At 49.7% G+C, this 57,671-nt stretch carries 46 protein-coding genes (2 of these 46 only partly in view); 23 read left to right on the forward strand and 23 right to left on the reverse strand.

Annotation, left to right across the window (positions count from 1 at the left end; all coding sequences use genetic code 11):
* On the forward strand, nt 1-832 hold the 3' portion of the coding sequence (locus FTO70_RS00830) for an NAD(P)/FAD-dependent oxidoreductase (protein ID WP_255333791.1). 521 nt of this gene lie to the left of the window's left edge; the window shows 832 of its 1,353 coding nt (coding positions 522-1,353); its start codon lies beyond the left edge, outside the window; the stop codon is at nt 830-832.
* 234 nt (nt 833-1,066) lie between these two features.
* Nucleotides 1,067-1,765, forward strand: coding sequence for an endonuclease III (gene nth, locus FTO70_RS00835; RefSeq protein ID WP_255333792.1), 699 nt, complete (start codon nt 1,067-1,069; stop codon nt 1,763-1,765).
* 84 nt (nt 1,766-1,849) lie between these two features.
* Here nth and FTO70_RS00840 read toward each other — a convergent pair whose 3' ends face one another.
* From FTO70_RS00840 to FTO70_RS00855, 4 genes are all read right to left on the reverse strand, one after another.
* The gene (locus FTO70_RS00840; protein ID WP_255333793.1) at nt 1,850-2,155 is read right to left on the reverse strand and encodes a PDGLE domain-containing protein; all 306 of its coding nucleotides are present in this window, start codon (nt 2,153-2,155) and stop codon (nt 1,850-1,852) included.
* A complete protein-coding gene (cbiM, locus tag FTO70_RS00845; protein ID WP_255333794.1) occupies nt 2,152-2,817 on the reverse strand; it encodes a cobalt transporter CbiM in 666 nt (221 codons plus the stop codon). Before cbiM ends, FTO70_RS00840 begins: the two co-directional genes overlap by 4 nt.
* Nucleotides 2,818-3,414: 597 nt before the next feature.
* Nucleotides 3,415-4,221 carry a cobalt ECF transporter T component CbiQ gene (cbiQ, locus tag FTO70_RS00850; RefSeq protein WP_255333795.1) on the reverse strand — a complete coding sequence of 269 codons (807 nt, stop codon included), beginning with the start codon at nt 4,219-4,221 and terminating at the stop codon, nt 3,415-3,417.
* A gap of 56 nt (nt 4,222-4,277) precedes the next feature.
* Nucleotides 4,278-5,243: an ATP-binding cassette domain-containing protein gene (locus FTO70_RS00855; protein ID WP_255333796.1), complete on the reverse strand. Its 966-nt coding sequence runs from the start codon at nt 5,241-5,243 to the stop codon at nt 4,278-4,280.
* A gap of 203 nt (nt 5,244-5,446) precedes the next feature.
* On the opposite strand from FTO70_RS00855, the gene dinB reads away from it, so the two are divergent.
* Both dinB and FTO70_RS00865 read left to right on the forward strand, forming a co-directional pair.
* On the forward strand, nt 5,447-6,550 hold the full coding sequence (gene dinB / locus FTO70_RS00860; RefSeq protein WP_255333797.1) for a DNA polymerase IV: 1,104 nt from the start codon (nt 5,447-5,449) through the stop codon (nt 6,548-6,550).
* Nucleotides 6,551-7,096: 546 nt separating this feature from the next.
* Nucleotides 7,097-7,345 (forward strand): protease inhibitor I42 family protein, encoded by a 249-nt coding sequence (locus tag FTO70_RS00865; protein ID WP_255333799.1) that lies wholly within the window; start codon nt 7,097-7,099, stop codon nt 7,343-7,345.
* Between the two features lie 345 nt (nt 7,346-7,690).
* Here the strand turns inward: FTO70_RS00865 and FTO70_RS00870 are convergent, their stop codons facing one another.
* Nucleotides 7,691-9,595, reverse strand: coding sequence for a phosphoadenosine phosphosulfate reductase family protein (locus FTO70_RS00870; protein ID WP_255333801.1), 1,905 nt, complete (start codon nt 9,593-9,595; stop codon nt 7,691-7,693).
* Nucleotides 9,596-9,735: 140 nt separating this feature from the next.
* Here FTO70_RS00870 and FTO70_RS00875 point away from each other — a divergent pair, with 140 nt between their 5' ends.
* On the forward strand, nt 9,736-10,023 hold the full coding sequence (locus FTO70_RS00875; protein ID WP_255333802.1) for a hypothetical protein: 288 nt from the start codon (nt 9,736-9,738) through the stop codon (nt 10,021-10,023).
* A 96-nt stretch (nt 10,024-10,119) separates the two neighbouring features.
* Here the strand turns inward: FTO70_RS00875 and FTO70_RS00880 are convergent, their stop codons facing one another.
* Nucleotides 10,120-10,938 (reverse strand): Dna2/Cas4 domain-containing protein, encoded by an 819-nt coding sequence (locus FTO70_RS00880; RefSeq protein WP_255333803.1) that lies wholly within the window; start codon nt 10,936-10,938, stop codon nt 10,120-10,122.
* 143 nt (nt 10,939-11,081) lie between these two features.
* Here FTO70_RS00880 and FTO70_RS00885 point away from each other — a divergent pair, with 143 nt between their 5' ends.
* The 5 genes from FTO70_RS00885 to cyaB all read left to right on the forward strand — a co-directional run bounded on the left by FTO70_RS00885 (nt 11,082) and on the right by cyaB (nt 15,123).
* Entirely contained in the window at nt 11,082-11,822 is a 741-nt protein-coding gene (locus FTO70_RS00885; RefSeq protein ID WP_255333804.1) for a helix-turn-helix domain-containing protein, read from the forward strand.
* A 48-nt stretch (nt 11,823-11,870) separates the two neighbouring features.
* Nucleotides 11,871-12,920: a hydroxymethylglutaryl-CoA synthase gene (locus tag FTO70_RS00890; RefSeq protein WP_255333805.1), complete on the forward strand. Its 1,050-nt coding sequence runs from the start codon at nt 11,871-11,873 to the stop codon at nt 12,918-12,920.
* Nucleotides 12,921-12,936: 16 nt separating this feature from the next.
* Nucleotides 12,937-14,109: a thiolase domain-containing protein gene (locus FTO70_RS00895; protein WP_255333806.1), complete on the forward strand. Its 1,173-nt coding sequence runs from the start codon at nt 12,937-12,939 to the stop codon at nt 14,107-14,109.
* A 6-nt stretch (nt 14,110-14,115) separates the two neighbouring features.
* Nucleotides 14,116-14,514: a Zn-ribbon domain-containing OB-fold protein gene (locus FTO70_RS00900; protein ID WP_255333807.1), complete on the forward strand. Its 399-nt coding sequence runs from the start codon at nt 14,116-14,118 to the stop codon at nt 14,512-14,514.
* Between the two features lie 75 nt (nt 14,515-14,589).
* Nucleotides 14,590-15,123, forward strand: coding sequence for a class IV adenylate cyclase (gene cyaB / locus FTO70_RS00905; protein ID WP_255333810.1), 534 nt, complete (start codon nt 14,590-14,592; stop codon nt 15,121-15,123).
* A 64-nt stretch (nt 15,124-15,187) separates the two neighbouring features.
* Here cyaB and FTO70_RS00910 read toward each other — a convergent pair whose 3' ends face one another.
* From FTO70_RS00910 to metG, 4 genes are all read right to left on the reverse strand, one after another.
* The gene (locus tag FTO70_RS00910) at nt 15,188-15,367 is read right to left on the reverse strand and encodes a hypothetical protein (RefSeq protein ID WP_255333811.1); all 180 of its coding nucleotides are present in this window, start codon (nt 15,365-15,367) and stop codon (nt 15,188-15,190) included.
* A gap of 797 nt (nt 15,368-16,164) precedes the next feature.
* Entirely contained in the window at nt 16,165-17,148 is a 984-nt protein-coding gene (locus tag FTO70_RS00915) for a PKD domain-containing protein (protein WP_255333812.1), read from the reverse strand.
* Between the two features lie 2 nt (nt 17,149-17,150).
* Nucleotides 17,151-27,959, reverse strand: coding sequence for a transglutaminase-like domain-containing protein (locus tag FTO70_RS00920; protein ID WP_255333813.1), 10,809 nt, complete (start codon nt 27,957-27,959; stop codon nt 17,151-17,153).
* Nucleotides 27,960-28,703: 744 nt separating this feature from the next.
* On the reverse strand, nt 28,704-30,857 hold the full coding sequence (gene metG, locus FTO70_RS00925) for a methionine--tRNA ligase (protein WP_369694306.1): 2,154 nt from the start codon (nt 30,855-30,857) through the stop codon (nt 28,704-28,706).
* Nucleotides 30,858-31,148: 291 nt separating this feature from the next.
* Between metG and sppA the strand changes: the two genes are divergently transcribed.
* Complete coding sequence (gene sppA, locus FTO70_RS00930) at nt 31,149-32,390, forward strand: signal peptide peptidase SppA (protein WP_255334027.1); 1,242 nt, start codon at nt 31,149-31,151, stop codon at nt 32,388-32,390.
* Nucleotides 32,391-32,522: 132 nt separating this feature from the next.
* Here sppA and FTO70_RS00935 read toward each other — a convergent pair whose 3' ends face one another.
* From FTO70_RS00935 to FTO70_RS00960, 6 genes are all read right to left on the reverse strand, one after another.
* Entirely contained in the window at nt 32,523-34,505 is a 1,983-nt protein-coding gene (locus tag FTO70_RS00935; protein ID WP_255333815.1) for a glycoside hydrolase family 15 protein, read from the reverse strand.
* A complete protein-coding gene (locus FTO70_RS00940) occupies nt 34,502-35,308 on the reverse strand; it encodes a V4R domain-containing protein (RefSeq protein WP_255333816.1) in 807 nt (268 codons plus the stop codon). Before FTO70_RS00940 ends, FTO70_RS00935 begins: the two co-directional genes overlap by 4 nt.
* Before the next feature lie 37 nt (nt 35,309-35,345).
* Complete coding sequence (locus FTO70_RS00945; RefSeq protein WP_255333817.1) at nt 35,346-36,542, reverse strand: glycoside hydrolase family 57 protein; 1,197 nt, start codon at nt 36,540-36,542, stop codon at nt 35,346-35,348.
* Nucleotides 36,539-37,657, reverse strand: a complete 1,119-nt coding sequence (locus tag FTO70_RS00950; protein WP_369694307.1) for a glycoside hydrolase family 57 protein — start codon at nt 37,655-37,657, stop codon at nt 36,539-36,541. Before FTO70_RS00950 ends, FTO70_RS00945 begins: the two co-directional genes overlap by 4 nt.
* 253 nt (nt 37,658-37,910) lie before the next feature.
* Nucleotides 37,911-40,058: a phosphoribosylformylglycinamidine synthase subunit PurL gene (purL, locus tag FTO70_RS00955; protein ID WP_255333819.1), complete on the reverse strand. Its 2,148-nt coding sequence runs from the start codon at nt 40,056-40,058 to the stop codon at nt 37,911-37,913.
* A gap of 707 nt (nt 40,059-40,765) precedes the next feature.
* Entirely contained in the window at nt 40,766-41,005 is a 240-nt protein-coding gene (locus FTO70_RS00960; RefSeq protein WP_255333820.1) for a transcriptional regulator, read from the reverse strand.
* A gap of 618 nt (nt 41,006-41,623) precedes the next feature.
* Here FTO70_RS00960 and yciH point away from each other — a divergent pair.
* From yciH to FTO70_RS00975, 3 genes are all read left to right on the forward strand, one after another.
* The gene (yciH, locus tag FTO70_RS00965) at nt 41,624-41,932 is read left to right on the forward strand and encodes a stress response translation initiation inhibitor YciH (RefSeq protein WP_011032808.1); all 309 of its coding nucleotides are present in this window, start codon (nt 41,624-41,626) and stop codon (nt 41,930-41,932) included.
* Between the two features lie 223 nt (nt 41,933-42,155).
* Nucleotides 42,156-42,521, forward strand: a complete 366-nt coding sequence (locus FTO70_RS00970) for a transcriptional regulator (protein WP_255333822.1) — start codon at nt 42,156-42,158, stop codon at nt 42,519-42,521.
* Complete coding sequence (locus tag FTO70_RS00975) at nt 42,518-43,744, forward strand: Nre family DNA repair protein (RefSeq protein ID WP_255333823.1); 1,227 nt, start codon at nt 42,518-42,520, stop codon at nt 43,742-43,744. Before FTO70_RS00970 ends, FTO70_RS00975 begins: the two co-directional genes overlap by 4 nt.
* Nucleotides 43,745-43,874: 130 nt before the next feature.
* On the opposite strand, the gene purC is transcribed toward FTO70_RS00975, so the two are convergent.
* The gene (gene purC / locus FTO70_RS00980; RefSeq protein WP_255333824.1) at nt 43,875-44,588 is read right to left on the reverse strand and encodes a phosphoribosylaminoimidazolesuccinocarboxamide synthase; all 714 of its coding nucleotides are present in this window, start codon (nt 44,586-44,588) and stop codon (nt 43,875-43,877) included.
* A gap of 502 nt (nt 44,589-45,090) precedes the next feature.
* Between purC and FTO70_RS00985 the strand changes: the two genes are divergently transcribed.
* From FTO70_RS00985 to FTO70_RS00995, 3 genes are all read left to right on the forward strand, one after another.
* Nucleotides 45,091-46,377, forward strand: coding sequence for an ATP-binding protein (locus FTO70_RS00985; protein WP_255333825.1), 1,287 nt, complete (start codon nt 45,091-45,093; stop codon nt 46,375-46,377).
* Entirely contained in the window at nt 46,374-47,114 is a 741-nt protein-coding gene (locus FTO70_RS00990; protein WP_255333826.1) for an MBL fold metallo-hydrolase, read from the forward strand. The genes FTO70_RS00985 and FTO70_RS00990 overlap by 4 nt, the downstream gene beginning before the upstream one ends.
* 67 nt (nt 47,115-47,181) lie before the next feature.
* Nucleotides 47,182-48,732: a deoxyribodipyrimidine photo-lyase gene (locus tag FTO70_RS00995; protein ID WP_255333827.1), complete on the forward strand. Its 1,551-nt coding sequence runs from the start codon at nt 47,182-47,184 to the stop codon at nt 48,730-48,732.
* A gap of 256 nt (nt 48,733-48,988) precedes the next feature.
* Here the strand turns inward: FTO70_RS00995 and FTO70_RS01000 are convergent, their stop codons facing one another.
* Both FTO70_RS01000 and FTO70_RS01005 read right to left on the reverse strand, forming a co-directional pair.
* On the reverse strand, nt 48,989-49,471 hold the full coding sequence (locus tag FTO70_RS01000) for a peroxiredoxin (RefSeq protein WP_255333829.1): 483 nt from the start codon (nt 49,469-49,471) through the stop codon (nt 48,989-48,991).
* A gap of 118 nt (nt 49,472-49,589) precedes the next feature.
* Nucleotides 49,590-50,537 (reverse strand): hypothetical protein, encoded by a 948-nt coding sequence (locus tag FTO70_RS01005; RefSeq protein ID WP_255333831.1) that lies wholly within the window; start codon nt 50,535-50,537, stop codon nt 49,590-49,592.
* Between the two features lie 205 nt (nt 50,538-50,742).
* On the opposite strand from FTO70_RS01005, the gene FTO70_RS01010 reads away from it, so the two are divergent.
* From FTO70_RS01010 to nikR, 6 genes are all read left to right on the forward strand, one after another.
* A complete protein-coding gene (locus FTO70_RS01010) occupies nt 50,743-51,072 on the forward strand; it encodes a pyrimidine dimer DNA glycosylase/endonuclease V (protein WP_255333832.1) in 330 nt (109 codons plus the stop codon).
* 230 nt (nt 51,073-51,302) lie between these two features.
* Complete coding sequence (locus FTO70_RS01015; RefSeq protein WP_255333833.1) at nt 51,303-51,899, forward strand: hypothetical protein; 597 nt, start codon at nt 51,303-51,305, stop codon at nt 51,897-51,899.
* A 53-nt stretch (nt 51,900-51,952) separates the two neighbouring features.
* Nucleotides 51,953-52,264: a carboxymuconolactone decarboxylase family protein gene (locus tag FTO70_RS01020; RefSeq protein ID WP_255333834.1), complete on the forward strand. Its 312-nt coding sequence runs from the start codon at nt 51,953-51,955 to the stop codon at nt 52,262-52,264.
* Nucleotides 52,265-52,351: 87 nt separating this feature from the next.
* Nucleotides 52,352-52,747 carry an LIM domain-containing protein gene (locus tag FTO70_RS01025; RefSeq protein WP_255333835.1) on the forward strand — a complete coding sequence of 132 codons (396 nt, stop codon included), beginning with the start codon at nt 52,352-52,354 and terminating at the stop codon, nt 52,745-52,747.
* 259 nt (nt 52,748-53,006) lie between these two features.
* Complete coding sequence (gene ftsA, locus FTO70_RS01030; RefSeq protein ID WP_255333836.1) at nt 53,007-54,365, forward strand: coenzyme F390 synthetase; 1,359 nt, start codon at nt 53,007-53,009, stop codon at nt 54,363-54,365.
* A gap of 299 nt (nt 54,366-54,664) precedes the next feature.
* Nucleotides 54,665-55,087: a nickel-responsive transcriptional regulator NikR gene (nikR, locus tag FTO70_RS01035; protein WP_255333837.1), complete on the forward strand. Its 423-nt coding sequence runs from the start codon at nt 54,665-54,667 to the stop codon at nt 55,085-55,087.
* Between the two features lie 160 nt (nt 55,088-55,247).
* Here the strand turns inward: nikR and FTO70_RS01040 are convergent, their stop codons facing one another.
* The 4 genes from FTO70_RS01040 to FTO70_RS01055 form a co-directional block, all read right to left on the reverse strand.
* Entirely contained in the window at nt 55,248-56,093 is an 846-nt protein-coding gene (locus FTO70_RS01040) for a nitrous oxide reductase family maturation protein NosD (protein ID WP_369694310.1), read from the reverse strand.
* Between the two features lie 27 nt (nt 56,094-56,120).
* Nucleotides 56,121-56,414 (reverse strand): hypothetical protein, encoded by a 294-nt coding sequence (locus tag FTO70_RS01045; RefSeq protein ID WP_255333838.1) that lies wholly within the window; start codon nt 56,412-56,414, stop codon nt 56,121-56,123.
* Nucleotides 56,415-56,979: 565 nt separating this feature from the next.
* Nucleotides 56,980-57,327 carry a helix-turn-helix transcriptional regulator gene (locus tag FTO70_RS01050; protein WP_255333839.1) on the reverse strand — a complete coding sequence of 116 codons (348 nt, stop codon included), beginning with the start codon at nt 57,325-57,327 and terminating at the stop codon, nt 56,980-56,982.
* Nucleotides 57,328-57,558: 231 nt separating this feature from the next.
* On the reverse strand, nt 57,559-57,671 hold the 3' portion of the coding sequence (locus FTO70_RS01055; RefSeq protein ID WP_255333840.1) for a flippase-like domain-containing protein. The gene runs 1,660 nt beyond the window's last position; only the last 113 of its 1,773 coding nucleotides appear in the window; the start codon falls outside the window, past its right edge; its stop codon occupies nt 57,559-57,561.

Genomic DNA, 57,671 nt, shown 5'->3' on the forward strand with positions numbered 1-57,671 from the left:
GGGCGGCTACATCTCCTTTGAATTTGCCCATATTGCCCGGAGGGCCGGTTGCAGGGTCACAATCCTGCAAAGGAGTGAAAGGCCACTGGAGCAGTTTGACCCGGACCTTGTGGACATGCTCCTCAAAGCCTCCGAAGTCGCAGGAATAGAAGTCCTGACAAATAATCCGGTAGTTGCCGTCGAAAAAGAAGGGGGCAGCTTGCTGGTCAGGACGGAGTTCAAAACCGAGTCCCATTCCGAAACCCATACCTTTTTTGCGGACATGGTTGTGCACGGTGCAGGCCGGGTACCTGACCTCGAAGACCTGCAGCCGGAGAATGCCGGGATCAGGGTCGAGAATGGGGCCATTGTGGTTGATAAGCACATGAGGACCTCAAACCCCAGGGTATATGCAGGCGGGGACTGCACTTCCGAAGGCATGCCCCTTACACCTGTTGCAACCCTCCAGGCCCGGGTGGCTGCGGCAAACGTCCTTGATGGTAACCGGGTAGAAGCTGACTATACGGGCATACCGAGAGCTGTCTTTACCATCCCTCCCCTGGCCTCGGTGGGCATCAGTGTGCCTCCAGACAGTACTAAATACAGGGTGGTTTTCAGGGACCGGAGCAACTGGTATTCAACCCGGAGGACAGGGATGGAATTTGCAGGTTCAAAGGTGATTATCGACAAGGAAAACGACCGGATAATGGGGGCTCACATCCTGGGGCCAAATGCCGAAGAGGCTATCAACCTCTTTGCTGCGGCAATGCGCCTTGGCCTCAAGGCTTCGGACCTCAAGAAGGTCGTGTATGCCTACCCGGGGGTCTGCTCGGATATCGTGTATATGCTGTGACCTGCCCCGCAGACATCCCATTTTTCATCTCGTTCTCCTAACCTTTTCTATCTCCTTTTTTATGTCTCTTTTCTTCTAACCTTTTCTATCTCCTTTTTTATGTCCCTTTTCTCCTCTTTTCTACTAATTTTTTACACACATGCTTTTTTCCGTTCCAAACCTGTAAATACCACTTTCGGGAATGGATTGTTAGCAGGTTTTTAAACGCAGTTAAAGTTAAAATGGTGCCTCAGCATGTCCTCAAAAAACCTAAAAGAAGTGAAAAATTCTCGCTCCGGTGAAGAATACGAAATCCCCGACAACCGCCACAACTTCGACAAGATCTGGACCATTCTCAGGGAAGAGTACCCGGATGCAAAACCAGCCCTGAACTACGGCAATCCCCTTGAACTCCTTGTAGCCACCGTCCTTTCCGCCCAGTGCACGGACGCACAGGTCAACAGGGTGACTGAGGATTTATTCAAAAGGTACCGTACTGTGGAAGACTATGCAAACGCCGACCTGCAGGAACTTGAAGAGGAGATCTATTCCACGGGCTTTTACAAAAACAAGGCAAAAAACATCAAAGCTGCTGCCCGGCTGATTCTCGAAAAGCATAACGGGGAAGTCCCGAAAACCATGGCAGAACTTGTGACTCTGCCCGGGGTCGGAAGAAAGACTGCAAATATAGTGCTTGCCAGGGGGTTTGGAGTAATAGAGGGTATAGCTGTTGATACTCATGTGAAAAGGCTTTCCGGGAGGCTGGGCTTCACAAAGAATTCCGACCCGGATAAAATAGAAAAGGACCTGATCGAACTTACCAGAAAAGAAGATATGGATTCGCTCTCCATGACGCTTATCATGCACGGGAGAAAAGTGTGCCAGGCAAGAAACCCAAATTGCCCGGCGTGTGTGGTAAAAAAGCTATGCCCTTCGAGCATTATATATGTATAATCAAAAATCGGATTTTTATAATGGGGTAAAACCATTTCTCCCGGGTTTTTTCCCGGGGGATAATGGCTCTTTCATAAGGAAGGCTCAGGCCTTTTTGTTGAAGACCTTCCCGAACCCTAAACTGATTGCCAGTACCCCAAGAGTTCCAAGGGCAATTGCTGCAATTTCCCCGCTCTTGCCCATGCCTTCAATCGAATAGTCAGGCATCGGAGATCCCACTACCGGCTCCATTTCTTCCAGTTCGCTCATCCTTGACTCCTCGATTACGCCTCCTGCAGCGCTCTCAAGCCCGTCAGGGTCAGGAGAAGCCAGGAAGGGTGCAAGGGCCGAAATCAAAAGCGCAATCACAATCCCTGCGTAGAGGAATTTCATGTTTGACTTCCCGCTCATGCGTGAACCTCCGTGTTATACTTATCTGACCCGGCAGCGAAGCTGTCTTCCAGGAGATCCGGGCGGGACTTGGCAATTGCAGTGACTGCAACGGCCGTGATCAGCCCTTCTCCGATGAAGCCGATGATCAGGTGAAATGTGCCCATGGCCATAAGCCCGGGGACCAGGGGGAAGGTACCCGCAACCCACATCTGGACCGCACAGGCCATTGCCGAGATAAAAAGCCCGAGCCAGGCGCCCCCGAAGGCTGCGATGCTTGTGCCCACACTCTTGCGAAGGGCAGCATAAGTATAGTACCCTACAAATCCGGAAATAACTCCCATATTGAGAATGTTTGCACCGAGGGTCGTAATCCCTCCGTCCCCGAAGGCAAAACCCTGAACTAGCAGCACAAGGGTCAGCACCAGAACTCCTGCCCAGGGGCTTCCGAAGACAATGGCAACAAGGGTTGCCCCAACCATGTGTCCGCTTGTCCCCATTCCTATGGGGATGTTCATGGCCTGGATTGCAAAGATTCCTGCTGCAAGGGCAGCAAGGACCGGTACTTTCATTTCATCGAGCTCATTTTTCGCCCACTTCATCGACATAAAAATAAACGGAAGAGCGATTACCCAGTAGACTATTGCCTGGGTTAAAGGTATAAATGAATCTGGTATGTGCATTCCTTTTCCCTCTGTTACCCCTTTATTTTTTTATTTCTATGTTTTCACCGTAAACATCCTAAAAATAGACCTCCAGAGAATATTCCTCAATTGGGGAATTGAAAAATATCCTTAAATTGAAAGTCAGGGGGGTGCTGTTAAGTGAATGAAAATCATCTAGCTAATTTTATGACAAATGAAACGACTTAAATTTATTACAACTGTTTTCCATTGCGTTTTTTGAATAATGTTCTTGAAGATATCTCAGCAATAATAAGTATTTCAGTATTACATATATACGTTTTGGTATTACTTTGTTCGACAAATATTTATCTTATTACAATTAGGTATCCGCCGGATGGCAATGGAATCTACTTTGAGTATCTATGTATTCTCAATTAAGTCGAATCAGGTATCCATGCATGAATAGTTGGTATTAAATTATAGAATCAATGTCTGCTGCTTTCCGAAATAAACTCTAAAATTAATGCATACCTATTCCTCAGCTGTTTTTCCATGTTTTCAGGGAGTAGGGCTCTCAATTGAGGGCTTTTCAGGGGTTGAAAAATCGTTTTTATGAAAGGGAAAAGTCGGGGGAAACGGGAGATTACGGGGTTTTCAGGCAAAAAGGTGGATATAAAATATGCACCCGGCACTCAGGAACAAAAAGAAGATATCGGCTGTCCTTATTTTTGTCCTGTAATATGCTTTTTCGTGCCCGCTCCCATAGCCCCTGCAGAGCATGCTGATGTAGGTCTTTTCCCCCTGTTCGTAAGAGCGTATGAATATCGAACTTATGCTGTGCCCTATTTGCTCTAAAACCCACTTTCTCGGCACGTCTTTGTTCCAGATGTTGAAGAGCCTGGTCTGCTGGGCAATTTTTATCCTTTTCAGCACGGCCCAGAAAAGGAACAGGTAGCGCACCATCATGCTCAATAGCAGGGTGAACTCCCGGGGAAACCCTACCCTGTCAGCTGCAGCTACCATATCCCTCAGGCGGGTTGTGGAGGAGAGCAGGGCCACGGTCGTTATGCAGACCAGGAATTTAAGGAGGAGCGTGGTCCCGAAAGCCAGCCCTTCGTAAGTGATGCTGAGCCCGAAGGGCAAATCCAGGGGATATGGCGTGTAGCTTTCCATAAAGGCCGGCCTCAGGAAAGGCTGGAAGAGCGCTATCCCGAGCCCCAAGGGGAGCGCAGCAAGGATGCGCAGGCTAAAATACCTGAGGTCAAGCCCCGCAAAAAGGACCAGGAGCAACAGGTATGTTTCAACGGATAAGAGGCGGACCGTGTTTTTTTCATGGATGCGGGGCAGGCTCACCACGTAGATGATCACTGCAAGCGCGAAGAACAGCTTTATCCTGGGGTCAAGCCGGTGCACAGGGCTATTTTTGTATGACTCGCGCTCGATATCGGTAAGGGTTACCATTGAGTTTTCTCCTTCCGGAAGCTTTTCTTCAAAAGTTTTTCCATTTTTCCGGCTTTTTACATCCCGGAGCCCATGAGCCTCATGATTTCGTTTTTGGCGGATTCGGCTGTGATCTGGATGCCTGCATTTATCCCTTCCTGCTGCAACATCTCAAAAACTTCAGCCACCCTGGGGAGCCTGAGATGGGCTTTCCTGAGCAGGTCCGGGTTGCTGAAGATCTCTTCCGGGCTCCCTTCAGCTTCAAGTTTCCCGTGGTGGAGGACAAAGACCTTTTCTGCAAAATAGGGCACCACGTCCACGTCGTGGGTGGAAAGGAGCATGGTAATTCCGAGTTCCCGGTTCATTTTCATGATCAGGTCCAGGATGCGGGCGGAACTCAAGGGGTCAAGCCCCGCAGTAGGCTCGTCAAGCACGATTACTTCAGGGCGCATGGCCAGGATGCCTGCGATTGCAACCAGCTTCTTCTGTCCGCCGCTCAGGTGGTGAGGGGCCCGTTCTTCAAAGCCGCTTAACCCCACCATTTCCAGGGCTTCTTTTACCCTTGCTTCTACCTCTTCCCTGGGTAGCCCCATGTTTATGGGCCCGAAAGCCACGTCTTCTTCCACGCTCGGGGCAAGCACCTGGTCATCAGGGTCCTGGAAAACGATCCCTACGGTTTCCCGGCAGGTCCGCACATTCTTTTTTGTAATCTTTTCCCCTCTTACCAGCACTTCTCCCGAGAGAGGGCGCAGGATCCCGTTCAGGTGCTTGAAAAGGGTGGACTTCCCAGCCCCGTTGGCCCCGAGCACGGCAATCCTCTCCCCTCGGTATACCTTCAGGCTGATGCTGTCCAGGGCATTTGCAGCCAGGTGAGGGTACCTGTGGCAGAGTTCTTTGACCTCTATGACCGGAACGCCGCTCCTTCCTGCGGCCTGGCCTGCACTTTCCTGGCCGGGTCCCGTGTTCCTGTATGTCCGGTCGGTGTCCTCTGCCGGAACAGCTTCGGCTTTCCCGGAGTTTGCTTGGGGATTTGATATATGCATACTTGATAACGTCCTGTATGGGGGTCGCTGTTAACTTTTTCAAAAATAGTGCTACAACTAATGAAGTTATCTCTTTTATGTATTATGGTTTGTACTTCATTTTTTGTATTTTATGTCGGTGTTCTATTTTTTGTGCTTTTCTTTTCCCGGGCCTATGAATTGGACAGATAATTATACAAATCTTCCCGTCCTCTTTTCCTGTGATGCAGCGGGTCGTTCTCCACGTGGACATGGATTCCTTTTTTGCAGCGATAGAGGAGCGGGAAAACCCCGGACTCAGGGGAAAAGCCGTCGTTGTGTGCATGCTCTCGGGCCGGAGCGAGCTCAGCGGGTCAGTGAGCACCTGTAACTACCTTGCACGGGAGTCCGGGATAAAGTCGGGGATGCCCTGCTCAAGGGCAAAGAAGCTGAATCCAGATGCGGTGTTTCTGCCGGTCAGGAAAGACTTTTACAAATCTGTTTCCGACCGGGTCATGGAAATTCTCCGGAGCTATGCGGATTCCGGGGAGAGCGGGGATGCTTTTGAGCAGGTAAGCATTGACGAGGCGTTTCTGGAGGTTACGGAGCGTGTGGGAGGCGACTTTGGCCGGGCGTTTGAACTCGGGATGAAGATTAAGGAAGATGTCCGGGAAAAGGAGAGGCTGACCTGTTCGGTCGGGATAGGGCCTAACAAACTCATTTCTAAGATGTGCTCTTCGGCGAAAAAGCCTGACGGGATAACAATGGTGAAACCGGAGGACATCTCCGGCTTTTTGCAGCCGCTCAAGCTTACGAAGCTCTGGGGGATCGGGGACGTGACGGCAGAGAAACTGCAGGAGATGGGGGTCTCAACTGTCGGGGACCTGGCGGAGTACGACGTGATCGGGCTGATTTCCGTTTTCGGGAAAAACCGGGGGACCTGGCTCAAGCAGGCTTCGGCAGGGATAGACGACTCTCCTGTAAAGGAGCGGGAAGGTTCCGAGCAGATAGGGAGAATTGCAACGCTTCCCGAAGATACCCTGGACCCCGAAATGATTTATCCGCTGGTGGACAGGCTGGTCGAAGACGTTATTGCAAAACTGGATGCAAGGGGGCTGGTTTTCAGGGTTGTTACCTTAACTGCGATAAATTCGAACTTCAGGACGCATACGAAAAGCCGGACCCTGAACCATCCTGTCTCGGACAGGGAAATCCTCAGGCAGACAGCCCGGGAAATCCTGGTGGAATTCCTTTCGGAAAGTCCGGTCGAACTCCGGCGTGTGGGAGTCCGGGTGGGTGGGCTTCAGAAAAGGACCGGGCAGACAAGCCTTTTTGATTACGGGGCCTGAATTCTTTTCAGGGCCTGAATCCTTTTGTTTACCTCTGTGGCGTCCTCCAGCCCCGGGGCCGTGGAGTTCGGGGCAGCTTTTCGGCCTTTTGCCTTCCTCTCTTCTAATTTCTAAAATTAGTTCGCCAGGGCCGGGCTTACTGTCTTAAATTCGCAATCCTGAGACTTCAAGGCAGTATCCGATCACAAAGGCAGTATCTATATATTAATATTCCACTGGTGTCATTAAATATGTTGACCCTGACTTTAGAGGAAGTTCAACTGGTTTTATTTTCCTCTTTTGTCAACCCAATATAGAGTTTTTTCACAAAATTTATCAAACAAGAAATCCAATAACAATATGAGCGAATGTTTCAAAATTGCTTCCATGACCTGAATTTCTATCCCCATATTTTCGTCTGTAGCTATTTTTAATGTAGATCCTGTCTGCACGCGAATTTCTGTAAAAATGGCAACTTCTATGGAAATTCGCTAAAAAATGGCAATGAATTTGTAATGTGGGACCGGGAAGGACGAAGCACCATTGTAAGTTTAGGAGAGGGATAACATGCTGAAGAGACCGTTTACCATTCAGTTTCCCGAGAGTCCGGGCACGGGTTTCTCCTGGGACATAGCGACTACCAACGGCCTTGAGGTGATGAGCGAAAGATACGTCCCCTGCGAGGAAGATACTGTGGACGGAGGTTATCGCGTATGGGAAATCCAGGTGATTTCCTGTGGAAGCCAGAGAATAACAGGTACATGCCGTAAAGGAAACCAGATCGTAAGCTGTTTTGAAATTAGTATAGATGCCTGATTTTTCCGGCCCTGTTCACCTCCCTTCATCCCCCGGAGCCGGATCGGTTCCCAACAGGCTTCACTATGTGAACAGGAGCTATATTTTTCAATCTTTAAATCCTTTTTATTTCCTTTTGATTCTTTTTATTCCCTTTTGGTTCCTTTTTATTCTTTTTCAATCTTTTTCGATCTTTTTCGATCCTTTTTTGATTTCCTTTTTCTAAATTTTTCGGTCCCTTTTATTCTTGCTATTTCTAAACCCTCTCCCCCTGCCCACTCTCCTCCGGCTCCCTCTCTCCCAGCCCCCTCTTCGCCTTTTCTCTCTTTACCCTGTCCCTTCCGGCCCTGCCCCTTTTACTCCACCTTACATAAACTTCACGAGAGGGCACACCTCAATGCAATCCCCGCAGTGCACACAGTTCTCGCTAACAAAGGCCTTTCCATCTTTTACCTTTATTGCGTCGTGCCTGCAGTGGCCCACACAGACCCCGCAGCCCTGGCAGAGCAGTGCCCGCCTGACCGAGAGTTCCATCGTCCTCATGAGCTTTTTCAGCAGCTTTTCATCCTCGCTTCTTCCGTTTACGTTTCCTGAGGCAAAGACCTGGGCCCTGGATTCCCCCCGGACAACGGAAGCTGCACCTTCGATGAAAGATACCTTTCCGACGGGGTTCAACATCCCGCTCTCTTTTAAGGTTTCGATATCTATGGCCTGCCCGAAACTCCCGTCTGCGGAAATCCCTCCTGCCTTGCAGGGCCGATAACCCGTGGCAACCTCAAAGTGGAGTTCGTTTGGGGCGGCCTGGGTCGGGATCAGGGAAATCCCTTTCTTATCTGCAAGTTCCCGGAGAACCTGAGGATAGCGCTTGTAGCGCCAGAATCCGTATCTTACCCATTCAGGGGACAGCCCCACGCTCTCTGCGTAGGTGAGGAGGTGGGAATTGAGTTTCTTTGCAAGTTCGGGGTGGCTTTCTTCTAGCTGGAAAAAGTCGGCAAGAGAAGATGACGGGCAGAGCCAGCACCCCATCCGGTCATAGCCTTTCTCGTAAGCCGGGTTATAGGGGGCCTTTGTCCTGAAGAGGTAGAGCCAGACATGAAGGGCTGTCCACTCCTGGATCGGGGATGCACCAACCTGGTTTCCTACCCAGGGGTTTTTCCAGACCTTCTTGCTTATGGACCTGGCATGGGACTCGTACTGGCGCTGTCCGATAAAGCTCAGGCAGCCTCCCTCATAATTTTCGTCGATCAACCGGGTGATAGGCCCCAGTTTGCATATTTTGCAGCACCAGCGGGTATCCAGAGTAGGAGGGCCAAAGACCCCTATCGAGTCCCAAAAAGAGTCTCCTGCACCTGCAATCTTGAGGGATTTTCCGTAATAATCGACAACTTTTTTGACGTTTTCAAGGGTTTCCGGGAATTCCAACCCGGTATCGGCAAACATGATTTCGTAGTCTTCCAGAGCCTCGTCCACGAGCTGGAGCACAGCCAGGCTGTCCTTGCCTCCGGAATAAGACACGCTGACTTTCAGGTCCATGCTTCCAACAACGTTTTTGATGAAGGCGTGGGAATTTTTTATCATAATGTCCAGGACATTTTCATTAGCCCTGACTGCATCGTCCCAGCTCTGTCCTCCGGGGAGAGATTTCTCCGGCCTGGGCTCTTCGTTCCAGCGGGGTTTTACTGCATTGCCTCGCTGCTCCTCAACCATATCTTTCCCTGTCATCCGGGCGCGTCCGCAGCAGACTACTTCTCCGGCAGGGTTCAGGACAACAACCTCGTCTTCTTTCTGAATCTCCGGATCAGCCTCAAGGACTCCGGGGGCCAGGACGCTAGCTCCCTTTTTAAGGATGAAAGGCACGATTCCCTGGTCAATAACGACCCATTTCTTCAGCCCTTTCCTGTCCCTGCCCTGGAAAAGCCTCCTTGCTCCCTCAAGGCGGGGAAGAAGGACCCACTCACAGCTCTCGATTTCGAACCTGATGGAGGCCAGGACTTCCCCATCTGCGATAATCTCGTCCATCCTGTCTTCATAGGGAGCTTTGTTCAGCACCACAAGGTGCCCTTCGGGGATAAGGGGGGCGTTGAACTGTTTTTCAGAAACGGAATTTATGCGTTTTATATCGTAGTCAAAAGCCGGGCGGATGTCCCCGGGAGGGGTGACTTCTACTTTTCTGGTTTTTTTGCCGCACCCGCACTGTTTCCCGAGTACGGGCACATTGCAGGCCTCGCACCAGTGCAGGAGCATTTTGCCAAGGTATGCTGGTCTGGACATGTCACGCAGATTGAGAGAGGTCCACCTTTAAAAGGTTTTGGCTTTGGGGCCTGGTAAATACATAATAGTATCCACGTGTTGTATCCACGTAAATAGTATATATAATAAAAATCAGAATATGACGCATTAGGGGGAATTTCATGGTAGTTATAAAGGAAATCGATCCTGTCGCATACGGGAAGGTCCTTGCCATACTTTACGGGACTATGGGCCTGGTTTTTGGGGCTTTTACGACGGTTGCCGCTTTAATGGGGTTTTCGATGCCCGACACTTTAGGGATCTTTTCCCTTATCTTCGGTAAACTGGCCGTGCTTAGCCTGCCTATTTTTTACGGAGTTTCCGGCTATTTCATAGGGCTTATCACCGGCAGCCTTTATAATGCGATAGTGGGTTCGAAAAAGGGGTTAAGGATAGACCTGCTGCGCTGAACAGTTGCTTTCTTCAAGCTGCTTTCTTCAAGCTGTTTCCTTGTCTCCCTTCCCTGCTTCTTTGAGATACCTTACATTTAATTTCAGGAAGAGGCTTCAGAAGAACTTTGACATGAGGGAAGAGCCGGAGCCGCAGGGTTCCAGGAAGTTGCATTGTTTGCAGAGTTTGCCCTCTTTTCTTTCGGGCATGAAACCTGCTTTTATTTTCTCTACCCGCCTGCAGATTTTCAGGACTTCCCTCCGGTCCGTGCTTCGGATAATAACTTTCCTGACAAGGCCGAAAGCTGCATATTCCACGAAAGCAAAAGGTACTTCTTCCCCGGATTCGGCTTCCAGGAGAAGGACGAAGGCTGCGGCATGCAGGCGGTCGGAGGCCCAGACGCCCTGGATGGGGCAGCTTCCCGGTCTGATGACCGAGGGGACAAGTGCGCCTTCGAAACGGACCAGTTTGGAAGGGACACCTTTCAGGTTCAGCTTTCCGGAAGAAAGCAGGGGTTCGGTTTTGACCGGAGTCAGTGCCGCAAGCAGGGCATCTTTCCCATATTCTTCTGCTGCTTTGAGAAGGTTTGCCGTAATTTCCGGGATTTGGGCTCTTGCCCGCGCCGCACCCTCTACTAAAATGTCCTTCCCCGAGCTGGCAAATTCTCCGGGAAACAGGAGTGGAAGGTCTCTTTGGGCCTGGGTAAGGGCTGCCTCAAGTTCGCAGTGGAGGCTATCGGCGTTTAACGAACACTTATTCAGAATTTCAGAATAAGTTAGGGCAAGCTCTTTTAAAAGCATTCTTTCTATTCTGGAAGTACTCATTTCGGGAATCAGTTCAAAACCTCTGCTGACAAAGTATACCTGTCTCGGGCAGCCAGTGTACAGCAGAAGGTCGGAAACACTCATTTCCGGGTTCTGTGAATCGGCAGGCATAACATTCTAATTTATGTGGCGCATCTTATAAATAATTGAAGAAAGATCTCGGTTTAACCCGGGCCGGGAATAATCTGCGACAATTGCCGAAACCGCATTCGTTACATATATATGGGAATGTTTCATCTTAGGGTATGTAAGTCATGACATCCAATGAATCCTCAGAAAATCTTCGTAACCGCCTGGCGGAAAAAATGGCTGGAGAGATCACTCTCTCGGAAAAACCGGGTGAGTCATTGAAAAAATGGAGGTCGAATTTTGAGATCTCCCAGACCGACATTGCGAATTACCTCAAGGTTTCTCCCTCCGTTATCAGCGACTACGAAAGCGGAAGACGAAAGTCCCCCGGGACCCTTATCGTCCGGAAGATCGTGGAGTCCCTGCTGGAAATTGATATGGAGCGGGGAGGCAAAAAGATTCATGCCTACGAAACTATGTTAAGTGCTGAAAACAGCTCGAAATCCATTTATTCTACATACGAGTACACCATCCCCATACAACTTGCAAAACTTGTCAACCTTATCGAAGGAGACGTTATTTACAAAGGAGTGGAGAGGCCCCTTTACGGTTTCTCCGTCATTGACAGCCAGCGGGCAATCCTGGAGCTTTCCTCCCATGAGTTCCAGAAACTCTACGGCTGGAGTACGGACAGGGCCATGATCTTTACCCGGGTGAGCACAGGAAAATCACCCATGGTGGCTATCCGGGTGACCAACCTCAAACCCGGGGCCGTGGTGCTCCAGGGGCTCCGAAAAGAAGATGTCGAACCGGTTGCCGTCAAGATGGCAGAAGTCGACCGCATCCCCCTGATTGCAAGCACAATGGAACTTGACCAGATTATCCAATTGCTGAAAAAATACAGCCAATACCATGCGAGGGAATGACCCTCCCTGGAAATTTATTCCCTGAAATTTTCAAAAACAGGTGAAAACATGACTACTGGAATCGTATCATACGGTGCATATGTTCCGAGATACCGTATCAAGATCGAGGAAATCGCCCGGCTCTGGGGTGATGACGCAGAGGCCCTTAAAAACGGGCTTATGGTATACGAAAAGTCCGTTCCTGATGTCGATGAAGATGCGGCAACCATTGCAGTTGAAGCTGCAAGGTATGCTGTGGCAAGGAGCGGCGTTTCCCCCTCAAGAATCGGGGCGGTGTACACGGGTTCGGAAAGCCACCCCTATGCCGTAAAGCCTACGAGCACGATTGTTGCCCAGGCAATCGGTGCAACCCCTGAAATGACGGCTGCAGACTTTGAATTCGCCTGTAAAGCAGGGACAGCTGCCGTCCAGGCCTGTATGGGCCTTGTGGGTTCCGGGATGATCGACCTGGGCCTGGCAATCGGGGCGGACGTTTCCCAGGGAGCTCCCAGTGATGCCCTCGAATATACGGCCGCAGCAGGCGGGGTTGCTTTCCTGATCGGGAGAGAAGAGTCCGAACTTGCCGCAATCATTGAAGATACTTATTCTTTCACAACGGATACCCCTGACTTCTGGAGAAGGGAAGGGATGCCCTATCCCGAACACGGAGGGCGTTTCACAGGGGAGCCCGGGTACTTCAAGCATGTTCTGAATGGTGCCAGGGGCCTTATGGAAAAACTCGGGACAAAACCCGAAGACTACGATTATGCGGTATTCCACCAGCCAAACGGAAAGTTCCCCAGCAAAGCCGCAAAGATGCTCGGGTTTACCGGAGCCCAGATAAAGCCGGGGCTTGTGGTTCCTATGATCGGAAATACCTATTCCGGCTCCTGTATGATGGGACTTGCCGCAACCCTTGACCAGGCAAAGCCAGGGGACAGGATCTTTGCGACAGCTTTCGGGTCCGGGGCAGGGTCCGACGCCTTTAGCATAACGGTTACCGACAGGATCGAGGAGATCCGGAACAGGGCACCGACGGTTTCCGAACTGATAAAAGACCCTGTGTACATCGACTATGCAAGGTATGCCAAGCACAAAGGCAAGATACGCCTTGCCTGAAAACGGGGTGAGTATAATGAGAGACGTCGCAATTATCGGAGTAAAGAATACGAAGTTCGGGGAACTCTGGGAACGTTCCCTCAGGGATATCGTGGTAGAGGCCGGCATCGGAGCAATTGAAGATGCAGGCGTCAGTGGAAAAGATATCGATGCCCTTTATGTCGGGAACATGAGCGGAGGCCGCTTCGTTGAACAGGAACACATCGGGGCCCTTATCGCTGACTATTCAGGGCTTTCCAGGAACCTGCACGTACCCGCAACCAGGGTGGAAGCTGCCTGCGCTTCCGGCGGGCTTGCCCTGCGCCAGGCGATCATGTCGGTTGCCTCGGGCTACAGTGACATTGTGGTTGCTGCAGGGGCAGAAAAGATGACGGACGTAGGGTCCGAAGAAGCTTCTTCAGCCCTTGCGGCTGCAGCTGACCGGGAATGGGAAGGCATGGCAGGGGCAACTTTCCCCGGGCTTTATGCAATGATCGCAAGGTTGCACATGCACAAATACGGAACCACAAGCGAACAGCTTGCCGAGGTCGCGGTGAAGAACCACAGGCACGGCTGCTTAAACCCGATTGCCCAGTACAAGAACGAAATTACGGTGGACGATGTGCTTGGCTCGATCCTTGTGGCTGACCCGCTGCATATCTTTGACTGTTCTCCCATAACGGATGGGGCCTCGGCCCTTGTGCTGGCCCCTGCGGAGGTTGCCCACAAGTACACCGACACTCCCATTTACATCAGGGCAACAGCCCAGGCCAGCGACACCATTGCCCTTCACGACAGGCGGGACATAACAACCCTTGATGCCACGGTAATGGCTGCAAAGAGAGCCTATGGCATGGCAAAGCTGGGCCCTGAAGACATCGACCTCGTAGAAGTGCATGACTGTTTCACCATTGCCGAAATCTGCGCCATTGAAGACCTTGGCTTTGCAGAAAAAGGAAAGGGCGGAATTGTTACCTCCGAAGGGGAAACCGCAATAGGAGGCCGGATCCCCGTCAACACCTCCGGGGGCCTGAAAGCCTGCGGACACCCTGTGGGAGCAACAGGCATCAAACAGGCCGTAGAAGTTGTTACCCAGCTCCGCGGAGAAGCAGGAAAGCGCCAGGTGGACGGAGCAAAGTACGGGATGACCCACAACGTCGGAGGGTCAGGAGCAACGGCAGTAGTCCACATATTCTCAAGGGAGAGGTGATATCCGATGTCTTCCGTTCCAAGATTCTGGAGAAATCTCGGCAGCAGGTACAACCTTGAAGGCACCCGCTGCAAGGAATGCGGGGAATACTTCTACCCCCCGCGCAACGTGTGCGTAAACTGCAGGCGCCTGGGCCAGATCGAGTCCTATAAGTTCAAAGGGACTGGTGAAATCGTAACCTACACCCTGATCCGGACTGCCGCCGAGGGCTTCGAAAGCCAGGCTCCATATACCCTTGCAGTCATCAAGCTGGACGAGGGCCCGAGCCTGACCGCCCAGGTAGTGGGCGACCCCGACAAGATGCACATCGGGATGAGGGTCAGGTCCGTTTTCAGAAAGCTCGGAGAAGGCGGCGAACGCGGCATGATCTATTACGGCACCAAGTTCGTCCCTGCAGACAACTGATCTGGTCCGGGTTTTTCCGGATCTGTTTATGTAGATTACTTAAAATGCAGATTGAACTGGAGATGTCTGGAAACTATGATTGAAGTGGAAGTCAAGGTAAGAGCGGACCACTCAAAGGTCCTCCCTCTCCTTAAAAATATAGGAGCGGAAAAAATAACGGTGGAGGAGCAGTCCGATACTTACTTTGCAGCCCCCCACCGGGATTTCGCAAAAACTGACGAGGCGCTCAGGATCCGTTCCCTGGACGGCTCGGCCGTGCTGACCTACAAAGGTCCCAAACTTGACAGCGTCTCAAAGACCAGGGAAGAGTTTGAAACCCCTGTGAATGAAACCACTACCACAAAAATCCTTCATGCCCTGGGTTTCTCGGAAGCCGGAGCAGTCCGAAAAAAGAGGGACGTCTTCAGGGCCGGGGACATCACCGTTTGCCTTGATGCGGTAGAAGGGCTCGGGGAATTTCTCGAAGTGGAAATCGTGGTCGAGGACGATAGAAAACTTGAAAGTTCAAGGGCACAATTGTTCAAATTTTTAGAGCAGCTGGGAGTCGGAGAAGAAGATTCAATCCGGACTTCTTACCTGGAAATGGTGCTCGATAAAAAAGTAGTTTAATTTTAATTTAGAGGTTCAACTTTAGTTAACGGCCCAGTTTATCTGCAGATATTTTATCTGTTATTCATGCAGATATTTTATCTGTTTCTTCTCTGCTTACATCCTCTTCTATACTTACATCCTTCTCGATTTTTTTTGTTTTGCTTTTGTTTTTGCGGTTCGTAGAAATCCTGATGTATTGCTGGAAAGTCCCCCGTTTATGAGCGATTTTAACTCCAGTTTCAGGTAAAGGCATTATCTTCATATCGTTTCCGGGGCTCTCACCGCCCGCCTCGCAGGCGGCCTTTTCCAAATTCACTGAGAGAAATTGATTGAAAAATGAACTGGTGAAGAGGAAGCCTTTTACTTTTTATTTTGCATCCTGCTTTTGATATCCTGCTGTTATACTTCACTCAGTCGCTGCAGTGACCTTTTTAGTCACCCTGTCATTCTTTACTCAGTCATTGTAATAACTTTTTTAGTCACCCTGGTATACTTTATTCAGTCACTGTAATGACTTTTTTAGTCGTCTCGGTATACTTTATTCAGTCACTGTAATGACTTTTTTAGACATCCTCTCGTATTCTCTTCACCAATTTTGGACTATTTTTTGTCTCTCAATTTATTTTATGGAAATGCCGGTCGTCTTCGACGACCGGTGAGAGTTTCGGTACCTGAAAAGCAGATTGAAAACAGGTTTTCAGGGATCGGTGAAAAGGGAAATTACAGCTGCCCCGTCCTGATCAGTCCGGATTTTACAGTTCCTGCACTTCCCCGCATACGGTTTCAAACGGTCCCAATTACAACTTCAGCCCGGCTCCGCAGGACAGGGGGCAGCCTGCGTTTTTCCAGCCAGGAAGACATTATCGCGTTTTCAGCATAGATGTGACCGGAACCGGGCAACTCGTCTGGGCACTCAACGGGAAGGCTTCTGCGGGAGCGTACTGAATTAAAAGGTTAAAAACAGGTAACAGGTTAAAAACAAGTTTTTCTAAAATGTAAAAAAGAGAGGTTGAAATGCCGGAAAACTCCGGCAATTTCGATCTTTTTGAACTTTTTTTCTTAAATTCTTTTCCTTCCTCTAAACCCTGCAGCCAGCAAGAGCCCTAAAGCTGCAAAGCCCAGCTCAAATCCCGGAAGGCCTCTGTCCTCTTCTTTATCAGCCTCTTCTCCGGGGATTCCCTGTGTCCCGCTGTCTTCTGTTCCGGGCTTATCTTCCGGGACTATTACCTGCCCGCTTTCTCCGCTTTCGCTTTCTCCGCTCTCGCTTTCTTCTCCACCGCTTCCGGGCACTTTCGGGTTGACTGTGGCAAAGCCGGTGCCTTCTCCACTGCTTCTGCTTACGGTGCCATCTCCGCCGTCATCTCCGATGCCTCCGTCCCCGTCGCCTTCTGCGACGTTTATGATAATGCTCCGGGTACTTACGGCTCCCATTTCGTCTTCTGCGCTCACGTTGATACGGTGGACTCCTTCGGGCTCAAGGGCCAGGGAAAAGGATGTTCCGGTCCCGATCGTTCCGCTGACGTTTGAAGTCCAGATAACGCTTGTGTTCTGGCCTTCGGGGTCAAGCACATTGACGGAGAATTGGATCTCCTCACCGGGGGGGTAGGTCCCTCCGTTTTTCGGGGAAAGCAGCTTGATTACTGGAGGGTCGTTTACCTCTCCGTCAAAGTACTGGCTGCTGCTCTGGACCAGGGTCAGGTCCCCGTCCAGTTCGGCGAAAATATCATACCTGAGATAGTGCAGGCCGTCCATATCCGTGTAGAAGGGAATGGTAAAGTCTACCTGGTTTTTCCCGGTTTCAAGCGTAAAGTGGTGTGTTGAGTTTCCTACAAGCCTGTTTTCCGGGTTGTAGACCATCAGCTGTAGCTGGGCCGGCACATCATCGTTTGTGTCAAGCAGGAGATGGACGGTGATATTATCTCCCGAAAAGTAAGTCTCGTCTGCCGCAAGCGAAGGCGAAGCGGCTAAAAGGATAACGGCAAGGGATGCTGCAAAGAGCAGCCCTGCCGATTTAAAGAGTCCGTTTCTGCTGAACTTTAACATTTTTACTCACCTCCTTTTTCCAGCTCCACTTCCGCAGACACCACTATCAGTTCGAACCCGTGAATGTCCAGCAGGTATTCCCCGGTAGTGTCTCCGTAGGTGATATCGTAGCGATATACACCTGAGGGGATATTCGGCACGGTGAATTCAATCTTGGTATCACTCCCGATATCTCCTTCGTAGGAGAGCCCCGGGCCTTCTATTGTAAGGTGGTCGGCACGGGTTATGTTAGCGTACATGGTGACTTCCTCTCCAACATCATACGCCTGCTTTTCCGTGCTAACCCGGAGCCCGTTTATGTCCCTCCTGTCATGGATGTAATCGGAGTTGATGTAGAGGGACCTGCCTGAACTCTCTCCTCCTTCGGGGGCGTTCACGTAGACACTGATAAAGACCTTATTCTCGGTTTCAGGAATCGGGATGTCCACTGTGATAGTGCTGGTTTCCCCTCCTCCTACGGTGAAATAGCTCACGTTGTCATAGTCGAAGTACTTGGTCCGGCTGTAGAGGTCCAGAGGGTAATTTCCGTTGTTCGTAACCTGCATGGTGAGGGTTGCAGTCTCTCCCGGGAGGTAGGCCCGCTGGTCCAGCCAGGAATTGACCGTCACATTGGCGCCTTCCAGGTAGAACCGTGTCTCATTTTGCTCTTCTCCTTCAAGGCCGTAGTACACGGAATAGTACCCTTCGGGCAGGTCGTCAGGGGCTTTGAAGGGGAAGGAGAAGACATGGTTTTCTCCGGAATCGACCCATGAGGAGATTGATCCCTCGTAGATCCCGGGGATTTCCATGTTCACCGCAGTCTTTCCGCCAACAGAACCCGTGTTTGAGACGGTAAAGTTATAGGTTGTGTTTTCTCCGAGTCCCAGGCTCATCCTGTTTGCAGGGTCGGGAGTGAGGCTGAATTCCGGAGTTTCCACCGTGAAATTGCCTCCAGCCCTTTCCAGGACCTCTCCGGCTTCCAGCAGGTCCACAGTTACGTTGTAGTTTCCTGCAGGCAGGTTGAGCAGGGATATCCCGTACTCAAAGCTCCCGTTCTCCAGGGCTGAGAGGTTTACGGGGTACTCCTGGGAAAAGAAGTCCGTATAGATCTCCAGGGAACCGTTAAAGGGCAGCTGCGGATGCATGTTGCTGACGTTTACTGTCAGGTCCACACTTCCGGCTTCAACCTCCAGTCCGACAAGGTCCATTGCTGCTGTGTCTTTGACCTCGAAGGGTACGGCCTCAAATTCAATGGGTATATCCGCACTTGCTTCAAGGACGTAGCTGCCTTTTCCGAGGTTAAAGGTCAGGGTATCGTTTACGCTCTGGTTGATTCCCAGGGAATAGGTCCTGGTCTCGTTTACCGTTTCGTTGACCGCAAAGCTGGCAGTAAACTCGGTGTTGTACTTGCCGGTGTTAGTAATGTTCAGCGGGACCTCAACCGTGCCGGGCCCGTACATGAGCAGGCACTCGCTGTCAATCGAGGCGCTTTCCCCGAACTCGACGAACTTTGTCAGCCGCTCGGTCAGGTCGCCTGTGACGCTGACATCAATAGTCGTGTTCCCGCTGATTGTCGTTTCAAATTCCAGGGCCCTGGAAGTCCCGGGTGCCAGGGAAAGGGTCAGGGAATCCGTCTCAAGGCTCAGGTTGTTGATTTCAATCCCAAGCTCTGCCGTTACGTTTCCGGGGTTTGTGGCGGTCAGCCCGACTATGAAGGGGTCCCGGTTTGCCAGGTCAGGGGCTGTAAGGTTTACCTGTACTTGTGGGGCTTCTACCGTTATGTCCTTGCTCACACTTGCACTTTCCACGGCTGCAGTGATGGTATAGGTCCCGGGTTCTGAGTATGAGGTTGATTCCTCGAACCTCTCGCTTTCAAACGGCAGAATTTCGAAACTCTGACGGTCAAACTCTCCTCCGTCCCTGAGCAGTACAAGCTCGCTTCCCAGGGGTGCCCGGGCGTTGTTTGATACCGAGCTTACAATGGAAACCGTTTCTCCGGGCCTGTAATACTCTTTGTTGGTGGTCATTGCAAGTGAATAGTCCCTTGCGTAGACGTCCACAGAGTCTGTCACAGTGCCGGTCTTCTGGTTATAATCCGTCACTGCTTCTACTTCAAATGTAAGCTGGCCTTCCTTTTCCGCAAGGTAACTGCCTGTCCAGCTAAGGGTAGTGGTCTCTCCGGAGCTTTCCGCGGAGAAGTCATCCAGGCTAACGCTTTCATCCATTACGAGCTGCATTCCCTCGCCGTTGACGGAAGCAATCCAGCCGTTTCCGTACAGGAGCAGGGAATCTTTTCCGGCCTCCATACTCGGGGTCCAGGTGTCTTCCGGGATCAGGCTGCTCTCAAAATCGAACCAGCTGTTTCCTGTCAGGATTTTTATCTTTTCTGCATAATTGAATTCTCCTTCCTGCTCCGATACCTGCGCATACAGGCAGTCCCCGACGGAAACCAGGTTCCAGGCATTCATGCCTGTTTCCTCATTATAATTCCCGGTGTCGGGATCGTACCTGAAAAGCTTCCAGTCATCGCTTAAAGTTGCGATCCAGTATGCTTCTTCATTGTATGCAAGTTCGCGAACTCCCGAAAGCCCGGTATTGTATGTACGGCTGGAATCCAGCTCGTAGTCATACTCGTAAATGATCCCGTCTGCACACAGGACTGCAGCAAGTTCCCCGGATTCCGTAAAGTCCATTGGGTTATATATCTCCGGGACATTAACGGCTGATACGGAAACTCCATCTCCGGTGCTGTATACCGAAACCCCGCCGTAGTAGGAAAGGACCCACAAATCTTCATTGCAGCTCTCGATCCTGAATGGGCCGCTTTCATCATAGTCGCTGTTGCTTGCATTAAACACTGCAACTTCTTTGGATTCCTTATCTACGCGGAGGAGGTCGTCTCCACTTATGAGCCAGATGTAGTCGGATGTAAGGGCTGTACTGGCAATGTCGACAGATACAGGTGCCTGTATTTCGGTCCAGGTGCCTGATGCAATGTCGTAAATGCTCAGGAGCTTCCCGGTTGCACTCACGATACAGGTTTCGTCTCCTGCCGGTGTTCCGTATTCTCCAAAGGAATTTAACGGCACACGGACCGAGGCCCCTTCCGCCTCGTTAAAGGCGAATAACCCGCTGTAGAGGCTGAACCACACTGCAGAACTGCCCTGGGCCAGGGCCATTATGCTTTCTCCTCCCGTATCGGTTTCAAGCCCCGAAAGGGTTTTTGAGGCTGCTTCGTACCTGAGCACTTTTCCTTCGAAAGTCATGCCGTCTATCGAATAGAAGAGGATGCTTCCACCATAGGCGCTTGCTGCTGCCACATAGGAGAATGTTTCGTTTTCATTAAACTCGTAATCCGTTGAGACGCTGCCGCCGGCTGCATCTCTGCTGCCGATTCCTGCATCGGTTATGAAGTAGACATAAGTTCCGTCCGAAACTGCTGCCGGCACGCTGTCGGAAGGCAAGCCGTCCGAGCTGTCGTAAGTATCCCAGCCCGTATCCGTTAAGCTGTGGCATTCGTAATTATACACTGTTTCCCAGAGTTCGTCGTTCCAGTAAGAGGCGTCTACGATGAAGAGCACTTCGTCCGGTAACACCAGGATATCATTTACGCTTCCGGAAAGCGGGCTGTTTTCGGAATTATAATAGGTTACGGTTTCATCGCCGCCGTAACCGTAGGATACCGCACCTTCCCAGCCGTTGGGCATGTAGATCTTCTGGTTGGAACTATCCACCCTCATAAGGCCGCTTCCAAATTCTCCATGTTGCTCCCATTCGAATTCACTTTCCTCGCTCTCCATTTCAAGCACTGTCGTAAGCTGCCCGGTGTCCGGGTCGTAGCTATAAACCGTATCTTCGCTCAGGACCCAGAGGAAGCCTCCATTGATGTCCAGGGCCGAAATCTTCATAGAGGCAAGCTCTTCGTTTTCGACAGGGGTGATTCCACCTTCAGGTGTTTCCTTAAAGAGGCCGCCATTTGTGCCTATCAGGACCTCGTCTCCGAAGCGGACAATCGAGTTGATGGGGTACCTGCTGTAGAGGAGCAGGCCCTCCGAGTCCTCTGTGTTTTCTTCCATATAGGCCTGGATGGAGACATTGCCTGCCGGGACGCCCCCTGCAGCCGTAAGGACTGCGGTGTACCGGACGGTGTCATTTTCCAGATAGGCCTGGCTCTCAGTGCTGATTTCCGGCGTCAGGGTAATGCCTTCTATGTGGACATCGGAAACAGTGGAGCTTTCAGTCCCGCTGCTCAGGTCCTTTGCTTTTACGCGGAAAACGTATGTGCCGGAGAAAATGCCTTCAGGGACTATAAGGTCCAGTAAAACGGACTCGTCAGTAATTTCCCCTGAAGGCTTAAACATAGCCGTGCTGTTGACAGCGTTGTTCCTCCCGTCCTGGAGGGTGAGTGTGAAGTTCCAGTCCGAAGAATAGATGCCGCTGATTTCGGCCTCGATCGTTTCCCCCTGCAGGAATTCCCTGCTGTTCAGGTTCAGCACAAGGCTCGGGTCGGGCACGTACACGAAAGCTGAAACACTTTCTTTTTCCCCGCTCTGGTCTTCAATGCTGAAGAGAATCTGATAATCCCCGCTCCGGACAGACGTTGGGACGGTCAGGCTGAAAATTTCCGAACCGCCGACAGGTACGGAAGCCGTACCGTTAGTGGTGGCAATATCCCCGGTCTCGTTGGAGAGCACCAGGTCGTAACTGCCGCTTAAGGGGACAATTCCCGTATTGTTGACTGAGACGTTGATCGCTTCCCCGCGTCCCGCGCTGAAGGTGTCCACGCTCTGTCTGTATTCGAGCCCTTTGACAGAAATCGTCTTTGAATAATCCAGTGTCCTGCCGGTGTTTTCTTCTTCACATTTCGCTTTCAGGACGTATATGCCGCTGTTCAGGGTCCCCGGGAGCGCAAAGTAAAGGGTTGAAACTTCCCCCTCTGCTATTGAAGCCTGCCGGGTTCCGAGGTCAATGCCGTCAAAGGTTATACTGATATTGGAATCGGCGTCAATTCCACCGGTATTGCTTATTTTGAGTCCCAGGTAATCCCCTGCATCATACTCTTCGTTCTCAACCCTTATGTCAAGTTCAAGCCCCTCGATTCCGACTGTGTAGAAGCCGTACTTCACAAAGTTAAGTGAGCTGTTAGAGTACTCTATGTAGAGGGAGTAGGCTCCGGAAGGTAGGTCGGAAGAGAGCGGGATTTCCACGATTTCCTCCTGCCCTGCCCCTACGGAGACATTTTCTTTCACATACTCACGGGAGCCAGTGTAAGAACTTAACCTTACGGTCAGGTCTCCCGTGATCCCCACTCCTGTACTGTTCAGACGTATGGGTATGGTCCCGTCAGCTTCGAAACTGTCTCCTATCGGCTCAATGCCTATTTCAAACCCTTCCACATGCACCGGGACGGTGCAGGCCGATATCTTTTCGGTCCCCAGGTTTCTCACCACTGCCTGCAGGGTGTAGTTTCCGGTCCGGACCATAGGTACGGGGAGTTCCAGGGTAAGGGTTTCGTTTGCACTTATGCTGGCATATGCCCTTTTATTCTGGCTTATGAAGTTCAGGGTATAGTAGGTGCTTGTATCTGCAGGCCCAAAGTTTGTGATATTGAACGTCAGGTTTCCGCCTGCGACAGCGTTCAGGGCCGGGTCTATTTCGAGTTTTGAGTTTGCCATCCGGTAATAGTATTGCCTGTCCTTCACGGTGTATGCGGAAGGTTCGGTTTCCGGGTCGACGTTTAACTCCAGGTCAATGTGTCCGGCGGTCTGGCAGGAACCCACAGGAATTTCATAGCTGATGACTTTTTGTTCATTGGGTTCCAGGTGCACCGTGCCGGTCTTAAAGAAGCCCAGGCCGGGGTCAGGGAAAGAACTTATGTCTACCGTCAGGTCTACTGCAGCGTTTCCGTTGGATAGGGAAAGGGTAAAGGTTTCGTTCTTGTCCTGTTCAAAGACCGAAGACGAGAGATAACTGGACACTCTCAGGTCATAATTAAGGTAGACTTCTTTCCTGTCAAGGGTATTTTCCCCCTCTGAAAGGGTGTACGTAATTTCATATATGCCGAACCCTGGCTTTCCGAAAAGTACCGGGACATTCACTTCTTTTTCTTCCCCTGCTCCTAGCTGTACGGGTGTGCTGCTGCTGTATTGCAGGGTTCCGTCAGGCCCGGTGCAGTTTGTAACAAGGGTCAGGTTTTCGGCCGGAGTCTTTTCCAGGTTTTCGACTCTCACGGTCATATTGCTTGTGCCGTTGAAAATAAGGGGTTGATTGCTCTTTGCCGGATAAAGGTTCACTACCCGTTCCTTGGTGGTGATGTAGAGAGAACCTGTCCCGAGCCTGCTCTCTCCGTTTGTAACTTCCACGACAAAGTTATACGTCCCTTCCTTTTCCGGCGTGAATTCAATGCTGCCGGTGTAAGGGGTGCCCGAGAGAATTTCTGTTTTCACGTACCGGGATTCCAGGAGATTTGAACTTGAGTCGAAGAGTTTTGCTGCAACGGCGGTCCCATTTACGTCCCCGTTTGTACTTCTGACTGTGAAGTTGAGCTCATTTGTAGTATTCACCTTAAAGGTGCTCGGACAGTCAAACTCAATTTCCAGGCTTGGGTCAAAGCAGTAGATCCCCAGGGTGGAAGCCCCTATTTCTCTCCCTTCACTGTTGTAGAGCTGGGACCAGAAACGGTCGTAGCTCCTTACGTTTTCGAGCAAGTGGTTGAACGAGGTACTGCCCTCTGCAGGCACTGTAACGGTTTTTTCAAGGTTGTACCAGGAGCCGTCAGCTCCTACTCCGTACTGCGGGTCACCTTCGATCCATCCGTGGTGCGGGAAGCAGTACTTTAAAGTAACATCTTTGTCCGTGTCTCCATTGTTCCAGATTGTGACCGTAAAGACCGCATCGCTCCCGTAGGCAAAATGGTCGTTTGTGGAACTTATGCTGTATGTGATTTCCGGGGTAGTGCTGTACCCGTTATTGGAAGATATGTACTTCCCGATAGCAACCTTTCTGGCGTCATATTCGGTGTATGCCGTGTCGCTTTCGTTTTCCAGGACGTAGTCCAGCGCCCAGATCCCGAGGGTCTCGCCCTGTCGGGGTCCGCAGGCAAAGTTCAGCTCCGTGCTGGCGCCGGGCTCCAGGGCCGGGTCCAGGTCCATGCTGTCTTCAACCTTAAGGTTCCCGAGGGGGTCCGTAAAAGCAAAGGTCACTTTTGTGGCCGGGAACTCTCCTTTATTGCTTATGTTCACCGGGATGTCAATACTGTTCGTTTCGAGCATCGCCTCCACGGCATCCGGGTCTTCAGCCCAGGTCAGGATGTCCCGTACCAGGAGTTCACCCTGCAGGGTCGAAGCCCCGTCAAAGTAGGCCCAGTCGTCATATACGGAAGTTGCAAGCACTTTGCCTTTGTAGTAGTCGTAGGCCAGCATTGCGGGCATGCTGTTCTTGTTCCGCTTGAGGATGATTGTGGAGTTTTCCGGATAGGACGTGAAATACCCGTCAATGTTCACGGTAAGGGTTGGGGTGGGCTGGCCCGAAACTACAGGGTGGTATTCGCTGATGCTTGCGGCGTTGTACAGGCAACTCTGGTCTTCCTGCCATCCAGTTCCTCCGAGCGCCCTTGTGCCGTTATGGGGCAGCATGTTAAACTCGTAGCCGTGCTGCTGGGCCATGACGACAAGGGTCCCACCCTCTGCAACGTATTCCGCAAGTTTGTCCCTTATCAGGGCCGAAGAATCGAGTCCGTAGAGGGACCCGGAGGGCAGGAAGAGCACGGGAGTGTCGTGTACAAGCTCCTGCGTGTCGGCTGCGGCAAAGTCCTGTACCCTCATCAGGCGGACCGGTATACCCCTGTTTTCCACCATGGCTTTTGCGGAGGCATAGAAGCCTTTCTGGAGCATCAGCACGTCGGGGGCAAGTTCGAGTTCTTCCTTAATCGTATCATAATTTTTTACGATGGTTGTGTAAACATCAGCCTGGGAAGCACTTAGGTCATAGAGGCTTTCCTGCTGCTCACTGTCTGTGTAATCGCCGATCTCTTCCATATCAAGCTGCCCGAGGCGGTACTCGTTAAGGTGGACAGCGTTAGTATAACCTTTCTTGTAAGCGTTCCTGATCAGCAGGCTGGTCACATCAGCATTCCGGAGTTTGGAACTGGCCACGCTGAATGTGTCGTCCGGGTGGTCCCCTCCGGGGCTTGAAGGCTCTTCAGGGTCGTCATCTGGTTCGAGCTCTTCATCCAGGTCCAGCTCTTCATCCAGGTCCGGTTCATCTGCTTCTTCCTCATCTCCGGGGAAATCGTCGTCTCCTCCGTCATCTCCCCCATCATCTCCCCCATCATCTCCCCCATCATCTCCCCCATCATCTCCCCCGTCATCTCCTCCGTCGTCTCCCCCGTCATCTCCTGTGTTATCCCCCTCTTCCTTGTCTTTGTCCAGGTCGATGTCTTCCTTTTCTTTTACTTCCTCTTTCTTCTGTTCGAGCTCCTCTTTCTTCTCTATGAGCTCTTCCTTCTTCTTCTCCAGTTCCTCCTTTGTAACCTGTTCTTTCTTTTCTTTCAGTTTTTCCTGGATCTCTTTGTATTCCTGCTGGGATTTTTCGTAATCCGCTTTGGCGTCATAGATATCAATGACGGTTTTTCCAAGTTCCGTCAGGCGGTCGGCTGTAAAGGCAGTTACAATCACAAGCCCGGCGGTTGCTGCAGCAGTTACCCCTACAGCGGCTCCTGGGAGTACAGTTGTAACCACGTATCCTGCTGCGTTGACTGCTCCTACCACTGCGGTCTTTGCGACCCGGGCAATAGTGGATCCGGTTCCGTTAATCGCTTCTCCCACGGTGCTGATCACTCCCGTGGCAACCCCGGCAATCTTGCCTCCGGTGTCTGCGATGACTTTTGCAGTGCCTTTCACAACCGTACTGGCAGCCGAAATCCCTGCTTCAAGCCCGGTCTTGAGAGTGTCAAGCCAGCCCCAGCCCCTGCCGTCGGGGCCGTAGTATGAAGACGCTCCCGTCTCAGGGTCAAAGACGATGAAAACGCTGCCTGTAAAGTTCCCCACCGTTACTTCGTCGCGAGGGATAATTACGGAATATCCAGAGTCTACGGCGCTTTTTACGATCGTCTTCTGGCTTTCAGAGATGTTGAGGGAAGTTTCTTTTTCTGCCCAGTTCGAGCTGTCAAGGGTGTAAATTGGAATTCCGGCTTCTCCTGCCATCCTTATGATCTCGGAAGTGGAGTAGGACGTTACCTCGTAGCTGAGAGAGAGCATGCTCTTTTCCATGGAAGAGGCAGTCATCCCCCTGGTGAACAGGAAGGCATAGGATTTTGCAGAGTCTCCGTCCTTTGATGTCGGGTTGATTATGTCCCGCACGATGTCCGTGTACACCCCGTTCATCTGGACACTCCGGGAACCTTCGCTTTCCCTTACGTCAAGCTCGGTACCGACAATCATGGCAGAGGGGTGCCTGGTGTAGACGACGTCCGTGGCTTCTGCGGCAATGGAGTTGTACAGGCCGTAGTTCCCCCAGAAGGTAAGGGCCTGCAGGTTCAGGAGTTCCCCGTAGAGTTCGTCTTTTGTGACGTTGAAATAGTCCAGTTCCAGCAGGTCGCTGGTGACTTCGTAACGTTTGACCCTCTCGTTCATGTGAGCGATCGAAACAGGCTGCAGGGCCAGGCCGATTACGAAGTAAGCTCCCGTGTGCAGGGTTCGGGTGTAAGAGTCAACCTGCCCGCCGGGAGCGATAAAGCTGAGTTCCAGTTGCTGCTCCGAGCCCAGAGGCTCCGGGGTTCCTGCAGCTTTTACGGCTCCGTCCACTCTCAGGAGGGCGGACATGTTGAGGTTGAGAGCGTTGAGTTCGCTTAAGTTTTCGGAACTGTTGAGGTAGTCGGCTTCTTCTCCCGTACTGGGCTCATAGAAAACCGAGAGTCTTTTTCCTGCAATTTCGGCAGTGTTCAGGGTGAGGTCGATACCTGAAAGCTGTATCCTCAGTTTGTGGTTGAAGACCTCGGGGAGGTCAGCGTATTCCCCGTGGACCCTGACAACCGTGTAAGGAAGAGCTTCGGGAAGGGTATAGTAATCGTTATACGGCACAATCTCCTTTGAGCCGAAGATTTCACTGTTAGTAGTGTTTGCGTATTCCGTATTGAGGAGAGTCCTGAAGTCGTCTGCCATCCGGGTATAGGAGCTGTCCAGGCCTGAGACGTTTATCTCTGTGACTTCGTCCCCGGAGCTTTCCACATTGTCCTCCAGCATGGAGGAGTAATAGTCGGAGTCTGCGGCAAGGGCTTCAAGGTCCATACCTTCCGTGTAATCGTACTGTTTGAAAGAAGGGTCAAGTTCAACCCACTCCCCGTCCACATAGGTTTCCACCCAGATGTGGTCGAACTGCACCCCGCCGGAAACGGCCTGTGCGGAAATCCCGTTCCTGTGCAGCATCTCCACGATAACGCTTTCGTTTTCGACCCCGAAATAGTTCTTTGCCTGCTCGGTATCGAGTTCAATCGTACCGTATACATAGCGAGCCGGGATATCCGAAGCCCTGAGGAGGCTGATTGCCAGGGATGCCTGGTCGGCATCGTTTCCTGCCCTGTCCATATAGGTCAGATGTGCCCCTTTCATGGAACCAAAATAAGGTACGTACTCAAAGTAATTGTGAACAAAAGAGTATATGATCGCAGGATCATACTGGTTTTTTTCTGCCGAGTTCAGGACGTCAATGCTCGGGTATGTGGCAAAATAGAAGTTAAGGTCCGCATCTGAAGGGCCGTTGTCCTGGGATTCGTATGAGGGGACAATGGATGCTGGTGGGGGTGTTTCCGCTCCGTAGTCGATCGAACGATGCATCAGCTTTAGTTTAGTTTCCTCACCTGAACTCTCTGATAAGCTCGGTAGTGGTTTGTTCTCAACAATCGCAGGTGCGGCACCTGCGAAGTTTGATGTCAATATCAGACATATAAGCATTATACTTATGATTTTACCTGCATTCTTCATTTTTTTCCTACCTTATAACCTTATTTTGGTCTAATTGGGCGAGATATAGGTCAAATATCATTAATTATGTATGCATGTAGTCTTTTTATGTTTCAATACTATATGAATTAATTCACACTGATCTTTTGCATTTTTCTTTCTTTTATTAATCAGGTAATATTATACTTATTCTATTTATCTTATTTAATTTGGTGTTTTTTTACTAAATAAAAAAAGTATTTTTTCAGGTAGTAACAGCGTTTACAGGTAACATTATTTCAACTCAAAATATAATGCATTTTTAAAAACTATTTCTCAATATATTTGGAAAATAATTCCTGTCTTTTCAGGAAATCAAATCAGATATTTTTTAAAAAGTAATCTGAAACCATAATTTTTTAGCTGAAATTTTAACAGTATCCTCTATCTTCAATAAATACGTGTTACTATTTTTTCCAAAAAAGTTCCATCAAAAAAGTAAGCGATTGCGTTTAAAACGCAATCTTCATCTGTCTTTATAGATATGTGCAAATTACCAATTAACCTGCACAATGCGCTGAACCAACATGCTGAACCAGCACGTTTAAGCCTGCACTCTGGCCCAACGCGCAGAGAAGTTTACCTTATCCTTGACCCGGGCCTGATTTCCTTATCGGGCATGAGGGCGGCAACAATGTTCCCACCGTCATCGGCTGCAAGCATCATGCCGTTTGATTCGACTCCGCAGAGTTTTGCCGGTTTCAGGTTGGCAAGCACGACTATATGCTTTCCGATAAGCTCTTCGGGGGCGTAATAAGAAGACATGCCTGCAACAAGCTGCCTCGGCTTTTCTTCTCCTATGTCGACTTCCAGGCGGAGGAGTTTTTTGGACTTCTTTACGGGTTCGGCAAGGAGGACTTTTCCAACCCTTATGTCAAGCTTTGCAAAGTCTTCGTACTCGACCAGGGGAAGTGCCTCTTTTTCCTCTGCTTCTTTTGTTTTTCCTGCTTCTTCCGGTTTTTCGGCGGCTTTTGCTTCTTCTGCAGGGGGCATTCCGTCGGACTTTTTGGGGGCTTTTGCCTCTGCACTTCCTTTTGCTGCGGCCTTCTTTGCATCTGCAGCTTTTACCCGCTGGTTTGCAATCTCTTCCATCTCTCCGATCCTGTCGTCTTCGAGTTTGGTAAAGAGGATTTCCGGCTTTGCAAGTTTTGTGCCTGCTTTCAGGGGCACGAGGGCTTCTTCGTATTTTGCCTCATGCACGCTGCCTTCCTGCCCGAGCTGTTCCCAGGCGGTTTCCATTCTCCCGGGGAGCACGGGCTCAAAGATCAGGCTAAGGGCTTTTGCCATCTGGAGGCAGTTGTAAAGCACCTGTCCGCAGGCTACCCTGTCTTCTTTTATAAGGGCCCAGGGTTCGTGGGACTGGAAGTACGTGTTTCCGAAAGATGCAAAAGTCATGGCGGTGTCAACGGCTTTTTTGAACTCGTATTCTGCCATGGCTGCTTTTACTTCCTCAATGGTCTTTTCTATCTGGGCGCTGACTTCCGGTTCAAGTTCGCCTTCGGGGACTTCTCCGTAGTTCTTGAAGGCAAAGAGCATGGTTCTGTACAGGAAGTTCCCGAAAACAGCTACCAGTTCGCTGTTGATCTTTTCCTGCAGCACGCGCCAGGAGAAATTCAGTTCCTTGGTATGGGAGGTGTAGCTTGCCAGGTAGTACCTCAGGAGGTCCGGGTGGAAGCCGTGGTCAAGATAGTCTTCCCCTACCCAGACCACATAGCCCCTGGTTTTGGAGAATTTTTTGTCCTCAATCTTGACCATGCCTGAAGCCACGACAGCTGTCGGCACGGAATAGTCGGCGCCTTTGAGCATGGCAGGCCAGAAAATGCAGTGGTGATAGGTGATGTCCCCTCCGATAAAGTGGACGATTTCCCCGTCGCCTTTCCAGAACTTTTCCCAGGAATCTCCTGCCTGGGCTGCCCACTCCTCGGTAAAAGCTATGTACCCGATGGGAGCGTCCACCCAGACATAGACCACAAGGTCGTCATGCCCCGGGAATTTTACGCCCCATTCCAGGTTCCTTGTGATGCACCAGTCGGTAAGCTCCTGCTTCACCCATCCGAGTGCATAGTTCCTGGCGTTAATTGTGCCGCCAAGGTCGTTTGAGAGGTAGTTCATAAGGTAGTCTCTGAATTCGGAAAGCTTGAAAAAGAAGTGTTCCTGGTGGCGGTACTCGGCCGGCCCTCCGCAAATGGTACAGACGGGGTTCTGGAGTTCCCCGGGTTCCAGGTGCTTTCCGCAGCCCTGGTCGCATTCGTCGCCTCTTGCAGTTTCTCCGCAGTGGGGGCAGCTGCCTTCCACATAGCGGTCAGGCAGGAAACGGTTGCATTTGGGGCAGTAGGCGATTTCGATGGTCTTTGGGTACAGATATCCCTTTTCAATCAGCCTGTTGACTATGTCCAGGGTCCTGTTGTGGTTTTCCGGGTCGTCCGTGGTCCCGAAAGCGTCAAAGTAAATCCCGAGCTGTTTGAAGGTTTCGTCAAAATGCCTGTGGTATATCTCCACAAGCTCTTTGGGGGTAATCCCGAGTTCTTCGGCATTTACAACAATAGGGGTGCCGTGGGTGTCCGAGCCGCAGACGAAGGTAACGTCCCTGCCTTCCTTCCGAAGGGAGCGGGCAAAAATATCCGCAGGCACGTAGGTCCTGAGGTGCCCCACGTGGGCCTTGCCGTTGGCATAGGGAAGGCCGCAGGTGACCAGTACGGGTTTATCGGATGATTCTGACATTTTTATCTCCATGTATTTTTTACGAATATACCCTCTTGGAGGTTTGCTATTCTGAAATATATTTCGCTTATTGCGCTTTTAAGGGAATCTATTTGAAGGGATAGTTAATAATCCTATATAAATAAGGCTTAATGAAGGCCGGAATGCGGAAAAACAGGAAAAATGTTTCTGCCCACTCTTATCCGGCAAAATGGGGACGGCAGCAAAAAGTGATAAGGCCGGAATTTACTAATCATGCCTTGATTTATTATATCTAAATGTGAGTTTTAATTGGCAAGTTCAAAATATGCGGTTCGGGCAATAATGACTCCGGAAAATATAAATCCAGAAGACACGAATCCAGAAGAGATCTCTAATGAAGAGATTTCGGAAAGTGCTGGCCACAAAATAAGTGCCGGTGATGAGATAAGCAATGCTCATGAGAAAAGAGAGGAACTCCCCCATGAAGGCCCTTCGGGTGAGAGTTTTTCCTCTCCTTCTTCTTCCTCTGCCCGGGATCAGGAAGGCTCAGGTCCCGGAAAAACAGCCGGTCCCGAAAGTCCCGTCCCGGCACCCGAAATTAAAAAGCTTGAAAGTGAGAGTTTTAACATGAGTTCGAGTACTCCTCCCCAGGTTCCCCCTAAAAAGAAGCGCAGCCATATCTCCTACATAGCCGTTGTATTCGCCCTGCTTATAATCATAGGGCTCAGTATGGCAGCTATCTTCTACGGTTTCGGCTTCGAAGGGGACCTCGGGTCCTCGGAGAAGGTTGCAGTCATTTACGTCCAGGGTACCATGCTCACCGGAAACATCCCCTCCGGGCTTGGCTATGCAACCTCCGAAGAGATTTCCGAAAATATCCGCAGGGCGGTTGAAGATGAGGGAGTCAGGGCTATAGTGCTCCGGGTCAACAGTGGGGGAGGGTCTCCTGCAGCGGCTCAGGAAATTGTAGGCGAGATCCAGAAAGCCCAGGAAGCAGGGGTCCCTGTGGTAATTTCCATGGGAGACGTGGCGGCTAGTGCTGCTTATTACATCTCCGCACCGTCCGACTACATCATTGCAAACCCCTCGACGAGCACCGGGTCGATCGGGGTTATATGGGTTTTCCAGAACCTTTCAGCTTACTACGATGAAGAAGGCATTGAATACTATATCGCAAAATCCGGGGAACTGAAGGACATGGGCGGTTCATGGAGAGGGCTTACGGATGAGGAAAAAGAGTACGCAGACAAAGTGGTCCTGGAAAGCTATGAAGACTTCGTGGCCCAGGTTGCCGACGGGCGTAACATGACCCGAAGCGAGGTAAAAGCCCTTGCTGACGGGCGCATATACACCGGGAAAGCGGCAATAAAACTGGGGCTTGTGGATGAAACGGGCAATTTGTATGATGCCATCGACAAGGCTGCGGAACTCGGGGGCATCGAAGGAGAGCCAAGAATCGTGTACATGAATAGAGCAAGCCTCTCAAGGCTGCTTCTTGGCTCGGAATCTTCAGACTCCGGAGATGCGGGCAAACAGCTTGCCAATTACTTTGAAGAAAGCCCTTACGGAAAAATCCTTGCCTGATACTTTTTAATTGCCTGATACTTTTTAAAAAAGTAGTAGGATAATGAGAAATTACTCATTTCCTTTTTTCTCTTTTTACTTTCCGTTTTTCTTATCTCTTTTTACTTTCCTTTTTCCCTTTTTCTTTCCCACTCAGCCTTCTTCAATGTTTCCTGCTTTTCTCCTGCAGATCTTGTCCAGGAGGAGGATGTTGTCAAGCATCAGGGAGCAGCTCCAGCCCAGCGGGATTGCCCAGGCAGGTCCGCCTGAGGACTTGTCCACCTGTTCGGGGAGGAGCCCTGCACTTGTCGCTCCGGCAAGAGACCACTTAAGGAATTTGATCCCTTCTACGGTCAGTTTTTGCCGGGTTTCTGCAAAACTGTCTTCTTCCTGATAGGGAAGGTCCAGAGCAAGGGCGAACATGGCTTCGGAAAGCCAGAGCGTGGTCACAATCCAGGGGTTTCCGTTGATGTAACTGTCGTTCTCGTAGCGCCTGATCCCGTAGTGCCCGTTGATAGGCAGGGAAAGCTTTTTCTGGATGTTTTCTATGAGGAAAAAGATCATATCTCTTTCTACCGGGTCTTTCGGGGAGAGCATCCCGAAGGGGATATAGGCTCCCAGGGTGCTTGCATCCATGGTCTTGTCCAGCCTTTCGTTGATAACCCCTTTCGCAAAATAACCTTCCTGGAGCCAGAAACGGTCGATGGTTGCCTGTTTGATGAACTCCGCCCGCTTTTTCCAGCGCCGTGCCATTCCGGATTCTCCGTTTTCTTCGGCGAGGTGTGACGCTCCCATGAGCCCGGCATAGATAGAGGAATTCGTATAGGTGAAAATCCCGTAGTAAGTTTCCCAGAGGTCCATGCAGCTTTCATGCAGTCCCGATCTGGTCCGCTTCATCAGGTATTCGGCTGCCCTCAGTACTGAGACCCACACCTCTTCCAGGAACTCAACTTTTTTTAAGCCTTCCAGAATCCTGTAATATACGTCCATGGCATAGAGGGTAGAACTCGTTTCATCTATCTGGGTGGAATAGTCAAAATTCCCCCAGGAAGGGGCCGTGTCCCCGTTGAGCCAGTAGCGCTGGAACCAGGAACCGTCAGGTAGCTGGGTTCGGATGCACCATTTAAAAAACCTATCACAGTATTCGGGATAGCCCGAGTGCTTAAGGGCAAGCACCACTTCGGAAGTGTCACGGTTCCAGCAAAAGCCGTAGCCTCCGCATTTCTCAAAGTTGGAGTCAAATTCCGGGGCAGCCACAAAGGACCCGTGCTCGTGGTCGTTGAGGAGGTAGAGCATCAGGAGCGCCCTGTTATAGGCATTGAAAAGGTCCTGGCGCAGGTTGTTGTGGCCTTCCAGCCCCGGCATTTTGAGTACCTGCTTTTTGGAAAGCCACATGACCCAGTGTTCCCGGGTCTTTTCAAAAGTCTGTTCAAGGGGAAGTTTGGAGAGTTCTTGCATCCTTTTGTACAGGAGGTTCCGGGAAGATGCGGCGCCTATGAGGATTACGAACTCGTGGGCCCCATCCGCTTCCAGTTCCAGGTCCCAGCCCGCAGCGTTGTTTATGTTCCCGATGTCCTCCTTATTCTTCTGGAGTTTCCCGTCTTCCATATCGTATCTGGAATTTGTCCACCAGATCGTGTCCATTGCTTTTCCGACCTGCCACTCCGTAAACTCGGGGATGGCATAGAGCCCGATATAGTATTCCTGCCAGTACTGCGCTATCAGGCGGGCTTCGGCGTCGCAAAAACCTGAGTTTTTCTTAGAAGTTTCTCCCACGTTGAAGTTCGAGTAGTAGAAGAACTTCCCGGAAATTTTCTGCTGTGACTGGATCTTGAACCTGCGGATCAGGACCGGCACTTCGGGGTGTACCAGGTCAAGGATGGAAATCCGGATCCCCGAATCGTGATAAAGTTTTGTGGATACTATGTTGGTATCTTCTATGTAGTTCTGAATAGAGTGCCATTCGCTGCTGTTTGTCCAGAGGAGTTTTTCCCCGTTATGGATGCAGGCAAGTGACTCTTCTACGTGCTGGGCATGGTCCCTTCGCGGATAAAAAAATCCGAAGAGCTCTCCCTTTCTCCCCATGGTCACCAGCAGTTTGGCGTTTCCAAGGATAACGTTAGGCTGTTTGATCACCTGGGGCCCCCTCTTGGCTGCTGTTCTGCATTCGTACCTGCGGGTGCCAGCGAGATGGTGTGTTCGCAGACCTCATGTCCGTTGGCTTTGCAGCTTACTTCCCTTACCCTTATGGCTTTTCCGGAGTATTCGGTCAGGTAACCTGCAAAGTAGCCGCTCATGTAGGCACATATCGGCTGGTCTGTCTCTCCGTAGACATCGGCAATAAAAGAGTCCTTTACAATAATCTTCCCTTCGTAAGTAATGGGGTCGCAGTCGATTTCCAGGATACCCCAGCCCACAGCCCTGTAGAGTTCCGCAAGGATGTTCGTGAAATTGCTGTCGTCAAGGGGCATGATGCTCCTGAAATATTTCGCGGCATGGATCCCGCCTTTAAGGCCCGAGAGGGTGAGAAGCCCCTCTGCATGCGGGGCGTTCTCATTCAGGGTCCTGATAATATCAACAAGGGTAGGTGCCCGGGTAATGATTGCCCTGACCCCTATCACATTTAAGGGGAAGTCCACCAGATGGATCATCCTGTTTTCCGAAATCCCGTATTCCACTTTCTGGACAAGCTCAAGCTCCTCGATTTTACTTGAAAGCTCGTTCACGTCAACTTCTTTTTTAATCTCGGTGAAGATGGAATATTCTCCCATTTCCTCGTTCATATTGTCAAGATGCCCGATACTTATGAAAACGTCCTGCTCTTCCAGAAAATTAATTATAGCAGACAGTGCTCCCTTCTCTTTTAAGTACGTGATCTTAAACCATACAATCTGCGTGGCTTCGTTGTGGCCTGCAAACAAGCATAGGTCCCGAACCATTGGCTACTCTCCCATGAATTAATATGCATACATTTGATTAATCCGTTGCGCTGAGTTTCCTGAACACCCGGGCTTTGAAATCCATCAGCACGGCCATGAAGTTGACAGCAGCGTCAAAGGGGGTGGAATGCACGCTGAAGTAGGAGTGCACGTCCCCGTCCCCAAGCCACTTCGTGCACATGTAGTAATAGTGGTCCGAGGTGAGCAGGTGTTTCCAGATGCGCAGGAGTTCAGGGTCTCCTGTCTTTTCTACAAAAGGTCCAAGCAGTTTCATCTCCTCAAAACAGCGCCTCTGCATGTCGTTTCCAAGCCAGGCACTGGTGTCGCGTTCCATGTCGGCCCAGGAAATGGTGGACAGGTCCCCAACATCGATCTCAGCTACAGGAGAATATTTTTCCACCACTTCGGAGGGGGTGCTGAAACTCAGGTCTGTTTTTAATATTTCTTCCGGAAACTTTTCCAGGAATTCAAAAATCCCTGTTTCCTTCCACTGGTGCTCCCCGAAGGTCTCGTAATCCATAAAGATATTAATGCAATCTTCTTTGATCCCGGAGGCCCATGAGGCCCATTTTTCCGCAGTCAAGGGGTACCCGTCCCACCACCGGGCAGAAAAGCGGTATCCTATGTCATCACTAAGTTTGTAATTCCTGAAGAGGATGGGAAGCCCGGAACCTTTTGCTTTGTACACGAGGTTCGGGGACCTCCAGCCGAGCATGTGGTCCGCACCCTCCGCAAGGATGGCCCTGTACCCCAGTTCAGAAGCAATTTTCGCTATCGTGTTGTTGTAGAGTAGTTCGGTATTCCGGAACACCCGGGGCTTTACTCCCAGGAGGTCAAAAACCAGGTCCCTGTGTTCCCTGATCTCTTCGATAAATTCGGTTTTGTCCTCAAAGAGGCTTGATATGGAGTGATAACAGGTTTCGTCCAGGAACTCCACGGCTCCTGTCTCTGCCATCTGCCTGAAGTCTTCCAGGACATCCGGGCCCCAGAGTTCGCACTGTTCCAGGAGGGTTCCTGTTACTGAAAGGGCGAACCTGAATTCTCCATTATATTCGTCCAGGGCTTCCAGAAAGAGCCTGTTTGTCGGAAGGTAGCACTTCCCTGCTACTTTTTCAAAAATCTCCTTATTGCTTCTCTCGTCAAAGTAGCGGAAAAATCCCTGCCTTTCATCAGGCCAGAACCTGCGCAGGCGGAAGGGCTGGTGTATCTGGAAGTACATGCAAAGGGAGGTCATGCTCCCTCCTCTATGACAGCTCTCCTGAAATCCGAGATAATGGAAAAATAGTTCACAGCCCTTTCGTACCCTTCCCGGATGTTTGTTCCGGAGTTCATTGTAAAAAAGATTTCACTCTGCTGGAGGTAGCCGAAGAGCTTTTTCAGTTTTTCGTAATTCGGGCTTCCCTTTACATTTTCAAGTTCTTCCCCTACCCTTACCAGTTCCCTCAGGTAGAGCTGCTGGGCATGGTTTCCCACTGCATTGTTCATCCCGTATCTGATTGTTTTTTCGGTCCCGAGGGTAGGGAGCCCGGAAGGCTTAAACCTCTTTACCGCCTCCGAAGGTGTGAGCATTTCAATGCCCCGTTTTTCCAGGGTTTCGGGCAGGGCCCGCATAAAATCGGCTATAAGGCTCTTTTTCCTTTGATGGAAACAGAGGCTGGTATAGTTGAAATAGAGGGTGAGCACGTCCCCTTCAATGCTTGCTATCCAGTCCGAGAACTTTTCCGGGATCAGTGGGTAGCCTTCCCAGCTTTTCTCCGAGAAACGGAGTTCCAGGTCTTCGCTCAGGTTTATATGCCTGAGGAGGGTGGGGAGATGGTTTTCATAGACACGACCGGGGTCGCAGCCGTCCAGAAGGTTGCGGGACCCTTCGGCAATAAGGCACCTGTAGCCCATTTCGGCAAGGATACTTTCTACTCTTCCCGAAAGCAGGAGTTCGGTGTTAACGAATGTTTCCGGAATGGTTCCCAAAAGCTTCCGGACCTTCTCCCTGTGGGTGAGCACCTCATCTTTAAACCAGCTAAGGTCCGGGTACAGAGCACTCAAGGAGTGGTAGTAACAGCTTCCCGTAAACTCCACACTCCCGCTTTTCCCCAGCTGCCGGAAAGAACTGATAAGTCCCGGGTCCCACTGGCACTGTTCAAGGAAAGGCCCTGAAATATCAAAGGCATACTTACCCCCCTTTTCAATTGCTTCGAGAAGGAGATTGTTCAGGCAGAGAATTTCCTTCCCGGTCTTCATGAACCTTGAAAATACCTGGTTCCGGTCAAAGTACCTGTCCATTTCAGGCACCCCGGAATAACCCTCAAAAGGCCAGTACCATTTGGGGCTGTACGGCAGATTCACTCCCATGCACATACATACCGCTTTCATGACACTGTGATTTAGTGCGGAAACATACTAATATCTATTGTTTCTTTCAGTTGCCCCCGCCTAAAAATGGTGTAAACCCTGAAAAAGGGCAAGAAACCATAATGGAGCAAAATCATGCCCTTAATGTGAAAAAAAGTGAAAGGTTAAAATTGAAAGGTTAAAATTGAAAGGTTAAAATTGAAAGGTTAAAATTGAAAGGTTAAAATTGAAAGGTTAAAAAAAGGATGGGTTTTCATCCCATCATAAACCTTGTAAGGCTGCCGTTTGCCTCCGAGATATCTTCCAGGGAAAGGGAAATTTCAAAGCCTTTTCCTTTGATCTCAAGGGCATTTCCTCCCACCTTGCCGATTACGGTGCAGGGCACTCCTTTGAGTATTTCCTGCACAGCTTCAGGCTCGGCAGTTGCAAGCAGGGCTCTTGCGGGAGTTTCTGAAAAGAGGAGTTCGTCAGCTCTCATTTCTCCGGCAATTCCGCTCAGGTCTGCCTGTGCTCCCAGCTTCCTGCACATCCTGGCAAGCCCTGCGGCGATTCCTCCGAGGGAGAGGTCGTGGGCCGAGCTGAGTTTTCCGCTTTTTACGGCTTTGATTACGGCTTTCACGATGTCTGCGGCATTCTCAGGCACTGCAGGGGCTTTTCCGGTTTCAGGGATTCCAAGGCAGGCGTAGTATTCGGAGCCTCCCATCTCAGGTGTTGTTTCTCCGACCAGGATTATGCTGTCTCCGGCTTTTGCAAAGAAACCCGAGGGGAGCGGTGTCTCCAGGTCCACCTTTCCGATCATTCCGATGGAAGGAGTTGGAGGAATTGCAGTTTTGAACTCGTCACTTTCGTTGTAGAGAGAAACGTTTCCTCCTACCACCGGGATTGAGAGTTCTCTGGCTCCGTCTCCAAGGCCAAGAACAGCGTGCTTGAACTGCCAGTAGGCCTCCGGACGTTCCGGGTTCCCGAAGTTCAGGCAGTCTACGATGGCAAGGCCCTCCGAGCCTTTTACGGCAAGATTCATGGCGTTTTCGTAAACTACGGCTTTTCCGCCTGCGTATGGGTCAAGGAAAGTGGTTCTGGGCTGGCAGCCGCAGGAAAGGGCAATTCCGTTTTTATCCGTGATCCTGAGGACTCCCGAGTCCTCTCCCGGCTTGACCATGGTCCTGAGCTGGACTTCATGGTCGTACTGCCTGTAGATCCATTCCTTTGAGGCTATGTTATAGGAAGACAGGACTTTCAGGACTTCCGTTTTCAGGTCTTCCTGCATTTCCGGTCTGCTGCCCTCTTCCCTGGGTGCGGGGGATGTTGCAGGCCTTTCGAAGGTCGGGGCTCCTCCAGCAAGGAAGTGGATAGGGATCTCGGCAACGGTTTCTCCTTTGAACTCCACGGTATACGTTGGCTCCTCGGTCAGGTAACCGACCACGGCCCCGTTGAGGTCGTACTTCTGTACCAGAGCAAGTACGGCGTCCACGTTTTCAGGGACGACTTCGAAGATCATGCGTTCCTGGGACTCGGCAAGCAGGATTTCATAGCTGTTCATGTTAGGTTCGCGCTGGGGCACCGCATCTGCGATGATGTGGGCTCCAAGCCCTCCCTTTGCAGCCATTTCCGAGCTTGCCCCTCCAAGGCCGGCAGCCCCGAGGTCCCTGCAGGCCTGGACATAACCCTTTTCAATTGCCTCAAGTGTCATCTCAATGAGAAGTTTTTCTGTGTAGGGGTCGCCCACCTGGATGCTTGGCCTGTCTTCGGCTTCGGCAGATTCGGAGAGGTCCCTGGAGGCAAAAGAAGCTCCTCCCAGCCCGTCTCTTCCGGTGCTGGAACCTGCAAGTACCAGTTTGTTTCCTGCTTTCTTGGCACAGGCGGTCATAACGTTTTCTTCTTTGCAGAGCCCCACGCAGACCACATTTACGAGCGGGTTTCCTCTGTATCTCCTGTCAAAGAAGGTCTCGCCGTTGACTACGGGCACCCCTATACAGTTCCCGTATCCTGCGATTCCTTTGATGATCTGTTCAAAAAGGTAGAGGTTTTTAGGGGTGTCCAGGGGCCCGAAGTAGAGCGGGTCCATAAGGGCTATCGGGCGAGCTCCCATGGAAATAACGTCCCTGACGATGCCGCCGACTCCGGTAGCTGCCCCGTTGTAGGGGTCCACGTATGAGGGGTGGTTGTGGCTTTCCATGGCTATGGCAAGCACGTATCCGTCTTCGAACTTAATTACTGCAGCGTCGTCTCCAGGGCCAATGAGCACATTTTCGCCCGTGGTGGTAAAGGTTTTCAGGAGGGGGGCACTTGAGCGGTAGGAGCAGTGTTCACTCCACAGGTTTAAAAAGCAGCCCTGCTCTACCAGGTTAGGCTCTCGCCCCAGTTCTTTTTTAATGATCTTCAGGTCTTCTTCAGGTAACATTGCCTTGCCTCTGATTCTTAAAGCCTCTTCTGGATGTTTCAGGAATCCGAATCCCGGAATCTCCGGAGCCGCAGGAGGCAGGAAGGGTCAGCATATCCGGCCCGTCCCAATTCTCTCTCCTCTCCCGATCCCGGGCAGGTTCTCCTATTTCAGGAACCCGCAGCTTACGGTTTATTTTTATGATAATCCCCGAGAACCCGGGGTTTTCAACTTAGCGTTAACAGACTATGCGGACATAAAGGGAAAGGGATTAGATAAATATTTCTTCGTATCGGCGGAGAAAGTTTGCCTGTGCGGAATTCCCGTCTGCCTCCACTGCCGGATGCCTGCACCCCGTCTCCGGGCTTTTCCCGGTTTAAAGGACTCCTAAACACCAGAATCCGTCCTGTAAAATAGTGGGCTAATTAGTTGAATTACTTCAGTTTGGGGAAAATCTAATTCGGTTGAAAATAACTCGATTGAAAATGACGCAATTGAAAATAAAACAATTGAAAATAATTTGAATGAAAGTAACTTTAATGTATCCAGCTGACTGAAGAGAAAGGTTCAGGACAAATCTAAGGATTTAATTTGGAATCCTGTTAAGAATGGAATCCTGTTAAGAATGGAATCCTGTTAAGAATGGAATCCTGTTAAGAATAGAGTCCGATTAAGGACAAAATCAATAAAAAAATGAATTTGATAAAGAGTAAAAAGAATAAAAAAATTTAGATTTTTTGGACTATTTTTTCTATCTTTACTCCGGTTTCGGTCAGGGAGTACATTTCCTCCTTCTTTGCAATAAGTTCCTTTTCTTCCAGTTCCCCCAGGGTTTTTTCCATGGAAAGGTCTACAATACGCAGAGTTTTTGCAATGCGTTTCCCTTCCATCTCCCCTTTGGAGGCAAGCAGGGAGAGCACTTTCTGCCTGGCGTTATTTCCGTTTACAAAGCCTACTAACTCGTTCATGGAGTACCTCCCGGATATGCCTTAAATACTTTTTCCGGACATTTTTATTTAGTTATATTTATATATTATAGGTGCATATATTTGCAATTATATAGGTTATATAAAGAGATGGGGTTCAAGCTATATCTAGCTTTTTGCTGGCAAAAGCACGCTTTTTACGGTGAAAGCAGATTTTTCCCTGGTTCTTTTCTTTCCTGGCGTATTTGGCTTTCCTGAGAATTTCTCTTAAGGAATGGCTTTCTCTTCAGGACCGGAATAGAGGATTTCAGGGTGTGTTTCAGGTACGGATCAATATGGGCCGGGCCCGGGACAAAAAAGTTTTCCCGCTTTTATGCAAACCTATTTCTTCAACAGAGTTAAAAATAACATAACCGATAATAATATTATCTACCTGTATAGTAACATTATATCTAACTAAAATATATAACACCTGAAGCCTTGTTTCAGGTTTTTGTGCGGTGAGGCAATTTTGTAAATTGTCTGAAATTCCGCATAAGAGTGCCTGAAAATACCATTAGGCTTTAATACCTTCATTGATAAGTACTTTATATCTATTCAGTTATTTTTGGATGTAATGTACATATACAATGATTACAAATTCGGAGGACATACCAACAAATGAGCAGCGGAATGTGCCCGGTATGCGGGCTTCCAAAAGAACTTTGCATATGCGAAGAGGTCGCGAAGGAACAGCAGCGTATCACTGTAAAAGTCAACAGAAGAAGATACGGAAAAGAAGTTACGGTTGTAGAAGGTTTCGATGCAAGTGAAATCGATCTTCACGAACTTTCAACTTATCTTAAATCTAAATTTGCATGCGGAGGTACCGTAAAAGGGAATACGGTGGAACTTCAGGGCAATCACCTGACCCGCATGAAAGAAGTCCTTATGGAAAAAGGTTTCTCTGCTGAACAGATCAAAAATTAAACTCTAAGTCCTGCCTTAAGGGCTGGACCGGGCCTGAGGAATGAATGCTATACTTCCAGGTTCCGGATTTGCGCATATATTTTTTATTCCGTTTTCCAGCAGAGTCCCCTAACCCGCCCCCAGGTCTGATCTCGGATCTCGGGTTGCTGCCCGGAAAACTATGTTATAAATGATATGCAGTACGCAGAAAGCCTTATTTTAGCTGACAGAGTGTTGGTCTCCCATGAAAACAACATGTGAAGTGATGGTACAGAAAGTGCTACCTGCCATAAGGGCTGAACTTTCTCGGGTACTGATTTTCGAACACAGATGCACGCAGCAGGATGTGGCGGAAATTCTGGAGCTTTCAAGGGCTGCGGTATCCCAGTATGTGAGTGAAAAACGAGGGGCTGATGTTGACTTCTCGGTAGAGACCCAGGAAGAAATTCGGAAATTTGCATCAGTGCTCTTAAATGACCACTTATCCTCTCAGGAAAAAGTAAAGGGAATGTGCAACGTATGCCGTTTTGTACAGAAATCCGGCTGGCTGTATAAGAATGCCCCTGAAGTAAAAGCCTGCGGCATCTGTGAGGATACGGATTCTCAGTGAAAGCCACACTCTGCGTCAAATGCAAAGGAAAAGGACTCTGCGGGCGTCCCCGCTGTCCTATACTTGAAAAGTTTAAGTCCTTACAATCTATTTCTCCTGCAATCTCGGGAGATTCCGTTTTTGGAGCGTCTCCTCCTGCTCTTTTTGTGGGAAGTTACGGTTACCCGAGGGTTTCGGCAGGCCCCCTTATCCCTCCTTTTGCAAAGGAGAACGAGGCTTCTTTTCTTGAAGACCCTTCAGGCTGGGGGGGTATGCCCATTGAGGATATAATTTCCATGCGTTCCCGCATGGTGAGGGCAAACACGACCCTGCATGTAAAAGATGCCGGGAAAAAAGAAAACCCTCTTCTGGAAAAAGCCCGGGAGCTTGCTCTCTCGAGAACTCCCGTGGACACCGAAGCCTGGTTTTTCAAAGCTCCCAAACAGGAACTCAAATTTGATGCGGTCCTCTCCCCTATGGGCCCTGCCGGGCTTGTGAAAAACTTCGAACTTGCGGAAAACCCGAATGTCCCGAGAAAAGTGGACTATCTCGTTTATGATACCGATGCCCTTGCAAAGGACGCGGTGCTCGAGCTCTACAAAGGTGAGGTTTCGGGTGAGCAGATCACCCGCCTGCTCTCCATCGGCCTTCTGGGAAAAGAAAGGAAAATCGTGCCCACCCGCTGGTCTATTACAGCCGTGGACGATATGGCCGGAAAGGAGCTTGCAGACAGGGTAAAGGACTTTTCCTGGGTTTCGGATATCAAGCTCTTTTCCGGGACCCATTTCGGGAACCACTTTGAAGTCCTCTTCCTCCCGAGGGCCTATTCTTTCGAACTCATAGAAGCCTGGCTTCCCAGGGCTGTCTGGTCAGGGGAATCCAGCTGGCTCGGAGAGGACAGCGAAGGCCTTGACGGAAAAAAACAGTATTCTTCCCTTGCAGGGGGTTACTATGCCGCCAGGCTCCCCGTGCTCGAATACCTTACGGAAATAAAAAAACAGGCATCCGTTTTTGTCCTCAGGGAAATCACTCCCGACTACTGGGCTCCTCTCGGGGTCTGGGTGGTCCGGGAAGGCATGAGAAATGCCCTTCAAAATCCCCCTAAAACCTTCGAGTCTCTGGAAGCTGCAGTTGCAGACCTTGCGGGCAGGGTGCGCACGCCCAGGGATGAGTGGATGCAGCAGGCAAAAATGCTTTCGGATTTCCGCTTCCAGACAACCCTTGACTCCTTTTTCAAAATCTAAGTTCCAGGATTAAATATTAAAGGAAATTTAAAAAATAAAAATTAAAGGAAATTTAAAAAATAAAAATTAAAGGAAATTTAAAAAATAAAAATTTTAAGGCTTGATGTTTTAAAAATAAAAGTTTAGGGGCTTATTCGAAGATTTCAGGCACAATGCGCCTGGCAACTTCTTCATAAGCTTTTGAGATGTCGCCCTTGTCAAACCTGAAGACATCCTTGTCCATGGACTTTCCGGTTTCTTTGTCCCAGAAGCGGCAGGTGTCGCAGGAGATTTCATCGGCAAGGAGGATTTCCCCATCCCTTCTCCCGAACTCAAGCTTGAAGTCGGGGAGCAGGATTCCTTTCCCGTCCAGGTAGGGCACGAGCAGCTCGTTAATCCTGAGGGCGAGTTTCCGGAGTGCAGCAAGTTCTTCCCTGCTTGCCACGCCGAGAGCAACGGCAATGTCGTCGTTTAACATCGGGTCTCCGTATTCATCGCTCTTGAAATCAAAGACAAGGACCGGGGACTCAAAAACAGTGCCTTCTTTCATGGGATATTTCTTTGTAATGGAGCCTGCGGCAATGTTCCTGACAATAACTTCGATTTTTATGATGTCTACTTTCCTTACGAGCATTTCGATTTCGGAAAGCATCCCAATGAAGTGGGTCTTGACTCCGTTCGCTTCCAGCATCTCAAATAGCTTTTTCGAGATCTGGGCGTTGTAGTACCCTTTCTTTTCCATTTCCCCTTTCTTTTCCCCGTTGAAAGCAGTAAGGCTGTTTCGGAACTCGGAGATAAGGGTTTCGGGATCATCTGTATTGTAGATGGTTTTTGCTTTTCCTGAATAGAGTTGTTCTCTTTTCATGCAATGATCCTCTCTAGGGATAATTCTGGATTTCCTCAGGTAGAGAGATTTCCGTAATGATTAGGTTTATTAAGATAGAAGTTTCCTGGAAATGCCGCTGGCATTCCAGACAGGCCGGGACATTCTCAGGAACATTGAGTGTATTTCCCGGAAAGGATAAGAACCATTCCAGAAATTGCAGAGACATTCCTTTGAACCTTGAGACATTTCCGGATACAGCAAAGGCATTTTCCGGAGGCCTCACAGGTGTTTCCCGAAGAGATGGAATAGGTACTAGTGTCTTTCTGCTAGATAAATGTATCATCTCACACAGATGAATGTATCATTTCACGCCCTGCACTCATGAAACTCTTCCGGGATTCCGGCTGCGGCTTCGTAAATTATATCATAGAAGAAATCCAATTACTAGGTTTAGCCGCTTAATCAAGGACTTAAGAACTTACCGCATCTGAGTGCCCAGCACTTGATAGTGAATTCTTCTAAGCACGCAACAGGTAAAAACATGCCAGGCACCATCATAGAAATCGTAGAGCTGCTACTAACTGCAGAAATCTATAACCGCTACCCTGAACTGGACGTTAATGACCTGCCCAAGAATATCAGGAAAAACTACTGGAGTAGCGCAGAAAGAACAGTTCCCAAACCCATCATAGTCTCATTTCTCAGGCTTGAAAAGCTGTGCGGAGTGGAGGACGTTGAAAAAAGCGTTAGGAACGTGCCTTTCATAGCCGTCGACAGGTCTCACTTTGAAATCCGTCTGAGTGCATTTGAACTTGCCGTGGAATGGTTCGAAAAACAGGAGGATGCCAGGGAAAGGATCGAAAATAACCCTGTCCTTGCCTATTACTTCGGAGAAATCCGGAAGGTGGAAGCTGCAAGCTATGCCGACGCAAAAGCAAAGGCAAGGCCAAAGGAAGTTGACAGGGAATGGATTGAGTCTCTTATAGCCGATATCAGGAGGGAAGACAAGGGCGAGGAAATGCTCAAGCTCGTGTCCATTATCGCTCCCGAAGATGTGAAACAGAAGGTAAAGGACCTTGTGCTCACCCCGGAGCAGGAAAGTGAAATCGAAAAGATCATGAAAGCGATCAAGCACAGGGAATACCTCCGGGAAATCGGGCTGCACGATATCGGGAAACTGCTCTTTGTAGGGCCTCCCGGGACCGGGAAGACCTCGGTTGCCAGGGCGCTATCCGAGCAGCTCTCAATTCCCTTTGTCGAAGTCAAACTTTCCATGATCACGGACCAGTACCTGGGTGAGACTGCAAAGAACATCGACCGGGTCTTCCTGCTTGCCAAGAAGCTTAACCCCTGCATCCTCTTCATAGACGAGCTTGACTTCGTGGCAAAAGCCAGGACTTCGGACGAAAATGCCGCAATCAAACGGGCGGTTAACACCCTGCTGAAGGCTATTGACGAAATAAGCCTCGTGGAACACGGCGTCCTTCTGATTGCCGCAACAAACCACCCCCGGATGCTCGACAGTGCGGCATGGAGACGCTTTGACGAAATCGTGCATTTCCCCCTGCCTGACCTTGAGATGCGCAAAAACATCCTGGACCTTGTGACCAGGCACATCGAAGGGGAGCTTGATACCAGGGAAATAGCGGAACTGACCGAAGACTATTCGGGTTCGGACCTTCGCATGGTTATCCGGGAAGCTGTCCTGGGTGCTCTTCTGGAAGAACGCAAGGTGCTGGCCCAGGAAGACCTCCTGGATGCCGTCAGGGCTTTTGACGAAAGGGACGAGCTCAAGTCCGAAGAGTACGAAAGGAAGAAAAAAGCATGAGGCTCACTCTGTTGGGGACCGGGGATGCCGTCGGGACCCCCAAAATCGGCTGCTTCTGCCCGGCATGCACGGATGCCCGATCCGGTGGAAAGAGCCAGCGCCTTCGTTTTTCAATTCTGGTGGAGTCCGGGGAGGGCAAAATCCTTATTGATACCAGCCCGGACCTCAGGCAGCAGTTCCTCAGGCAAAACCTTTCCGAAATAGACGCTGTTATCTGGACCCACGGGCACTACGACCATTACGCGGGCTTCGGGGAATTTTACAGGGTGCAAAACAGGGTCAACGTCTACGGGATTCCCGAAACCCTTGACTACATTAACCAGTATGTGTCTTTCCTGAAGCCGAGATACCACTACGTGAAACTTTATGAGCCCTTCGAACTTATCGGGCTGCAGTTCACCCTTTTTAAAGTCAACCACCCCCCGGTGGAAATTCCCGCAGGGGTCATAATCCGGGAAGGGGATACGAAAGTGGTGGTAACGGGAGATACGAATCCCGCGATTCCTGCCGAAAGCCTCGAACTAATGAAGGACCCCGACCTCCTGATAGCCGATGCCATAGTCCCACCCCAAATCCATATCAAAAAGCACATGAACTCGGAAGAGGCGATGGCGCTTGCAGCAAAAATTAATGCAAAGGAAGTGGTTTTGACCCACTTAAGCCATCTTTTCCGCCCCCATCATATCGAATCGATGTTTTTGCCCCTGGGGTATGACGGGCAGGTCTTTGAAATTTAAGCCTGAAGCTCTCTTTTGCTCTTCTCAGGATGTAACTCCTATATATCCCGGAGCCCGAAATTCAATTATGAACCCTAAAAGGATCCGGACCCTAAAACCGGGGAAAGCGGGAGACGGGCCTGTTGCTTACTGGATGAGCCGCGACCAGCGGGTAGAGGATAACTGGGCACTGCTCTTTGCCCGGGGGATGGCGTTTGATTCCGGAGTGCCCGTTGTGGTGCTTTTTTGTCTTGCGGATGAATTTCTAGGAGCCGGGGGAAGGCAGTATGTGTTTATGCTGAAGGGGCTGCAAGAACTTGAGCAGGCCCTTGCCGAAAAAAATATCCCGTTCTTTTTCCTCCGGGGAGATCCGGGAAAAACAATCCCCCTGTTTGTTAAGAAATACGGAATCGGGACTCTTGTTACGGATTTCAGCCCCCTGCGCATCAAGAGGGGGTGGGCGGAACAGGCAGCTTCCGGGCTTGAGGTCCCCTTTTACGAAGTGGACGCGCACAACGTCGTACCCTGCTGGGAAGCCTCCCCAAAGCAGGAATACGCTGCCCATACTTTTCGGCCGAAACTCCAGGCCCTCCTTCTGGGGTTTCTGGAGGATTTCCCGGAGCTTGAACCCAACTCCGAACTCAACTCCGAACTCAACTCCAAACTAAACTCTGGCCTCCATGAATTTTCTACCGGGGGCACTGGCAATGGTCCTGAAATTGTTCGGAACCTGCAGGAAATGGGCCTTGAAGAGCTTCTCCCTGAAGGGCTCAGGGGGAAAAGTGCCGACCCTTTCTTTGAGCCGGAACATTTCAAGCCCGGGGAAAAAGCCGCAAGAGAGGTGCTGGAAACCTTTCTTTCGGAACGTCTGGATTCGTACAATGCCCTGAGAAACGACCCCACAAAGAGAGGGGTCTCTGACCTTTCCCCATACCTCCACTTCGGGCAGCTCTCAGCTCAGAGAGTCGCCATTGAGGTTGAAACTGCGAAAGCTGACGAGGAGGCAAAGAAGGCTTTTCTGGATGAGCTTCTTGTGTGGAAAGAAATTGCGGATAATTTCTGTTATTATTCCCCTGCATATGATAGTTTTGAAGGTTTTCCTGCCTGGGTAAAAGAGTCCCTTAATTCCCACAGGAAAGACCCGAGGGAGTACGTTTACACTCTGGAGGAGTTCGAAGCCGGAAAGACCCACGACCCGCTCTGGAACGCGAGCCAGATGGAACTCCTCAGGAGAGGGAAGATGCACGGGTACATGCGGATGTACTGGGCAAAAAAGATCCTGGAATGGAGTGAATCCCCGGAAAAAGCCCTTGAAATTGCCATTTCCCTGAACGACCGGTACGAACTGGACGGCAGGGATCCCAACGGCTACGCAGGGATTGCCTGGAGCATCGGGGGAGTCCACGACCGTGCCTGGAGGGAAAGGGCGGTCATCGGAAAGCTGCGCTACATGAGTTACGAAGGCTGCAGGCGGAAGTTCGACGTGGATGCCTATATTGCAAAGTATCTCCCGGGTGGGACACTTTCTGCAGAGGGGAGCAGGGAAAAAAGCATGAGGGTAAAGGAAAGGCAAAGGAAAAAGCATGAGAGTAAGGGAGGGGCAAGGGGAAAAAGCTTGAGAGTAAATGATCCGGGGTGAGAAGTTACTAAAAAACAGGTAAAAACGAATCATATTTCGAAAAACCTGGAATTTCAGCATTTTTACTCAAAATGGGGTACAGAATACCTCTGTTTCTGCGGGATTCGCAACGAAAAAATAAGCTGAATTTCCTCTGACTGTATTTTATATGCCTTTGTTTTTGTTGAAGGGGGAATAAAAAATAATTTTTTTCGTTTTTATAATCTATTTTTGTTTCTTTTATCTTGCTTTTTTCCTTGTTCACTTACTGCTCTACTTACTGCTGTTTCAGGGCTCTCAGCTCGGAAAGTACTTTTTCGGCGTGCCCGCTGGCCTTTACATTATCCCAGACCCTGGCAATGTTCCCTTCGGGGTCTATCAGGAAAGTGGTCCGGACAGTGCTCATGACCTCGTTGCCCTTGAAATTCTTCGGGTGCATGACTTCGTATGTCCTGTGAACGTCGGCAGTTTCGTCGGAAAGCAGGGTAATTTTGAGCTCTTTTTTCTCGACAAATTTTCGGTGGGATTCCTCGCTGTCCCTGCTGACTCCCAGGATTACGGTGTTTTCAGCTTCAAACTCTTTCCTCAGACAGCTGAAATTCCTGGCTTCAAGGCTGCAGCCCGGGGTGTTGTCCCTGGGGTAAAAATACAGGACAACCCATTTTCCTTTCAGGTCTTCCAGGCAGATCCTTTTCCCGCCCTGGTCGGGAAGGCAGAGAGGAGGAGCAGGTTGTCCCTTTTCTAATGTTGTTTTCGCCATATTTTTCCCTCTATCGTTGCTTTCTAAGCTTGAGCTATTTTGTGGTTACAGTAATAATAATTTGAATATTATACATCTTAACTCTATCTTTTAAGTTATATTTATTCTGTATTTGCATTCAGGACCATTTTTTTCTTCCCCAGGGCAGCAGTCCGGCTTCAAAGGCAAGTAAAGGCCCGATTAGCCACCCTGCCCAGAGCAAAAGCCCCGTAAATGCCAGGCCAAAGAAGTACAGGCGTTTCTTCGTTCCGTTTTCCCCATAGCCACTGCCTTTGAGGCTCAGGCCCATTGCTGCAACTCCAAGCGCGAGGTGCGAAAAGCCCAGGAAGAGGGTAATAAATACCTCGGGAGAGTAAGCGCTCCTGTTCAGTGAAACCAGCATCTGTACAAGGAAAGATAAACCTGTGCCCAGGAAGAAAAGGGATGCAAAAGCCCCTGCCCATTGAGCAGGTGTGAACATGGACCCTTTTTCTTTTTTCCGTAAGACTGCCAGGACTCCGGCAGCAAGCGTGAGCCCCAGAGGAGCGAGGATAAAGGGCAGGCTCTGGCCTTCCCAGCGGTAGGTCCTTATCTGGCCCAGGGGGACAAGCACCCATTCCTTTAAGGAAAAACTTTCCCTGTACCCGAGGACGATCCCGTAATTGACGTCCCTGGCCGGAGAAGCGACTGCTGCATAATAGGTCCCGCTTTCCGGGGCTTCCAGGTCAAGCCTGGCAAGGGAGTAAAAAGCACTGGGGCTGAACCCCTCATAAGTTGCGCTTTCGGGAAGTTTTCCGGGAAGCATTTTTACCCCGTTCCCTTCGGGAATTTCCAGGGTCTTGGGCACTTTTCCCTCGTCGGCAAGTCCCGGCCCCATGAGTACGAGGTCAGGGGCAAAAACCCTGTTTCCGGGTTTTACGGGGACAATAAGCCCTAGCAGGATTCTTTCTCCTTTTTCCATTTCAAAACTGTAATACCTGGCGTTTCCTCCCCCTTCGAGTTCTCCGTAAAGGACCCGGGACTTCAAAGGGTCTTCTACGGGAATCGCTTCTCCAGGGCTTTTGCCGTCCTCTTCGAACACAGGCACGTGCGCAAGAACCGGCGATATAAGGAAATAAAGTATTAAAAGCATAAGTCCAACAAACAAAAAGCAAGAATTCCGGAAACCCCACTTTTCCATGTATTATATTTTCCCGGGAAGCTGTAAATAAGTATCCTAAAGTTAAATATCTGAACCTGAAGACTGAAAATCCCCCGCAACTCTTCCATTAATCAATTTTGAGGTCACATCCATGAGAATCTGGGACATCCCTCCTGAGAACATGTGCAGGCAGCACCTTCTGGGTGAACACAGGGAACTGCATGCCCTCTGGTCCATTATAACCAATAACAAGAAAGCATATGCCCACCACCCCGAAACCCTGCGCTGGAAGGGGAAATTAAAAGCCCTCTACTTCAGGCACGAAGCCCTTGTGGAAGAAATGGCACTGCGGGGCTATAAGCACCACACTCCCCTTGACCCTGCCCTCGCGACCGGAAAAGCCGTACAGGACGAGTTTGTGTATCCTTATGAGGAACAGGTCAAAACTCTGAGGGAAAGAGGGTGCGGGTGCAGGGTGTGACTGCAGGGTCTGAACCAGTTGCTTTCTAAGTTGGGTCTTTTATCCGGTGAGAGATCCATGCAGTAGATCCATGCACCGGTCTTTGTACTCATCTTTCTTCTGTTTTCAGGCGTTTTCTTTATTAAATATTAATAGTTTTCGTTAATTTTATATTACATATAGTCGTAGAGAGATAGAGACAATATTTCAGAGTAATATATCTCAGAGTAATTAATATCAGAGAACTTATTATGAAGCTCGTACTGGATGAAGAGGAAGTCGGGGTCCTTGAATGCATCAAAGAGGTCCAGATCGACTGTGGTTTCCATATTCGGGATGTTATCAAAAAGGCAAAAGCCGGATACGGGATGTCCAGGTCGAAAGTGTATGAAATAGTGGGTTATCTGGAGTTCCACGGCCTGGTAAGGACAAACAACTCCGGGTACAGGGAACTTGACGAGGCAAAGGAATTTTTTATAACCTGCCCGGAATGCGGCCGGGAAATCTCCGGGAGCGAATACTTCAAAGAAAACGGTTGTGTAACCTGTGAAGACTGCTACCTCGAAGCCCACCAGAAAATCAAGTTTGCAGACCCCATGGCTGTACGCTCCAAGAAACTCTTCAGAAAACAGCACGGGCTTGAAGGGACTGAAGGGCTGACGGACCTGCAAAAAGAGCTCTATGACTTCATCCTGACCGAAGGGGGGGCTACACCAGAAAAAATCTCAAAGCTTTTCGGGCTCACTCCTCAGGAAACGACAAACCAGCTTGCGCTCCTCAGGCACTGTGAGCTGTTAAAGTGGAGAAAAATAGGGGATGAGATTTACATGGTCCCATTTGATTCTTAATTATTAAAGGCTGTTTGTATTCAGGAAGTGGTATTACGACAGAAAAAATCGACATGAATGAAAAGCTAGCAGCAATGGCCGGGCAGATGCCGGGAGTAATGAACGCGCTTATGGGGCTTCATGGTGAGGTCGTCAGGGACGGGGCTCTCAGCGCCAAAACGAAAGAAATAATGATGGTGGGAATTGCAGTAGCCCTGCGCTGTGAATACTGCCTCTGGAAACACGTTCCTGAAGCTGTAAAACTGGGAGCCACTCGTGAGGAAATCCTGGAGGCTGTCAGCACGGCCATATTGATGGCCGGAGGGCCAGCAGTAGCTTACGGGTCAGTGGTCGTCCTTGAAATCCTGGACGAGCTGAAGGTCTGATGCGGACTGAACTTCTAACGAACTAAATTTCTTATATGAGCTAAATTTCTAACGAACTGAATGTCTGAAACGCTGGGGTGATCTAAGATGACAGAAGAAAGAACCGGTCCTGCCAGGTGCGAGGCTTGCGGCTGCGAACTGGCTGCGGAAGATTGTATTGAGGATGAAGGCAAGGTTTTTTGCGAGGACTGCTACATAGAGGGCCACCATAAAATCCAGGCCTGCAATCCCTGGGCAGTTCGTTCCAAAAAAATCTTCAGGGAAGAAGCAGGGCTTGAAGGAACTGAAGGCCTGACTGACCTGCAAAAAGCCATTTATGAATTCATCGTCTCCCAGGGCGGAGTAAAACGCGAAGAAATTGCACAAAAGTTCGGAATTTCCGCGAGAGAAGCCGAAAACCAGTTTGCCCTCCTGAGGCACTGCGAGCTGGTAAAGGGACAAAAGAGGGCAGACGGGGTATACCTTGTGCCCTTTGATAGCTGAGGGAAAAACGAAGCAGTATCAAATCAAAAAATAATCAAATGGCTGAAAAATACTCTTTTTCATGTCTCTCTTTTTTCATGTCTCTCTTTTTTCATGTCTCTTTCATTTCTTTTTGTATTCATAGCCTGGATTTTTTTATCTTTTCACAGTTTAAACGCCTTCCAAAAACTGTTTCATCGGGGGACAACAAATAATAGCTTACCGTTATGAACTATCATTAAGCATCAAGCATGAAATATCATAAAGGCGGTGATGGGTGGTGGACAGTTCTAAACCTTATTTCAACCCGGAAATCGAGACCATGGACAGGGGGGAGCTCGATGCTCTCATTGAGGAACGTGTGCGGTACACGGTCAAATACGCGGCTGAGAATTCTTCTTTTTACAGGAAATGGTTTGAAAAGCACGGAGTGAAGCCCGGAGACATCAAAGCCCATGAAGACCTCCGGGAGCTTCCTGTCATCTCGGGGTCGACCATCCGGGAAAACCAGCCCCCTGAGAAGGAAGATTTCCTTTTCAAAAGTGTGGGCTGGGAAGACGTGTTCACCATCCATGAGACCAGCGGGACCAGCGGGACTCCCAAGAGTTTTTTCCTTACCTGGGAGGACTGGGAGCGCTATGCGGAGAAATACGCCAGGATCTTCACGTCCCAGGGTTTCGGGGCAGGGGATAGGGTTGTTGTCTGCGCCTCTTACGGGATGAACGTGGGGGCAAACACGATGACTCTTGCGGCCCGCGAACTCGGGATGGCAATCATTCCCGAGGGCAAGTGTACCTTTCCCCTGAGGGTCATCAAAGCCTACAGGCCTACCGGTATAGTGGGAAGCGTCTTCAAGCTCCTTAACCTTGCCCGGCGGATGCGGGCCGAGAGCCTTGACCCTAAAGAGTCCGGGATAAATAAGCTGGTGGTGGGAGGTGAATCCTTTGCCGAGGAGTCAAGGACTTACCTTTCCGAAATCTGGGGCTGCCCTGTCTACAACACCTACGGGAGCACGGAAGGTACGATGTGTGGGGAATGCAGTGAAATTTCAGGGCTGCACGTGCCCGAAGACATGGTCCACCTGGACGTCTACGATCCCCGGATCGAGAATTTCGTGCCTGACGGGGAGTGCGGGCGGGTTGTCCTGAGCACGCTTCTTCCGGTGGGTGCAAAGGCCGGAAACCTCCTCTTAAACTACGACACCGAAGACACAACCGTCGTGCTCACCCGCAAAGCCTGCCCCTGCGGGAGGACCCACATGAAAATCATGACCCCTCAGCGGGAAGCCGAAACGTTCTGGGTGGAAGGTACCCCCTTCAACAGGGTTGACGTGGAAAAAGGCGTCTTCCAGCGAGGGAACATGGAATACCTGACAGGAGAGTATGAGGCTTTCCTTTATGGCGGGGAAGATGAAGGAGAAGTCGTGCTCAGGGTCAGCCTGGAGTGCGAGGACCTGGCGGCCTGTGATAAGGACCTTATAAAGGAAAATTTCATCCGTGCCTTCCTGCAGTACAAACCGCCCCTTTTAAGGGCTTACGAGGAAGGCTTCTTTAAGGTCCTGTTCAATTTCACAGGCCCGAAGGGGCTTGAACTTCATAACGTCAAGGGCAGGCCCAAAAGGCTTGTGGACCGCAGGTGAGAGGGACCGAAAACCGAAAAGTTCTTGTCATAAGCCGACTTGATGGAGGCTGTGGGCACTGGTGCAGTTCTTTACACTATGTAATAAGTTATTAATAATTCCCATACATTAATAATACTGAAGACTAATTAAGCTGCGAGCACAACTCTTTTATCTTAATTATTAAGTAAAAAAAACATATATCATAACACATATACTTACTTAAAGTACATATATCATAACACATATATTTACTCTAAGTATTATCTTTACTTAAAGTATTATCTTGAAGATTCATATTTACATTAAATGGTGATACGATGGAAAAAGAACTTATGAGGATAGGGGTCTCCCTTCCTGATACCCTTTTGAGCAAATTTGATGAGATTATTGAAAAAAGAGGCTATTCTTCCCGTTCGGAAGGCATAAGGGACGCCATCAGAAGCTATATCTCTTACTATGAATGGATGGGTGATATCAAAGGCCATCGTGTCGGAACCGTTTCGGTGATTTATGACCACACGAAGCGCGGGCTTTCAAATGCCCTTGCGGATATCCAGCACCACTACACCCACCTGATCAAATCTTCCGTACACATCCATCTCGACCACGACAACTGTTTTGAAGTAGTCGTTCTGGACGGGGACGGAGAAGAGATAAAAGAACTTGCCGAGGCCATAATGGCACTAAAAGGGGTAAAGTTCGCAAAGCTTACAACTGTGGCATCCAGTGAAAAGATCTGAACTCGCTTCGGTTAAAGTACGATTCCCCGCATGGGGATTTATCTCTCCATTTTTGGAGAAACAACAAAAACCATTAAAAAAGGGAAACAGCCAGAAAGGCTGCAATTTTGTTTCCTTTTTCTTTTTTCCTGTAAAATTTCCAGTTTTCAACTTTTCATATTTAATTTTCCAGGGCTGCAGCCTCGGGAAGATCTAATTGCTTAATGCTCAAGGAGACCTTTGACGGGACGAAGAAATCCGAGTAAACCACAGGTTCCATAAGCGGCCTGAAATCTGCGCTTCCGGAAGTTTCGTTAATTATGTACGGGGTATCTCCAATACCATTCCCGTCGGAATCTTCCCCTGTATAATCGCTCCAGTAGTTGCCTTCCGTTGTGTTCCAGGTGTTTTTGTTATCGTCTTCGGCGTTTATCTCGTTATTAAAGTTATTCAGGTACAGGACGTTTCCATCTGAAGCATAAAGTGCAATTCCACCGTAATTCAACTCCAGGTTATTGTTGACAAAGGTGTTGTTTGTGGACGCTTCCTGATAGATCCCAATGTCGTTCTTCTGGATCTTGTTGCCGAAAAGGATGCTGTCGTTTGAGTTCAGCAGTTCGATCCCGCCCCAGTAGTTGATGTTCACGGTGTTGTTATACAGATAGTTCCCATCGGAGGCTTCGGAATAAATTCCCAGCTCATTTTTGAAGACATGGTTTCCGTATATAATGTTCCTGTCTGACCCGATCAAATCGATTCCATCAAATTCATTGAGCTCTGCTGTGTTGTTGATCAGTGTATTGTTGGTTGAATTTTCGATATATACCCCAAGGCTGTTTTTCATGGCTCCGTTCTCGTATAGGATGTTGTCTTTTCCTCCAAAGACATCGATGCCGTCATAGTAATTGAGATACGCAAGGTTGTTGTACAGGATATTGCTTTCTGCCCCATTGAGGATAATTCCTGCTCCGTTGTGTGAAAGGCTGTTGTTGAAAAGCAGGCAGTTTTCCACCTCTTCCAGGTATATGCCTGCCGGTGTCCTCGGGGTATCGTTCTAGGAAACTGCTCCCCTGATGGTAAAACCACCGACAGTTACGTTATCGGAGTCCACATAGAAAACATCATAATCCGGGTCATCCGGGTACACGAAAGTATCTGCCGGCTCTCCTCCCTCGGACATCAGAATGACCTCCTTATACACATCGACGTTCTCTATGTAAACTCCAGGGGACACGATAATCGTATCTCCCGGAGTCGCGTTATCAATTGCTTCCTGGATTGTGGTATAATTTTGGTTCCCGTCATCATCCACGTATAACGTGCTGGCTGCCCCAATATCGGCAAACAATGTGAAAAAAATAATAAGGATCGCCGATAAGGATACAGCGTATTTCTGATGCTACATAATTTTCCCCCTCACCAATTTATAATTATATATTTTATAATTATCTTTGTTTACTATAAGGATTTTGAACAATAGATTCTGAACATTCTATCTAATCCCGGTTCCTCATATCTACTCCCTTTATTCTCTTTTCCCTTGCATCGAGGATAAGCTCCTGCTCAGAGCCTGTCAAATTACATCCTGTCAGGTTTACTTTGAGTAATTTTAGTTTGAATTTGAGCCAAATTAAAGATGAAAACCAGTCTGTAGAACGTGAAGTTTGTAGAAGTCGGAGTCTATATCACGTGGATTTTTTAGAAGCCAAGTTTCTAGAAGATGGCATTCCAATGAAAAAGAGATAGGTATCAGAGTGCCTAATCTAAGTAGAACAAAAATAAGAGCTTGAAGAACCTTTTTTATAGAGTGAATATTTCGAGCTAATGTGATCCGAATTCACGATCTCTGAATTTCGATCTCTTAATTAATGAGTTGCAGTTTCATTCGGTTTCGATTTTTTTTCCCATCTTTTTCAAAAGTGTTTTTCAATGGTTTTCAGGAGAAGGCTTCCGAATTCCGTGAGTTCGTAGACCTGGAAACTGCGTTCTCTTCTGGAATCTACAAGTCCTGCTTCTTTTAAGAGTTTGAGGTGGTAGGAAAGGGCCGAATGTTTGTGGTCCGTGGTTTCCACAAGGACACAGACGCAGAGGCTCTGGACTTCCAGGGCTTTGAGGATTTTGAGGCGGGTAGGGTCCGCAAGTACCTTAAACAGGCTGACAATCTCTCCTACGTCGGTGTTCATGGCCATGTGCACGGCATCAAGCACATCTTGAGGCAGGATGTATGCATTCTGAACTTCTATAAGTTTTTTTTCAGACATTTCTCCACTTAAACCTCGATAGGGGTTAAAAATACTCCGCAGAATTATTTAAATAATTATTGTGTTAATAAATTAGCGGTTATCTTCCTGTCCGGTTTTAAGATATTTATCTTTTTTGAATCCGGATCCAGAGGGTTTCCGGATCCAGAGTTTCTCCGGGTCCAGAGTTTTTACGGTTCTGAGTTTTTACGGTTCTGAGTTTTTACGGTTCTAAGGTCCTTAAGCTTTGTTTTAAGGTTCTTGCTTTTTAATGGATTTTTCCATCCCGGGCTGCTTTTCCCCTTTCAGGAGATTGGGGTCTGTAGAGAGTACTTCTTGCCACCTGAGTCCGAGCTCCGAGATGG

It is taken from the genome of Methanosarcina sp. KYL-1, from assembly GCF_024372725.1.
Lineage (GTDB): Archaea > Halobacteriota > Methanosarcinia > Methanosarcinales > Methanosarcinaceae > Methanosarcina.

Coding starts and splice junctions, on each gene's coding strand:
- nth (WP_255333792.1), top strand. CDS start 1,067: ATGTCCTCAAAAAACCTAAAAGAAGTGAAAAATTCTCGCTCCGGTGAA.
- FTO70_RS00840 (WP_255333793.1), bottom strand. CDS start 2,155: ATGAGCGGGAAGTCAAACATGAAATTCCTCTACGCAGGGATTGTGATT.
- cbiM (WP_255333794.1), bottom strand. CDS start 2,817: ATGCACATACCAGATTCATTTATACCTTTAACCCAGGCAATAGTCTAC.
- cbiQ (WP_255333795.1), bottom strand. CDS start 4,221: ATGGTAACCCTTACCGATATCGAGCGCGAGTCATACAAAAATAGCCCT.
- FTO70_RS00855 (WP_255333796.1), bottom strand. CDS start 5,243: ATGCATATATCAAATCCCCAAGCAAACTCCGGGAAAGCCGAAGCTGTT.
- dinB (WP_255333797.1), top strand. CDS start 5,447: ATGCAGCGGGTCGTTCTCCACGTGGACATGGATTCCTTTTTTGCAGCG.
- FTO70_RS00865 (WP_255333799.1), top strand. CDS start 7,097: ATGCTGAAGAGACCGTTTACCATTCAGTTTCCCGAGAGTCCGGGCACG.
- FTO70_RS00870 (WP_255333801.1), bottom strand. CDS start 9,595: ATGTCCAGACCAGCATACCTTGGCAAAATGCTCCTGCACTGGTGCGAG.
- FTO70_RS00875 (WP_255333802.1), top strand. CDS start 9,736: ATGGTAGTTATAAAGGAAATCGATCCTGTCGCATACGGGAAGGTCCTT.
- FTO70_RS00880 (WP_255333803.1), bottom strand. CDS start 10,938: ATGCCTGCCGATTCACAGAACCCGGAAATGAGTGTTTCCGACCTTCTG.
- FTO70_RS00885 (WP_255333804.1), top strand. CDS start 11,082: ATGACATCCAATGAATCCTCAGAAAATCTTCGTAACCGCCTGGCGGAA.
- FTO70_RS00890 (WP_255333805.1), top strand. CDS start 11,871: ATGACTACTGGAATCGTATCATACGGTGCATATGTTCCGAGATACCGT.
- FTO70_RS00895 (WP_255333806.1), top strand. CDS start 12,937: ATGAGAGACGTCGCAATTATCGGAGTAAAGAATACGAAGTTCGGGGAA.
- FTO70_RS00900 (WP_255333807.1), top strand. CDS start 14,116: ATGTCTTCCGTTCCAAGATTCTGGAGAAATCTCGGCAGCAGGTACAAC.
- cyaB (WP_255333810.1), top strand. CDS start 14,590: ATGATTGAAGTGGAAGTCAAGGTAAGAGCGGACCACTCAAAGGTCCTC.
- FTO70_RS00910 (WP_255333811.1), bottom strand. CDS start 15,367: ATGAAGATAATGCCTTTACCTGAAACTGGAGTTAAAATCGCTCATAAA.
- FTO70_RS00915 (WP_255333812.1), bottom strand. CDS start 17,148: ATGTTAAAGTTCAGCAGAAACGGACTCTTTAAATCGGCAGGGCTGCTC.
- FTO70_RS00920 (WP_255333813.1), bottom strand. CDS start 27,959: ATGCATCGTTCGATCGACTACGGAGCGGAAACACCCCCACCAGCATCC.
- metG (WP_369694306.1), bottom strand. CDS start 30,857: ATGGAGATAAAAATGTCAGAATCATCCGATAAACCCGTACTGGTCACC.
- sppA (WP_255334027.1), top strand. CDS start 31,149: ATGACTCCGGAAAATATAAATCCAGAAGACACGAATCCAGAAGAGATC.
- FTO70_RS00940 (WP_255333816.1), bottom strand. CDS start 35,308: ATGGTTCGGGACCTATGCTTGTTTGCAGGCCACAACGAAGCCACGCAG.
- FTO70_RS00945 (WP_255333817.1), bottom strand. CDS start 36,542: ATGACCTCCCTTTGCATGTACTTCCAGATACACCAGCCCTTCCGCCTG.
- FTO70_RS00950 (WP_369694307.1), bottom strand. CDS start 37,657: ATGGGAGTGAATCTGCCGTACAGCCCCAAATGGTACTGGCCTTTTGAG.
- purL (WP_255333819.1), bottom strand. CDS start 40,058: ATGTTACCTGAAGAAGACCTGAAGATCATTAAAAAAGAACTGGGGCGA.
- FTO70_RS00960 (WP_255333820.1), bottom strand. CDS start 41,005: ATGAACGAGTTAGTAGGCTTTGTAAACGGAAATAACGCCAGGCAGAAA.
- yciH (WP_011032808.1), top strand. CDS start 41,624: ATGAGCAGCGGAATGTGCCCGGTATGCGGGCTTCCAAAAGAACTTTGC.
- FTO70_RS00970 (WP_255333822.1), top strand. CDS start 42,156: ATGAAAACAACATGTGAAGTGATGGTACAGAAAGTGCTACCTGCCATA.
- purC (WP_255333824.1), bottom strand. CDS start 44,588: ATGAAAAGAGAACAACTCTATTCAGGAAAAGCAAAAACCATCTACAAT.
- FTO70_RS00985 (WP_255333825.1), top strand. CDS start 45,091: ATGCCAGGCACCATCATAGAAATCGTAGAGCTGCTACTAACTGCAGAA.
- FTO70_RS00990 (WP_255333826.1), top strand. CDS start 46,374: ATGAGGCTCACTCTGTTGGGGACCGGGGATGCCGTCGGGACCCCCAAA.
- FTO70_RS00995 (WP_255333827.1), top strand. CDS start 47,182: ATGAACCCTAAAAGGATCCGGACCCTAAAACCGGGGAAAGCGGGAGAC.
- FTO70_RS01000 (WP_255333829.1), bottom strand. CDS start 49,471: ATGGCGAAAACAACATTAGAAAAGGGACAACCTGCTCCTCCTCTCTGC.
- FTO70_RS01010 (WP_255333832.1), top strand. CDS start 50,743: ATGAGAATCTGGGACATCCCTCCTGAGAACATGTGCAGGCAGCACCTT.
- FTO70_RS01015 (WP_255333833.1), top strand. CDS start 51,303: ATGAAGCTCGTACTGGATGAAGAGGAAGTCGGGGTCCTTGAATGCATC.
- FTO70_RS01020 (WP_255333834.1), top strand. CDS start 51,953: ATGAATGAAAAGCTAGCAGCAATGGCCGGGCAGATGCCGGGAGTAATG.
- FTO70_RS01025 (WP_255333835.1), top strand. CDS start 52,352: ATGACAGAAGAAAGAACCGGTCCTGCCAGGTGCGAGGCTTGCGGCTGC.
- nikR (WP_255333837.1), top strand. CDS start 54,665: ATGGAAAAAGAACTTATGAGGATAGGGGTCTCCCTTCCTGATACCCTT.
- FTO70_RS01050 (WP_255333839.1), bottom strand. CDS start 57,327: ATGTCTGAAAAAAAACTTATAGAAGTTCAGAATGCATACATCCTGCCT.